We start from the raw sequence: 43,164 nt of genomic DNA on the forward strand, positions 1-43,164 counted from the left end.
GGCGGCGACCGAGGGCGCGGCGGCGGAGGCGGTGGCCGAGGTAGCGGTGGCCGAGGAGGCGACGGCCACCGCTACCTGCTGCCCGCTGTCGTAGAGCGGCACCACGAGCGCGAGCCCGGAGAGCAGCCCCTCCGGCGGAACCAGCCCCGTACTGCCGTCGGAGCAGGAGGCGCAGCCCCGTACATGGCGGGCGATCCGCTTGCGCCACAGCGGCGTCGGCGTACCGTCCCAGTCGCCCAGCAGGTCCTCCAGGGCCGGGCAGCGGGGGTCGGCGGCCAGGGCCCGGACGACCGCGCGGCCGACGTCGAGCTGGTTCTTCACCCGCTGGACGCGTACGGCGGCGTGCTGCGGGGAAAGGCCGAGCGCCTCGGCCAGTTCGGACCTGGTGAGGTCGCCGGTCGTCTCCAGCCACCACAGGGACAGCACGTCGCGCTCGGCGTCGTCCAGCCAGCGGGTGGCCTCGGCCGTCTCGCGCCGCTGCCCGGAGAGCTCCAGGCGCAGGATCGTCAGGTCGACGAAGTCGGCGGCGGGGTCGGCGGGGTCGTTGGTCTCCTCCAGCGGGGCGGGGCGGTGGCCGAGGTTGGACCAGCGGCTGCGGACCTGGTTCATGGCGATGGCGACGAGCCAGGAGCGGAAGCGGGCCGGATCGCGCAGGGCGGGCAGGCCGGAGAGCGCCCGGAGCATGGTCTCCTGCACCACGTCGTCCACGTCCGGATGGCCGTTGAGGGCGCGTCCGACGACGTTGTAGACGAGCGGGAGGTACTGGGCGGCCAGCCGTTCCCCGGCGGCCCGGTCGCCATTCCTCGCCGCGATGACCAGAGCGGTGCTGTCCACGCCGTTCACGCCCTTCGTTCGGTCCGCCGCCGGAATGTGGGCCAGGTCACGCCCGGGGGATTTGTTATCCGCCACCCGTCCGGTGGTCAACCAGTATGCGGGGGCCCGTAGGCCGTCCCGCCGAGAGGCTGCCGGAAACGGGAGGGACATGTCGAGCGATACGGACACCGACGAGGCGCGCGCCATCGGTCCGGGCTCCACCGGAGCGCGAGCCGCCGATCCGCGGGCTGCGGAGGCGCAAGCCACTCCGGCGCAGGGCACCACGCCCCAGGCCACCGAGGCGCACGCCACCGCGGCACGGACGGGCGAGGCCATCACCACCTCGGCCCTGCACGCGGCCGCGACCGGCGCCGACACCTTCCCCGAGGTGCTGCGGGAGGCGCTGAACCGCCGCGGGCTCTCCCTGGAGCGGGTGAGCGACCGGCTCAGGGTGCGCGGCATCACCATCAGCCAGGCCACCCTCAGCAGCTGGCAGCGCGGCCGCAGCCAGCCCGAACGGGCCCGGTCCCTGCGGGCCGTGGACGTACTGGAGGAGATCCTGGAGCTGCCGGCCGGATCCCTGCGCTCGCTGCTCGGGCCGCGCCGCCCGCGCGGCCGGATCACTCCGCCCGGCGCGGAGGGGGCGGCGCTCCAGATCCTCGGGGAGGACTCGGTGGTGGAGAAAGCGCTCGGCGCCCGCTTCCGCCACTTCAACCAGGAGACCAGCTCGCTGATGGTCCACGACATCGTGCGGGTCGGCGAGAGCGGCACGCTGAGCGGGATCTCCACCACGAACGTGCTGCGGGCCAGCCGGCCGGGGGCCGACCGGGCGATCTTCGTGATCAGCTTCGACGACGAGGCGGCCGAGCCCGTCGACATCAAGGTCACCTGCGGCCGCCTGGCCGAGGCCACGTACCTGAAGGGGCTCAAGTCCCTGGTGCTGGAGATCCACTTCGGCCGGGAACTGGCCAAGTTGGACACCACAGTGGTGAGTTACGCGGTCGAGGTGAGCCCCTCCGAGACCCCGGCCACGCACTACGAACGCTGGTCGCGGACCAACCTCCACGAATACCTCCAGCAGGTCTTCTTCCACCCCGGCGCCCTGCCGGCGGACTGCCACCGCTACGTCCGGGAGAAGGTCGGCGCCCCGCCCCGCGGCCGCCGTCGTATTCCGCTGAGCGACGCGCACAACGTCCATGTGCTGACCTCCCGGTGCAAACCCGGTGTCCACGGGGTGGCGTGGGACTACGGAACGGGAACAGGCGGAGCGGGAGCAACAGGCGGAGCGGGAACAGGCGGAGCGGGAACAACAGGCGGAGCGGGAACAAGTGGAACGGGAGACCGCCCAGGATGAGTGGACGGTCTCCCGCGTCTGGGGGGTGGCCTTTTCTGCCGGTCTGTTCCTGCGGTGGGGCTACTTAATGTTGAGCGTCAGCCCGTAGTACGCGAGGGCGTCGTCGAGCGGCTGGAAGTAGGACGAGCCGGGCGAGTTGACCTGGCCGTTGCAGCGCTGGTTGCTGGGACCGCCGGATGTCATGCCCTGGGCCTGGTCGCCGGAGATGTACGCGCCGCCGCTGTCTCCTCCCTGGGTGCAGACGCTGGAGCTGGCGAGCCCGGTCACGACGGTGTCGGGGCCGCCGTTCTGGTCGGTGTAGGTGACGCTGACGTTGTACGAACCGACCTTGCCGCAGGTCCAGTTGGTGGTCTGGCCGGACTTGCAGAGCGCCGCGCCGGAGGGAGCCCGCTTGCTGCCCTTGACCGGGACGGTGCCGGCCTTGCCGTACGTGGTGACGTCGAGGCCGATCGAGTTGCCGGCGTCGACGGATGCGATGCCCATGTCGACGCTGCGGGTGCCGAGCGCGAACCGGGTGTGGGTGCCCTTGGCGAACCGGGTGCCGTTGTAGGCCAGTTCGGGCAGATCCTCGATGCAGTGCCCGGCGGTCACGAGCACCTGCTTGCCGCTGCGGTCCTTGGCGCCGTAACCGACGGAACAGAGGTAGCCGTTGAAGGTCATGCGACTGCCGGGCGGAACGACGGCCTGGGTCTCCAGCTTCTCCTGGCCCTTGACGACACGCACGGCGTCACCGTTGCTCTGCGCGGCCTTGAGGAAGCTGCGGGTGGCGGCGTCGGAGTCGCCGTTGACCTCGACGGTCACGGTGTCCGAGGCGAGGTCGACGGACCAGGCGGAGACCCCGGCCGGGGCGCTCTTGAGCGCCTTGGCGTCGAGCTGGGCCTTGATGCGGTCGAGCTCGCTCTCGCCACGCTCGGGAACCCGGGCCTTGAGGCCCGCGGCCCGGACGTCCTTCGCCGCGTCGGCGTCGGCGGCGTTGACGACCAGCGAACCGTCCTTGGCGAAGAAGGCCCCGAGCGTGTCGACCCGGTCCTCCCGCAGCTCCGCGAACCGGTCCTGCTGCTCGGCCTCCCGGTCCAGCCGCTGCACTGCGGCCTTCTCGCTGACGCCCAGGGTGGTGGCGAGCGCCTTGACCATCTCCGGCTGGTACGCGGGCGCCGCCGCGGGTGCCGAGGGCTCCTGTGTCGTACCGGCGTAGGCCCCTGTGGCGACTCCGGCCGACAGAAGGGCGCCGATCGAGGCGGCCACGATGTATCTGCGCGCGTTCTTCTTTCCGTGCTTCACGCGATTCCTTCCGCTACGCAGGCGAGCGTCCAGACAATGGGGGGGGTGGCCACACCACGCCTGGGGAAGCGTGATGTGTTCCATGGACACTGCCCGGCGGCGATGACATGTTCCTGTCGCCGCGCCTCGAACTCTGGCGCAGCCGGAACTCCCGCGACAAGAAGCGACGGTGGGGCTCTTTTCTACAGAACTGGCCGAGAACTGTAGAGAGAACGGCGGAAAGCGCTGGTGCGGACCTTTGCGCCGGGTCGTACGCCGATCCGGAGTCCACCCCGAACACCATTTCCCAGCCGTGGAGTTGCCATCCGAATGAGGGGGGACACGGGCATGAACAGAGGCCGAAGAGCCGTACTGATGTGGACGGGCCTGGAGGTCGCCGTGCTCGCGGGAGTGCGCCCTGGGAGTCGGCGTGTACGGGGCGCTCGCCCCGCCCCGGGGCCCCGACGTGCAAGTCTCGGGCACGGGAAGGGCGGTGTCCCGCGGCGGCGGCGAGGCCAACACCGGCTTCGTCGCTCCGTCCTCCACCACCGCGCCCGGCTCGGTGTCCGTCAGCGACACCGGCGACGCGGAGGCCGACGGGGGCAGCGCGAACACCGGATTCCGGCAGGGGTAGCGGAGCTGTGGCCGGCGGCAGGATCGGGGCGAAGGAAACGGACGACGCGTCGGCGCAAGGGGACGTGGCTTTCTCGAACACCGGGGTGTCCAACGGCTCGGTAGCTCTTGTCCGACAACGGCCCGCGGTATCGGGTTATCTGCTCCAGGTCGACAGGCTGGCGGCGGCCGACTTCCGGGGACGTGAGGCCGAGCTTTCGGAACTGGCGTCCTTCAGCACGGAGGCGCGTACGGATGCACGTACGGAAGACGTCTCCGAAAGGAACTACTGGCGCTGGCTGGCCCCCGCCTGGGCCGGAAAGTCCGCCCTGCTGGCGGAGTTCGTCGTGAATCCGCCGTCCGGAATCGACGTCGTCGCGTTCTTCATCACCTCCCGTATGGCGGGCCAGGATGACGCCTCCGCCTTCTGCGAGGTCGTCCAGCGGCAGCTGTACGCCCTGTTGCGGGAGGAGGAGCCGCTGAGCACGCCGCACACGCGAGACGAACAGCTGTGGCTCGCCCTGGACCGTGCGGCCGAGCGCTGCGCGGCGGAGGGCCGGCGGCTCGTCCTCGTGGTGGATGGGCTGGACGAGGACCACGGCGTCACCGCCGGCCCGGGCTGCCACAGCATCGCCGCGCTGCTGCCCCGGACGCCTCCGCACGGCATGCGGATCATCGTGGCCGGACGGCCGCACCCGCCCGTTCCGGACGACGTGCCCGGCGACCATCCGCTGTGGACCACGGAGATCGACCACTGGCTGGAACAGCATCTGGTCCTGCTGGCGGCCCTGTCCCGGGGCGAGCGGTAGACCCGCCCCGGGCGGGGGCGCGGCGACGCGCGGCCGGAAACGACGAGATCCCGCCCCGCCTTTCGGCGGAACGGGATCTCGTGACGCTTCTTGAGAGCTACTCAAGAACTGTCGGTTGTGGACCTGTGGGGATTTGAACCCCAGACCCCCTCGATGCGAACGAGGTGCGCTACCAGACTGCGCCACAGGCCCTTGCGACGTGTGAAACTCTAGCACCCTCACGGGGGTGCTTGGAAATCCGTTCCTCCGCTGGTCAGCGGCGTCGCGTTTCCCGGTGCCCCCGGGCGTCCCCGGGGGCCTCACTCATTGGCCGCACGCGGCCGGTCCTCGTCGTCGTACTGGTCGAAGAGCGGGGTCCGGCCCCGGTCGCGGTTGCGGCGGGACTGGTTCGTGCGCTGGCGCGGGGCCGGCTCGACCGCAGGGGGCGTCGGGTGCGACGTGCCCGTCTGGGTGGGCTCGGCGGCGCTGGAGCGGGCCGCGCTCCAGGTCTCCGGGTCGCCCACCTCCACACCGCCCGTGGCCCGGGGAGCGACGGGCGCGGTGACGTAGGTGGGCAGCGGTACGGGAACGGGCTCCCAGCTGTCGCCCTGGACGCGGCCGCGTTCGCGCTGCTGGTCCACCCACTCCGCGTGGTCCGTCTGCTCGACCAGGGCGCGGCGGCCGGCCTCCTGGGGGGAGACCGTGGGGGTCGGCTCCGGCTCCGGGTGGTGGGCTTCGGAGTCGTCGTCGGGCTCGGCAGGGGCGGGGGCCGCGGGCTGGTTCCTGCGCGGGCGGTTCTCGCGCAGCCGCTGCGCCGCGTCCTCGGCCCGGCGGCGGTCCATCGTGAAGGCGAACCGTCGGCGTTCCTGGGCGCGCAGATGCACGATGTACGTGCTCAGCAGCACGGCCGGGACGGCCGGAGCCCACAGGAAGCCGAGGCCGCCGACCGCCGCGACGATCGCCCCGAGGGTGAAGGCCAGGAAGAGGACGACGGTGGTCCGCCTGCGTCGCGCCAGGACCTGGGAGCGCTGGGCGCGCCGGGCCTGCTCGGCGTCGGCCGCGCCGGAGCGCGGGCGTCGCTGGGCGGGGGGCGTGTGTTCCGCGGAGAGCTCGCCGGACCGGCGTTCCTGCGCCTGACGGTCCGGAGGCTGACGATCCTGCGCCTGACGGCCCGGGGACTGGCGATCCGGGGGCTGATGCCCCGCCCGCCGGTCGTGCGCCGGGCGGTCGGAGGCCTGGTGGCCCGGGGCGCGCTCGGGAGCGTGCGCCGGGTCGCTCAATCTGGCTTCCGTATGCGCCGGAGGCGCGGCAAAGGCCCGGACGTCCACGGATTCCATACGGTCCGTTTCCCGGTCCGGGTCGGCGTCGGGCCCCGCCTCCTCGGCGGTGCGCTCCCGCAGCTCCTTGGCGTAACGGCGCTCCATCGCCGCCCGGCCGGACAGCAGCCGGATGGCGGTGCTGAAGCGTTCCGTTGGACGGGCCTCGTTGAGCTCGTCCTGCCTGCGGAGCCACATCGGCACCAAGTAGGCGGCCCAGGCCCCGACGATGACTGCGTAGATGAGGCCGCTGCTGCTCACGCTCACACCGTAGAGGGGTTTGCGCGGAAGGATCCGCCAATTGGCCCGGTGTGTCGCACGATCCGGCTGATATCACGGACTTTTTTTGTGATTGTTCGGATCAACAGCCACCGATAGCCGGACCCAATGCGGTCATCCGGCGGTCATCCGGCGATCAAATTCGAACACTTATTTTATTTCGCCGGACGGTCCGGAGCCTCTCGGCGTCACCGGGCGCGACCGGCGCCAGCGCCGGAGCATCCCCTCGGGCACTTCCTCGGCGGTGAGCGCGAAGATCAGGTGGTCGCGCCAGGCGCCGTCGATGTGGAGATAGCGCGGGCGCACGCCCTCCGAACGGAATCCGAGTTTCTCCACCACCCGGCGGCTGGGCGCGTTCTCCGGGCGAATGCAGACCTCGATCCGGTGCAGGCCCACCGTGCGGAAGCAGTGGTCCACCGCGAGCGCCACGGCCGTCGGCATGACCCCGCGCCCGGCGACGCTCCGGTCGACCCAATAGCCGATATGACCGGAACACATCGAGCCCCAGGTGATCCCCGCGACCGTGAGCTGTCCGACGAGGCGGCCCTCGTACTCGATGGCGAACGGCAGCATCCGCCCAGCGTTCGCCTCGGCGCGCAGGTGGCGGACCATCTGCCGGTACGTGGGACGCTGCGCCATCGGACCGCCGGGGGCCGGCGGCGGGACGGTGGCCTCCCAGGGGCGCAGCCAGTCGCGGTTACGCCGGTTGACCTCGCGCCACATCCGCTGGTCACGCATCTTTATCGGGCGCAGGACGATCTCGCCGTCGGTCAGCGTCACCGGCCAGGTCGCGATGTTCAGCTCGGGCTCCCCGGTCGGGGGTGGTCGCCGCCGCGGAGCTGGTCGACGGCGTGCACCAGGAGCCGGCCGAGGACGGCGAGCCCGTCCTTCACCCCGCCGGTGGAGCCGGGGAGGTTGACGATGAGCGTGCGGGAGGCGACGCCCGCGAGGCCCCGGGAGAGGGCTGCGGTCGGGACCTTGGCGAGTCCCTCGGCCCGGATCGCCTCCGGAATGCCGGGGATCTCGTGGTCGAGGACACGGCGGGTGGCCTCGGGAGTGGCGTCGGTGGGCGAGATGCCCGTACCGCCGGTGGTGACGATCACGTCGTACCCGGCGGCCACTCCGGCGCGCAGGGCCGCCTCGACCGGATCGCCGTCGGGGACGACCTGCGGGCCGTCGACCGTGAAGCCGAGGGCGGTGAGCCCTTCGGCGATCAGGGGGCCGCCCTTGTCCGCGTACACACCGGCGGAGGCCCGGTTGGAGGCGGTGACGACGAGGGCGGCGTACGGGGCGCCTGTGACCGGCGCGGCTCCGGTGGGCTCCGGCCCCCGCGCCGGCTGCTCGTGGCCGGCGGTTCCCGTGGGCTCGGGCGGCGTCATGCGTCCGGTCCCGACGCTTCCGCCGGCATGGTGCGCCGGTAGTCGCCGGACTTGCCGCCCGACTTCGCCTCGACCCGTACGTCGGTGATGACGGCGCTCTTGTCGACCGCCTTGATCATGTCGACGACGGTCAGCGCCGCCACCGACACCGCGGTCATGGCCTCCATCTCGACGCCCGTGCGGTCCGTCGTCTTCACGGTGGCCGTGATCTCCACCGCGTCGTCGGCCACGCTCAGGTCGACCTTCACGCCGGAGACGGCCAGCGGGTGGCAGAGCGGGATCAGGTCCGGGGTGCGCTTGGCCCCCATGATCCCGGCGATCCGGGCGGTGGCGAGGGCGTCGCCCTTGGGGACTCCCTCGCCGCGCAGCAGCTCGATCACGCGCGGCGAGACGAGCACCCGGCCGGACGCGCGGGCGACGCGGGTGGTGACGTCCTTCTCCGACACGTCGACCATGCGGGCCGCGCCCGCCTCGTCGATGTGCGTCAGCCTGTTCTGCGTACTCAACTCACTCCGCCTAGCGGTAGGGGCACCGATGGGCCTCGGACCCGGAGGGGGTCCTCCGGAAGGCACGGCGGCAGATACCGTACCGCCACCGGGCGGCGGTCAGCGGAGCAGGATCACGTCCGTCTCCGTGCCGGGCTCCACCGAGGTGACGTCCTCGGGGACCACGATCAGCGCGTCCGCCTGCGCGAGCGCGGCGATCAGATGCGAACCGGAACCGCCCACCGGGGTGACCGTGCCCGCCTCCGCGTCGTAACGGCCGCGCAGGAACTGGCGGCGGCCCTCCGGCGAGGCGAGCGCCTTGTCGGCGCGCAGCTCGGCGCGGGCCGTGGGGCGGTGCACGTCGGGGAGGCCCATGAGGGCGCGGATGGCCGGGCGGACGAAGAGCTCGAAGGAGACGTACGAAGACACCGGGTTGCCCGGGAGGGCCAGCAGCGGGGTGTGGTCCGGGCCGATCGACCCGAAGCCCTGCGGCTTGCCCGGCTGCATCGCGAGCTTGCGGAACTCGACCCCGCTGCCCGGCTCGTCCTCGTCGCCGACGGAGGACAGCGCCTCCTTGACGACGTCGTACGCGCCGACGCTGACGCCGCCCGTGGTGACGACGATGTCCGCGCGGATCAGCTGGTCCTCGATCGTGGCGCGCAGCGTCTCGGCGTCGTCGGCCACCGCGCCGACCCGGTAGGCGATGGCTCCGGCGTCCCGGGCGGCGGCGGTCAGCGCGAAGCTGTTGGAGTCGTAGATCTGACCGCCGGTCAGTGCCTCACCGGGCTGGACCAGTTCGCTGCCGGTGGACAGGACGACCACGCGGGGGCGGGGCCGTACGACCACGGTGGAGCAGCCGATCGCCGCGAGCAGCCCGATCTGCGGCGGGCCGACGACCGACCCGGCCGCCAGCGCCAGCTCGCCCGGTTTGACGTCGCTGCCGCGCTCGCGCACATGGGCGCCCGCCTCGACGGGCCGGTGCACCTTGACCTCGCCGGTGGCGCCCTCCGGCGCGTCGGCGTGGGCGCGCATCCCCTCGGCCGGGCCCCCGCCCGTACCGCCGTCGGTCCACTCGACCGGGACCACGGCCTCCGCGCCGGCGGGCAGCGGGGCGCCCGTCATGATGCGGGCGGCCTGTCCCGGTCCCACGACCTGGTCGTCGGCGAGCCCCGCGCTGCCCGCGGCGACGTCGCCGATGACGGTGAGGACCGCGGGGAACTCCTCGCTGGCGCCCTCGACATCGGCGATGCGGACCGCGTAACCGTCCATGGAGCTGTTGTCGAAGGGCGGCAGGGCCACCTCCACGACGACGTCCTTGACGAGGACGCAGCCCTGGGCGTCGGGCAGCTGCAGCTCGATGGGCTCCAGCGGCCTCACCGAGTCCAGGATGTCGTCGAGGTGCTCGTCGACCGACCAGATCGTGCTGCTCACGGGGTTACATCTCCTCAGCGACGTACTTGCGCAGCCAGGTCCGGAAGTCCGGCCCCAGGTCTTCACGTTCGCACGCCAGTCTGACAATGGCGCGCAGATAGTCGCTGCGGTCGCCGGTGTCATAGCGGCGGCCCTTGAAGACGACGCCGTGCACGGGGCCACCGATCTTCTCGTCCGCGGCGAGCAGCTGGAGCGCGTCGGTGAGCTGGATCTCGCCGCCGCGGCCGGGCCCGGTGTGTCGCAGTATGGCGAAGACCGCGGGGTCCAGGACGTACCGGCCGATGATGGCGAGGTTGCTGGGGGCGTCGGCCGGGTCGGGCTTCTCGACCAGGTCGGTGATGCGGACCACGTCGCTGTCGACGGTGGCGTCCGCGGCGGCGCAGCCGTAGAGGTGGACCTGCGAGGGGTCGACCTCCATCAGCGCGATGACGCTGCCGCCCTCACGCTCCTGGACCTCGACCATGCGGGCCAGCAGCGCGTCGCGCGGGTCGATCAGGTCGTCGCCGAGGAGCACCGCGAAGGGCTGGTCGCCCACGTGCGGGGCCGCGCACAGCACGGCGTGCCCGAGGCCGCGCGGGTCGCCCTGGCGCACGTAGTGCATGGTGGCCAGGTCGCTGGACTCCTGGACCTTGGCGAGACGTTCGGCGTCGCCCTTGCGGGTGAGCGCGGACTCCAGCTCGTAGTTGCGGTCGAAGTGGTCCTCAAGGGGACGCTTGTTGCGGCCGGTGATCATCAGTACGTCGGAGAGCCCCGCTGCCACGGCCTCTTCGACGACATACTGGATGGCCGGCTTGTCGACGACAGGCAGCATCTCTTTCGGAGTGGCCTTCGTGGCGGGCAGGAACCGGGTGCCGAGACCTGCTGCCGGGATGACGGCCTTGCTGATCCTGGGGGGCGACTGAGTCATGTGCCGACCTTAACGGCTGCACACGGCCGGAAGCTGATATTCCGGTTAACTTCGTCCTTAAATATGCCCATACGAGAATCGTGCGAGTCACCCTTGAACACCGACAAGTCCGGAAAGGCGTCCGCGAAGAGCTCACTGCGGCGCGAACTGCTCGCCGCGCGGGCCCTCCTGACGAAGGAGGACGCCGTAGAGGCCGCCGCGGTTCTCGCCTCGGCCGCCCTGCGTCTACCCGAACTGGCCGACGCCCGTACGGTCGCCGCGTACGTCTCCGTGGGACGCGAACCGGGCACCCGCGCCCTCCTGGAGGCGCTGCGCGGGCACGGCGTACGGGTGCTGCTGCCGGTCCTCCTCGCCGACAACGACCTGGACTGGGCGGCCTACGAGGGGCCGGCGCACCTGCTCCCGGCCGGGCGGGGGCTCCTTGAACCGGACGGACCGCGCCTGGGCCCCGACGCCGTCCTCGCCGCCGACACCGTGCTGCTGCCCGGCCTGGCGGTGGACGGGGCCGGGATGCGGCTGGGGCGGGGCGGCGGCAGCTACGACCGGGTGCTGGCCCGGCTGACGGCCGCCGGGGCGCACCCGTCGCTCGTCGTGCTCCTGTACGAGAACGAGGTGGTCGCGCGGGTTCCCTCGGAACCGCACGACCACCCCGTGGACGCGGTGGTCACGCCGGCCGGAGCACGGCGCTTCGTGAGCCCTCCTTAGGGCTACAGCCCTTTCTAACCCTCCATGGGGCTACGGATTCAGCGTCAGCGTGTCGACGGTGGACTCGTCGACCGCTTCCCGCCCGAAGGACCAGTCGAGCAGTTCCCCGTCGACCCACTTGTCGGTCTGGTCGGTGTAGTGCGCGTTGAACGCATGTCCGGAAGCCCCGCTGAGGTTGATCCAGCGGGACTTGTCCCAGTCCCCCACGTTGACGACCATGCGCATCGACGGCACCCACACGACCTCGTAACCGCTCGCCGCGTTCCAGCCGGTGGCGTTGACCGCCGCCTCGCCGCCGCCGAGGTTCCAGGGGCCGCGGTTGAGCGCCCGCTGGAGCAGGCCGGGGCCTTCGGTGCCGAGGGTCTGGTTCTTCAGCGTCAGCCGGTGCAGCCGGCCCCAGCTCCAGGTGTCGATGTTCTTTCCGAGCTTGGAGGTCAGCTCCCAGCGGGCGTCGTCCATCGCGCGGGCGAACAGGTCGTCCCGGCTTTCCAAGGCGTCCTCGCGACCCCGGGCGGGCGCCTTCCACCACGCGTTGTCCTGGTCGTCCACGATGTCGCGGACCACCTGGAACCAGCGGTCGCCGCCGTCCGGCTGCGCGGTGTCGCCGTCGCGCTGGCCGCACTCGCGGACGAGCTTCTTCTGCTGGTCGGCCGGGCCGCTGTTCTTGGCCGGCGGCACGTTCAGGCAGTCGCCCTCGACCCGCATCTCTTTGGGAAGCTTGTTGCCGAAGGCGAGCTTCAGAATGTTGCGCCAGACGCCGTTGAAGTACGCGGCGGCGGCCGAGTCGGGTTCCTGGGTGTAGTCCCAGCCCTCCAGCAGCTTCTGGGCCTCACGGACGCTCGGGTCGGAGATGTTGATCTCCTTCAGCTTGGGCACCAGCAGCGCGGCGATCTCGCTGAAGTTGTCCATCTGCATCTTCTGCATGTCATCGGTCGAGACCTTCTCGCCGCCCTTGATCTTCTGGGTCAGGAGGTCGTTGATCCGCTGACTGCGAGCCCCGTAGCCCCAGTCCTTGGTCAGGAGGTGCGGGTACTTCTTCTCGTCGATGACGGCCTGGTTGGCGGTGACGATGAAGCCGCGGTCCGGGTTGTACTCGTAGGGCAGCTCGTCGAAGGGGATGTAGCCCTTCCACGCGTACTTCGGATCCCAGCCCGGCGCCGGCGCCGTACCGTCGAAGCCCGCGGAGCGGACCGGGATCCTGCCCGGCGCCTGGTAGCCGATGTTGCCCTCGGTGTCGGCGTAGATGAGGTTCTGCGAGGGGACCTCGAAGTTCTCGGCAGCCGCCCGGAAGGTGGTGAAGTCCTTGGCCCGGTTGAGCGCGAAGACGGCGTCCATGGACTTGCCGGGCTGCAGCGCGGTCCACTTCAGCGCCACCGCGTAACCGTCGGCACGGTCGGGCGCGGCGTTGCTGACGGGGGCCTTCTGGCCGACCTTGTCCAGTTCCTTGCTGCGGTCGGAGACCAGGGGCCCGTTGTTCGTCTCGCGGACGGTGATCGTCCGGTCCCGCCCGCCGGCGACCTTGATGGTCTCCTCGCGGGTCTTGAAGGGCTTGGTGCTGCCGTCGTACAGGTAGCCGTCGTCGGAGACCTTCTCCAGGAAGAGGTCCGTGACGTCGGCGCCGAGGTTGGTGAGGCCCCAGGCGATGTCCTGGTTGTGACCGATGATCACACCGGGCATGCCGGAGAACGTGTATCCGGCGGTGTCGTACTGGCAGCTCGCGGACACCTCCCGGCAGTGCAGGCCCATCTGGTACCAGAGGGAGGGCAGCATCGGCGCGAGGTGCGGATCGTTCGCGAGCAGCGCCTTGCCGGACGTCGTGTGTCGGCCGCCGACGACCCAGGAGTTCGACCCGATGCCGTTGCCGTTCGGGCCGAGCAGCGCCGGGATCTCGTCGAGGGTGTCGGAGAGGGCGGAGAGCTGGGTGTTCAGGCCCCCGGCGGCCCCCTCGGGGGTCGTGGCGCCGACGTTGTCCGAAGGGGTCGCCTCGGGGTCGAACTCGCCCGTGACCGGGGAGATGGCCCCCTGCTCGACGATCGGCCTGTTCTTCTTGTACGGGTACGCGGGGTACAGGTCCTTGATCTGGTCCTGGTCGAGGCGGCTGGTCAGCAGCGAACGGTCGATCTCGTCCTGCATGTTGCCGCGCAGGTCCCAGGCCATCGCCTTGAGCCAGGCCACCGAGTCGACCGGCGTCCACTCGGCGGGCTTGTAGTCGTTGGTCAGGCCCAGCGCCGCGTACTCGACCGAGATGTCCCGGCCTTCCTTGCCCTTCAGATACGCGTTGACGCCCGCCGCGTACGACTGCAGGTTCTTCTTGGTGCCCTCGTCCAGGACCTCGTCGTACTCCTTCTGCGCCACCTGCCGCCAGCCGAGCGTGCGCAGGAAGGAATCGGTCTCCACCTGGCCGGAACCGAACATCTCGGAGAGCCGGCCGGACGTCATGTGCCGCCGGACGTCCATCTCCCAGAAGCGGTCCTGGGCCTGGACGAAACCCTGGGCGCGGAAGAGGTCGGCGTCGGTGTCCGCGTAGATCTGCGGAATCCCGTAGGAGTCGCGTTTGACCTCGACGTCACCCGAAAGGCCGTCGAGAGTCATCGACCCGGTGGTCTGTGGGTACGAGGCCCGCACGGTGGATACGGACCAGTACGCCCCATATCCGACACCCGCGACGAGCGCCAGCACCAGGACGAGCACGATCAGGCGGGCGCGTCGCCCCTTCTTCCTGCCGGGCTTCTTCGCGTCGGAAGGGCCGGAAGAGGCGGTTGTGTTGGCGGGCATCGCTGTCCTTCGAGGGGCAGGGTGGTCCTGGGCGTGCAGGAGCAACCATAGGCGCAGCGGAGAAGCCACTCGGACGCGGTATAGGGATGCATCCATTTGCGTCTTCCTCGTACGAACACTCGAAGCCGTCAAGGAATCGTTAACGATTAGGTAAGGTAACGAAGTAACTGGCTGCCGGAGGACGATCCGGCAGGCGCACGCAGGGAAGGAACGGCCGCTGACTGTCCACGCGCTCAATGAACTCCTGCTCGTCTGCTCGCTCGTCCTGCTCGTCGCCGTGGCGGCGGTACGGATCTCCTCGCGCAGCGGGCTCCCCAGCCTGCTCCTGTATCTCGGCATCGGGATCGCCCTCGGGCAGGACGGCATCTTCGACGTCAAGTTCGACAACGCCGAGCTGACGCAGGTGTTCGGCTACGCCGCCCTGGTCGTCATCCTGGCCGAGGGCGGACTCGGGGCGAAGTGGAAAGAGGTCAGACCCGTCCTGCCCGCGGCCGCGGTGATCTCGACCGTCGGCGTCGGCATCAGCGTGGGCATCACCGCCTCGGCCGCGCACTACCTGGTCGGTCTGGACTGGCGTCAGGCGCTCATCATCGGCGCGGTCGTCTCATCGACCGACGCGGCGGCCGTCTTCTCCGTGCTGCGCAGGGTTCCGCTGCCGCCCCGGATCACCGGGGTCCTGGAGGCCGAGTCCGGCTTCAACGACGCTCCCGTCGTCATCATGGTCGTGGCGCTCTCCGCGGTCGGTCCGGTCGAGCACTGGTACGTCCTGGTCGCGGAGATCGCCATGGAGCTGGCCATCGGCGCCGCCATCGGCATCGCGGTGGGCTGGCTGGGATCCCTGGGGCTGCGCCATGTGGCACTGCCGGCCTCCGGCCTCTACCCGATCGCCGTGATGGCCATCGCCGTCTCGGCGTACGCGGCGGGTGCCATGGCCCACGGCAGCGGGTTCCTCGCCGTCTACCTGGCCGCGATGATCCTCGGCAACTCCAAGCTGCCGCACTGGCCCGCCACCCGGGGCTTCGCCGACGGGCTCGGCTGGCTGGCTCAGATCGGCATGTTCGTGCTGCTCGGCCTGCTGGTCACCCCGCACGACCTGGTCGACGACTTCTGGCCCGCAATCGTCGTGGGCCTGGTGCTGACCATGGTGGCGCGGCCGCTGTCGGTCTTCCTGAGTCTCGCGCCGTTCCGGCTGCCGGCCCGCGAGAAGGTCCTCATGTCCTGGGCCGGGCTGCGTGGGGCGGTGCCCATCGTCCTGGCGACCATTCCGATGGTGTCCGGGGTGGAGGGCAGTACGAGAATCTTCAACATCGTCTTCGTTCTGGTCATCGTCTACACCCTGATCCAGGGCCCGACGCTGCCCTGGGTCGCGAGCAAGCTGAACATCGCCGACGACCCGGCCGAGGCCGACGACCTGGGCATCGAGTCGGCCCCTCTGGAGCGGCTGCGCGGCCACCTGCTGTCGGTCGCCATTCCCACGAAGTCGAAGATGCACGGTGTCGAGGTCGGCGAGCTGAGGCTTCCGGCGGGCGCCGCGGTCACGCTGGTGGTCCGGGAGAACAAGAGCTTCGTCCCGTCCCCGGCGACGGTGCTACGGCGCGGCGACGAGCTGCTGGTGGTGGCCACCGACCCGGTGCGCGACCGGGCGGAGGAACGGCTCCGGGCGGTCGCCGAGGGCGGCAAGCTGGCCGGCTGGCTGGGCACGGGCGGATCCCCCGCTTCCGGGGCACCCGGCGCCTCGGGCCCGTACGGCGGGTCGGCCATCCCTCAGGCGATGAAGCTGGCCAAGAAGCTCGGCGGCGCCAGCGCCAACGGAAGCGGCAGTGGAAGCGGAAGCGGAAGCGGAAGCGGCACAAAAACACGTCCCTGAGCCCTTATAAGGCGACAACACAGGCGATCAGCGGCAAACGCGTCGCAGATCACAGGCCGATACGGAAGCCCCGTGCGCAATCACAGGCGCGCGGGGCTTCATGCCTGTAGCATGAAGGCAAACCTGATCGACCAACTCTGTCTGAAGCAGAGCTGGCGCGACCGTATGGCGGTCGTGGTGTCTCTTCGCCCGGCGTTTCTTCGCCGATTGCAGCGAGTCGCCCGGCATCTACCGCAGTTCCGCGCGAAGAGGACAGCTCTCGGCCGCTTCCGTCCGGCCCGCCCCACAAGGGCGCCGGGAAGCAGGGCCACCAGGCGGCAGAAAGGCAAGGACCGTGGCGACCACGGTCTCCGACCGCCCCGGATACGGGCAACTGCTGCGCACCCCCGGTGCGTGGACCTTCCTCCTCCCCGGCTTCGCCGCACGGCAGCCCTTCGCGATGCTCACCATCGGCATCGTCCTCCTCGTGCAGCACACGACCGGCTCGTACGGCAGCGCGGGCGCCGTCGCGGCGGTCTCCGGCGTCTCCATGGCGCTGTTCGCCCCGCAGAGCGGCAAGCTCGCCGACCGCTTCGGCCAGCGCGCCGTCCTGCTGCCCGGGGTCCTCCTCCACGCCGTCTCCGTGAGCGCCCTGACCATACTGGCGCTGACGGACGCGCCCCTGTGGGCGCTGTTCGTCGCCGCCGTGCCGACCGGTGCCTCGATCCCGCAGATCGGCCCCATGGTGCGGGCCCGCTGGGCGGCGATGCTGGGGGCGACCCCCGAGCGGCCCGCCTCCCCGCTGATGTCCACCGCGGCCGCGTTCGAGTCCGTGACGGACGAGTTCACGTTCGTCCTGGGTCCGGTGATCGCCACCGCGCTGTGCACCGGCGTGCACCCGGCAGCCGGACTGATCACGGAAGCCGCCCTGACCCTGGTCGGCGGCCTCCTCTTCGCGGCGCAGCGCGCGACGCAGCCCGCCCCGCGCAACGCGGCCACCGAGGCCGAACCGCACGCCTCGGCGCTCTCCATTCCTGGCGTGCGCGTCCTGGCCGTCACCTTCCTGGGCATCGGCGCGGTCTTCGGCGGGATGCAGGTCTCACTGACCGCGTTCTCCGAGGAGATCGGCCACCCCGGCGTCAACGGCGTCCTTTACGGGATCTTCGCGGCGGGCAACATGCTGGCAGGCATCGCCTGCGGCGCCATCGCCTGGAAGAGCAGCCCGCGCCGCCGGCTGATCGTCGGGTACGTGGCGCTGACCCTGACCGCGTCGGGCCTGTGGGCCGTGCACTCGGTGCCGCTGCTGGCCGGGCTCGGCCTGCTGGTCGGCCTCTGCATCGCCCCGGCGCTGATCAGCGGATACACCCTGGTCGAGGCGCTGGTGCCCGCCACCGCCCGTACCGAGGCCTTCACCTGGCTGACGGGCGCGGTGGCGCTCGGACAGGCGGCGGCCGTGACCGTGGCGGGGCAACTCGCCGACGCCCACGGCGCGAGCACCGGATTCCTGGTGCCCCTGGCCGGAACCGCGCTGGCCCTCATGACCTTGCTGGCCCTGCGCTCGCGGCTGACTCCGAGGTCCCCGGGACGCACCGTGGCACGTGGGATCGGTCACCGCGAGCCGGTCACGGTGGACTGATTCCGCGGAATACGTCAGTATGGAGCGTCGTTAGCACTCACTGAGTGAGAGTGCCAGGAGGAGCAAGTGCCGACCTATCAGTACCAGTGCACCGAGTGCGGCGAGGGCCTCGAGGCGGTGCAGAAGTTCACCGATGATGCCCTGACCGTGTGCCCGAGCTGCGACGGACGCCTCAAGAAGGTGTTCTCCGCGGTCGGCATCGTCTTCAAGGGTTCCGGGTTCTACCGGAACGACAGCCGCGGCTCCTCGTCGAGCAGCGCGCCGGCGTCGACGGCCTCGAAGTCGTCCGACTCCGCGTCGTCCTCGTCGTCGGGTTCGGACACGAAGACGAGCGCATCGTCGTCGTCCTCTTCGTCCGCCTCCTCCTCGTCGTCGGCCTCCGCGTCGGCCTCGTCGAGCGGTACCTCGGCCGCCTGAGCCCGCGTACGCCCCACCTGCTTTCTCACCGGACCCCGCCGAGACCACTCGGCGGGGTCCGGTCGTTTCCCCCGGGCAACACCCCTGCGGATACGGTGACCGCATGGTGAACGCACATACGGAAACGAACTCCGGTACGAGCACGGAGACGGGTACGGGTACGGCGGGGGCCGAGGGTTCCGCGGAGATCGGCGTCATCGGCGGCTCGGGCTTCTACTCCTTCCTGGAGGACGTCACCGAGGTCGCCGTGGACACCCCCTACGGGAAGCCGAGTGACTCGGTCTTCCTCGGCGAGCTCGGCGGCCGGCGGGTGGCCTTCCTGCCCCGCCACGGACGCGGCCACCACCTGCCGCCGCACCGCATCAACTACCGGGCCAACCTGTGGGCGCTGCGCTCCGTCGGGGTCCGGCAGGTGCTCGGGCCGTGCGCGGTGGGCGGGCTGCGGCCGGAGTTCGGGCCGGGCACGCTGCTCGTCCCCGACCAGCTGGTGGACCGCACCAAAGCCCGCGTGCAGACCTACTACGACGGTGAGACCCGGGCCGACGGGACCGTGCCGAACGTCGTCCACCTGGGCTTCGCCGACCCGTACTGCCCCGAGGGGCGCAGGGCGGCGCTCGCGGCGGCCCGGGGACGGGACTGGGAGCCGGTGGACGGCGGCACCCTGGTGGTGGTCGAGGGGCCCCGCTTCTCGACCCGCGCGGAGTCGCGCTGGCACGCGGCGATGGGCTGGTCCGTCGTGGGCATGACCGGGCACCCCGAGGCGGTCCTCGCCCGTGAGCTGGGGCTCTGCTACACGACGATGACCCTGGTGACCGACCTGGACGCGGGGGCCGAGGCGGGCGAGGGCGTCTCCCACGAGGAGGTACTCCAGGTGTTCGCGGCCAACGTGGACCGGCTGCGCTCGGTGCTGTTCGACGCGGTGGCCGGGCTGCCGAAGAGCGAGAGCCGCACCTGCACGTGCGCCCATGCGCTGGACGGGATCGACACGGGGATCGCGCTGCCGTAGCGGGGATGGCTGCCGCTCGGGCGGGGCGGAACTCACCGATCGGGTGACGGAGTTGTCCACAGTTCGAGGACTGTCCACAGGCCGCAGCGGGATCTGCTCGGACGCGGGAAAGTGAGGGGAGTTCGGCCGGTCACACCGGTCCGGACTCCCCTTTCCCTTGCGCATTTCCTTGCGCTCGTCCGCACTGATCCCAGGTGGTGCCATGTCCACTTCTTCCTCTCCCTCCCCCTGCCCCGCGCCGGTGCCCGCGCCGTGCGGGGTAGGGCCGTTCGGGCCCTTGCGGGTGCGGGGCGGTGGCGCGGCCCGGCTGCGGCGGATGGTGCGCCGACAGCGGCGTGCGGCGGCCGCGGGGCTCGCGCTGGCGGGCGCGGCGCTGGCGACCACGGGTCTGAGCAGCGCCGACGGAGTAGCCGGCCCGCCGGACGCTCCGCCGGGGTCGGGCCGGGCGCCGGTACGGCTGGTCTCCGCACCGGTCCGGATCGCGGATCCGGAGACGGTACGACTGCTGCGGCCGGGAGACCGGGTCGATGTGATCGCGGTGGGCGATACGGGCGGCGACGCACGCGTGGTCGCCCGCAGGGCGCGCGTGGCGAAGGTGCCGCAGACGACCGGACACCTCGGCGGCCACGCGGCAGACGGTGCGAGTGCGGGGGCGGGGGCCGGGGCTCTCGTGGTGTTGTCCGTGGAGCGGTCGACCGCCACGGCGCTGCTCGGCGCGGGCGCTTCGGGGCGGCTGGCCGTGGCGGTGTCCGATGCGAACTGACGCCCTGCCACCGGACCCGTGGGGCTCTGCGGATTGGACAGTAGCGTCTTCTCCCGCCTTAGGTGGCGGAGCACATGGCTCCACTCACCGCCCATGCGAAGGAAGGCTCACCTGTGAGCGAGAAGAAGGTCAGTCTGCTGGACGGCTTCAAGGCCTTCCTGATGCGCGGGAATGTGATCGACCTCGCGGTGGCTGTCGTCATCGGTGCCGCTTTCACCAACATCGTGAACGCGGTCGTCAAGGGCATCATCAACCCCCTGGTCGGTGCGTTCGGCACCCAGGACCTGGACAACTACAGCTCCTGCCTCCAGGGCCCGTGCACCACGGACCCGAAAACCGGGGAGATGGACGGGATCGAGATCCTGTGGGGCTCGGTGCTCAGCGCCACCCTCAGCTTCCTGATCACCGCTGCCGTCGTGTACTTCCTGATGGTGCTGCCGATGGCCAAGTACCTGGCCAGGCGGGCGGCGATGCAGGCCGCCAGGGAAGGCGTGCAGGAGACGATCGAGGTGAGCGAGCTGGAGGTGCTGAAGGAGATCCGCGACGCCCTTGTCGCCCAGCGCAACGGTGGCGGGCCCGGCTTCCCCGGGCCGGACTCGGGCGACGGCCCGGGCGGGACCGGCGGGGCTGCCGCGGGTCCGCGCGAGGGCCGGTAGCCCTCCGGGCGACCGCTCAGATGTGGTGGGGCGGCTTCTCGTCCAGGAAGCGCGCGAGGTCCGCGGCGCTGCCGCCCGTGAGAGGCCGCTCGCCCCACCCCTGGTCCGTATCGTCCGCGGACTGCCGGTCCAGCGGATCGTCGAAGATCAGAACCGGCTTGGGCTTCGGTTCCTGGTGCGGCTGCTCCTGTGGCTGCTGCTGCTTCGCATCACGCGGTCGGGGGGCGGGGGCGGCGCTCATGTCTCCAGGGTACGGCGGCTCGCCACGGGGGGTGAGCCGCCGTGGGGCCGGGCGGCGGGCGTCAGCGGTCCTTCGGGTCGACGAGCCACAGGCCGAGCACGACGAGGAACGACAGGCAGAGGAAGCCGGCCCCCCACCAGGCCGTGCCGGTATTGCCCTCCATCCACTCGTCGATCAGGACCGTCAGCCCCCAGAGCTGGCCGATGACGACGGTCATGGCCAGGGCGAGCCGGGCGGTCAGTTTCGAGGAGCGCTCGGGGTCCTGGTCGGTGCCCGCTCCGGGCCCGGGGCCGGTGTGCCGGACGCGGGGATCGCCGTATCCGCTGGTGGGGCGGATCTGCGGATACCGCTCGTGGACGGGCCGGTTCAGCGCGGGGTCGGTGCTGCCGGGGTGGTAGGTGGGGTAGTGGCTGCCCGGGGGCGGCAGCGGCTGCTCGGGGTGCGGGGTGTCGCTCATGCCCGCCTGCCCGGGTTCTCGGCGACGGCGGACGTCGCACCGGTGCTCCGGTTGCGGGCTCGTGCCCCGGCGGCCCGGGGCGGGGCCTCGGCTCCGTCGGCGCCCGGGCAGCCGATACGGGCGGCCAGCTCGGGGCGCTCGCCGCCGAGCTGGCGGCAGAGGCCCTCCTCGACGCTCTCGCCGGAACGGGTGGTCCCCACCGCCCAGACGCTTCCGTCGGCCTGCTCGATGACCACGACCTTGGGCAGCCCACGCGGTGGCGGCCCGGCGGTGACCTCGCCGGACCGGGCATCGAAGACTCCCTCGTGGCACGGGCAGTACAGCTCGCCCTCCGTGCCCCGGTCCTTGCGCCAGAGCACGGCGCAGGCGAGGTGGGTGCAGACGGCGGAGTAGCCGACGAGAGTGCCGTCGTCGAGACGGACGGCGACGGCCCGGTCCTCCTCGCCGGGGTAGCGGAAGGCGATCGATTCGCCGGGCAGGAGCCGGCCGGCGATGCGCTTCGGCTCGGGGGCCTTGCCCTCCTCGCCGTCGCCGTGGCGGTGGAGGATGCCCGCGGCCACCCCGATGCCGCCGACTGCGAGTCCGCCGGAGACGGTGGTGACGATCCGGAGGTAGTCCCGCCGGGTGGTGAGGGAGTCGGCGGCGATCCGGTCCTGGAGCGCCTCGCGCGGGTCTCCTCCGGCGGGGTGCTCGCCGGCCGGCTGCTGGTCGGTGACGCTCATCGGCGGACGTCCTTCCCGTTGATCTCGACGACGGGAAGACCGCCGGGGACCGGCCACTGGACCCGTTCGGCGGGGACGACCATGGCCACGCCGGTGCGGACCTCGGTCTCGCCGAAGACGAAGGTGTCGGCGACCTGGACGCCGGGGCGCTCCGCCTGGAGCTCCTCGACGGTTCCGTAGAAGAGCGCTCCGGTCGGGCAGACGGTGGCGCACATGGGGGCGAGGCCGTAGGCGGTGCGGTCGTAGCAGAGGTTGCACTTCATCTGCAGCTTCGCCTGGAGATCGATCTTCGGTACGCCGAAGGGGCAGGCGTTGACGCAGTTGGAGCAGCCGATGCAGCGGGTGGTGTCGGCCTGCTGCACCACACCGTCCGCGGTCACCAGGATCGCGTCGGCGGGACAGACCTCGGCGCACGGGGCGATTGGGTCCTCGCAGTGCATGCAGACGGTCGGAAGGGAGGCGACGGACTGGCCCTCGTCGGTGTAGTCGAGGTGGATCATCGATTTGCCGCGGTGCGAGTCGCATTCGCGGCATGCGGAGACACAGGCCTGGCAGCCGATGCAGCGCCCCGGGTCGATGAAGATCGTTCTGCCCATCATGGGGCCTCAGCTCCTCTCCGAGGTGCCACGGCCCTGGGGGGCCGTGGGAGGCAGCGGGTCGGTACGGGAGACCTGGGTCTCCGGGTAGGCGACATGGCCGGGGGCGACCGGCGGGGCGGGGACCTCGTCGATCCGCTCGGCGTGCTCGATGCGGCAGGCGCACACCTTGTACTCGGGGATCTTGGAGCGGGGGTCGAGGGCGTCGATGGTGAGGGCGTTGGCCGCGGTGGGGACGGGCCAGTGGTACGGGACGAACACGGTGTCGGGGCGGATCGCCTCGGTGACCAGGGCGGGGAAGACCTCGCTGCCGCGCCGGGTGACGACGCGGACGGGTTCGCCGTTACGGAAGCCGTGGGAGGGGTGGATCTCGGCCCAGGGGCGCGGGGTCTGTTCGACGAGGGCGCCGAGCCTGCGGGTCTGGTTGCCGGAGAGGAAGTGGGCCACGGTGCGGCCGGTGGTGAGCGACATGGGGTGCTCGTCGTCGTACGGGTCCATCGGCGGGTGCCACTCGACGACCTGGAGGTGGATCTTGCCGTCGGGGTGGTAGGTCTTCCCGTCCTCGAAGAGGCGCGGGGTGCCGGGGTGGTCGGTGGTGGGGCAGGGCCAGGCGATGCCGCCGGTCTCCTCCAGCCGTTCGTAGGTGATGCCGTAGTAGTCGTTGACGGTGCCGGCGGAAGCAACGCGCAGCTCGTCGAAGACCGACCGGGAGTCGGGGAAGTCGAACTTGTCACCCGCACCGAGTCGGCGGGCGAGTTCGCACATCACCCAGGTGTCGGTGCGGACGCCGGGGGGCGGGTCCTGGGCCTTGTTGTGCTTGACCACGCGGGCTTCCGCGTTGGCCATCACGCCTTCGTCCTCGGCCCAGGTGGTGACGGGGAAGACGACATGGGCGTTGGCGGCGGTCTCGGAGAGGAAGAAGTCGAATTGCGCGTGGAACTCGGTGGTGTCGTACCCCTCCTTGACCACCCGGTAGTTGGGCAGGGAGACGAAGGGGTTGTTGCAGATGCCGATCAGGCCGCGGATCTCGCGGCGCTGCATCTGCCAGACCATTTCCATCATGGAGGTCCCGGCGGGCGGGAGTTCGGACTCCTCGATGCCCCAGATCTCGCAGATCTGGCGGCGGTGCTCCTCGTTCATGATGGAGCGTCCGCCGGGGAGGAGGTCGGACTTCTGGCCGTGCTCGCGGCCGCCCTGTCCGTTGCCCTGGCCGGTGAGGGTGCCGTAGCCGGCGCCGGGTTTGCCGATGTGGCCGGTGGCGGCGCAGAGGTTGATCACGGAGAGGCAGTTCTCGACGCCCTGCGAGTGGTGCTCGATGCCTCGGGCGTGCCAGGCCATGGCCTTGGGGGCGCGGGCGAAGGCCCGGGCGACCTGGACGATCTGCCCCGCGGGGATGCCGCAGATCGCGGCGGCGCGGGAGGGCGGGTATTCGGCGGCCTTGGCCTTGAGCTCCTCCCAGCCGGTGGCGTGGTCGGCGAGGAAGTTCTCGTCGGTGAGCCCTTCCTCGATGACGACGTTCAGGACGGAGGTGAAGAAGGCGGAGTCGGTGCCGGGCTTGAGGGCCACGTGGATGTCGGCGGTCCGGGCGATGGCGGTCTCGCGCGGGTCGATGACGATGAGGCTGGCCCCGCGGTCCCGGGCTCCCCAGACGTACTGGGTCATCACGGGGAAGCACTCGCCGACGTTGGAGCCCGCGATGAGCAGGCAGTCGGTGAGGAGGATGTCGGAGAAGGGGTTGCCGGCCCGGTCGATGCCGAAGGCCAGTTTGTTGGCGCCCGCGGCACTGACCATGCAGAGGCGGCCGTTGTAGTCGACGTGCCGGGACTTGAGGGCGACCCGGGCGAACTTGCCCACCAGATAGGTCTTCTCGGAGAACAGGCTGGCCCCGCCGAGGAGCCCGAAGGCGTCGTTGCCGTACGTCTGCTGGATGCGCTTGACCTCGGAGACGGTGAAGTCGAGCGCCTCCTCCCAGGAAACCTCGCGGAACTCCTCGTCGCGGGAGCGGCGCATCAGCGGGGCGGTGAGCCGGTCGGGGTGGTTGACCTGCTGGTAGGCGTTGATGCCCTTGGGGCAGAGCCGCATCCGGTTGATGTCGTGGTTGCGGGGTTCGACGCCGAAGACCTTGCCGCCGCGGTCCACGCGCAGATACATCCCGCACTGGACGCCGCAGAAGCAGCAGTGGGTGGGCACCAGCGTCTCGCCGTTCTGGTCGGCGTGCCACTGGTCGGCCGGGATGCCGCCCGCGTCGCGGAAGGCGCGGGTGCCGGGAGGAGCGAGGGAGGGATCCAGGGGGATGAAGGTGCGGCGGTCGGCGGCAGCTCGCGGCTCCGCGGTCACCGGATCTCTCCGAGAGTGCCTCGGCCTGCAGGCCGGGGAGGAATCGGACTCCCGCAAAGCTGGGCAGGAGTAGCCGAATCGCACTCAGGCTGATTCGTCGCCTTCCACGACGGCGCGGTAGTCACCCTCGATGCGGTGAAGGATTTCGGAGTTGAGTGACCTCCGGTTCGCCTTGGCCTGTGCCGTGAGCCAGGCATGCAGGTCGGAGGGCAGGCGGAGCGTGATACGGGTTTCTTCATGATTCACACCTCAATCATAGTGGTAAAGTAGTGTCATGACGACACGATGGCAGGCAGGTGAGGAGTCAGGGCACGCCCGGTTCACCTATCGCCTTCGCGTGTCGTCGACCGCACTCACTGGCCTGGGCGCCGAATGGGCGCGCTGCCGGTGGGTGTGGAACGAATGCGTGGCCATGTCCCGCAAGATCCACGATCTGAACAAGGGCGCCGCCGGCAAGATGACGTGCGGTCCGGCGCAGCTCGACAAGATGCTGACCGAGGCCCGCACCTCCATGGGGTGGCTGCGCGAAGGCTCCTCGGTCCCGCAGCAACAGACCATCCGCGACTTCGGCAAGTCCCGCGCCAAAGCCTTGAAGGACATCAAGGCCAAGTTGCCGATGCGCCAACGCGCCGGGATGCCCCGGACCAAGCGCAAGCGCGACGCGTTGCCGTCGCTGAACTACACGCGGCGCGGCTTCCGCCTCAAGGACGGTCGCCTGCACCTCGCCGGCGGCATCGCCTTGACCGCGGTGTGGTCCCGCAGCCTGCCCGCCGATCCCACCTCTGTCCGGGTGTACCGCGACAGCCCCGGCCACTGGTACGCCTCGTTCGTCGTGGGGACGGCCACCCAGCCGCTGCCCGCGACGGGCCGGGCGATCGGTATCGACTGGGGCGTCAAGGAGACCGCCGCCACCACCAGCGACGCCCACGACCTTCCGCACGCCCAGCACGGCAGAAACGCCGCGGCTCGCCTTGCCCGGCACCAGAAGCAAATGGCGAGACGGAAGCCCGCGCGCGGAGAGGCCGCATCGAAGGGCTACCGGGCGGCGGCCCGCGCGGCGGCCAAGGTCCACAAGAAGGTCGCCCGACAGCGCCAGGACACCGGTCGCAAGTGGGCCAGGGCGGTCGTGCGTGACTTCGACCAACTCGCCGTCGAGGACTTCCGCCCCCGGTTCCTCGTGAAGCCGACGATGGCGCGCAAGGCCGCCGATGCCGCGGTCAGCGCGACCAAGACCCCGCTGACCGAGATGGCCCGCAAATACGGCCGTACCCTGCACCTCGTGCACCCGGCCCACACCACGATGGACTGCGCACAGTGCGGTGCGAGAACCAAGCACGCACTTCCCCTCTCCGAACGAACCTACGCTGCACTGCGTGCGGAGCCGTGTCCCCCAGGGACAAGAATTCCGCCCGCGTGATGCTCGTCCGGGCTGGTCTCAACCCGGCTGGTGCTGATGGTGGAAGTCCTCCCGGAGCGCCGCTCCCAGAGGCAGCCTGAGCCAGGAATCCGCCGGCTTCAGCTGGGGGAGGATGTCAATTGAAGCCCTTCTTGACATGGGAGAGGTAGGCGCTGCCGCGCAGCACCCGCTTGCAGCGCGGGCAGTATTCGGCCCAGGCGTCGAAGTCGAGGCGGAGGTCGCGCATGGTGCCGCGCAGGTTCTCGACGTAGGGCCCGGTGTCGATGGGTTCCTCGCAGCGGCGGCAGGCGAACACTTCGTCGTCCTTGCGGCCGGTGTACTTGAACAGCTGCATGCCGACCGCGGCCGGGCGCTGGACGATGTGGAAGAACTTGCCGAACGGGATGTAGATCAGGGTGAAGACCACCGAGACCATGTGCAGGATCGCCAGGAACTGGTAGCCGCCGCCGTGCAGGAAGACCGAGGAGAAGGTGAGCAGCAGGCCCGTCACGGAGATGACGATGAGGGCGATCAGCGGCACCAGGTCGTAGGCGAAGCGCTGGCCGGTGACGGCGCCGCGGTCCTTCATCCGGCGCCACAGGAAGTACGAGGCGCCGGGGATGACGAGGACGGCGGCGATGTCCAGGCCGTGGAACATCAGCCAGCCGAGCACGTTGAGCGAGTCGAAGCCGAGGATCTTGAAGCCCCAGATCCGCATCTCGTAGCCGGGGCCCGAGCCGGTGCCGGAGGTGAAGGTGAACCAGCCCCAGGTGAGCGGGAAGGTGATCAGGGCGGCGAGGATGCAGCCCCAGAAGATCAGCTGATGGGCGGCCCAGCGGGCGTGGGAGCGGGCCCCGAGGAACTTCTGGAAGCCCAGATAGGTGGCGATCATCTTCGGCAGGGCGGTGGGGGCCCGGCGGAAGTTCTCGTACGAGAAGAGGCTGCGCCAGCCCTGTTTGAAGAGGCGTCGGGCGCCAGGGGCGGAGATCCAGACGGTGTACCGGTAGGCGACGCCGAAGGCGAGGAAGACCGTGGCCACGGCGTAGGGGAGGAGGGCCGAGTCGAAGTTGCGGAGCATCCGGCTGCCGAGCACGATCGCGAGGATCAGGAGGACGGAGACAGCCACTCCGGCGAGCGTGGCCCGGGTGGTGACGGACCGGGGGCCGGTCGGTGCGGGGGGCGTGGCCGCAGGGCCTCCGGGGGCGGGGGGCTCGGCTGCTGCGGTGGCTTCTGAGGGCTCGGTCACCCGGCCACCGTAGGACCGTTTGGGCGGATTGAACCCCTTTTAGGGGGTGAGTGGGTGACCGGGTCGCCCGGACAGTCGCAAGGGTCGTCTTGCCCGGACCGGGTCGGTCCGCGCAGAGTCGCCTTGCCCGGGCCGGGTCCGCGCACCCCGCTCGCGTCTGGTCCGCGCGCCCTGCCGGGCGAGGCTCGCGTCCCGCCCCGGGGCGCCGGTACGTTCGAGGCGCATCGGCCCGTGCTCGCCCGCGGGCCGCGAGCCCGACCGGAGGAGCCGCACGATGACCCGCCAGGACAAGGCCCCCGACCTCCCGTCCCTGCTGGACGCGCTGACCGATGTGGCGGGGATCCGGGTCGGCCATGCCGAGGTCACCGGCGTCGGCGCGTTGAGCGGCACGACCGTCGTCCTGGCGCCTGAGGGCGGGGCGGTGGCCGCCGTGGACGTACGGGGCGGAGGGCCGGGCACGCGGGAGACGGACGCGCTGGACCCGCGCAACCTGGTGCAGCGGGTCGACGCCGTGGTCCTCACGGGTGGCAGCGCCTACGGGCTCGACGCCGCGTCCGGCGTGATGGCGTGGCTGGAGGAGCAGGGCCGGGGCGTCCGGGTAGGCGCCGGACCCACCCAGGTGGTGCCGGTCGTCCCGGCCGCCGCCCTCTTCGACCTCGGCCGGGGCGGCGACTGGCGGGCCCGCCCCGACGCGTCGACCGGCCGCGCCGCGGTGGAGGCCGCGGCCGCCACGGGGCCCGGGGAGCCCGTCGCCGAGGGCGGGGTGGGCGCGGGCGCCGGAGCCGTGGCCGGGCAGCTGAAGGGCGGCATCGGCACGGCGAGCGTCCGGCTCGGATCCGGAGTCACCGTGGCCGCGCTCGTCGCGGTGAACGCGGCGGGCTCGGTGGTCGATCCGCGGACCGGCGTGCTGTTCGGGGAGTACGGGGCCGGGGAGCCGCCCGCGTACCCCCCGGCCGAGGTCCACGCGGCGGCGGAGCGGCGTCTCGCGCGGGAGCGGGAAGCGGCGGAGGCGGCCGGGGGCGGGGTTCCGCCGTTCAACACGACGATCGCGGTCGTCGCCACGGACGCGGACCTGACCCGGGCGCAGGCCCAGAAGCTGGCGGGCACCGCCCACGACGGCCTGGCGCGCGCGGTGCGCCCGGTCCACCTGCTGACCGACGGGGACACCGTGTTCACGCTGGCCACCGGGCAGGCGCCGGTGCCGCCCGGGGATCCGGTCGCCGTCAACGAGATCCTGGCGGCGGGCGCCGACGTCCTGGCGCGGGCCATCGTGAAGGCGGTCCGCGCGGCCCGGAGCAGCGCGGGGCCGGGCGGCACGCTCCTGTCGTACACGGAGCTGTACGGAGACGGGGAGGAGTGATCGCGAGCATCGCCGGCGCGGACATGAGGGCGGGCCCGAACGGCAGGACCCAGGGGGGCGCGCGGCGCGGGCGAAGGGCGCGCGGGCGGTCGACTTACCGTCCGCGCAAGGGAGTTCACCCCAACCGCCCGAAATGCACCGGGAACAGGCGGGGAACTTTCTGCGTGCGCCCTACGTTTTTACCAACCCCGGTCACGATGTCGGACCCAGGGACTACGTTAAGCACGCATCAAGTGACACGCGGCGACGGCCTGGAGACACCACCTTGAGCGATCCGTACGAGACAACCGAGCACCACCTCGACCGACTCCTGCGACGCGCCCTGAACTCCTTCGACCTCCCCGACAGCACGGTCGACCGTCTCGGCACCGCGCTCGCCCACAGCAGTTCGCTGCACTCCTCGCACCACAGCTCCGTACTGCACCGCGAGACCTACCGTCACACGTATCTCCTCGCCGACGGCTCCGCCCTCACCCTGTGGGAGCTGGTGCAAAGCGGAGGCCGGGACGTGCGGGCCCCGCGCCGGCACGAGCTGTACGACGACGAGGGCGACGCCCGCATCGCCGCGTCCCGGCTCGCCGGGAGCCTCTGCGACTCCCCGGCCTTCGGCGACGAGGGGATGCGGGAGGCGCAGGGGGAACTGGAGATGCTGACGGTCCTGATGTCCGCCCCGCCGACCCCGCTCCCCCGGACGTACGCCCCCGACAACTCCGCGGACCACGCCCGCCGGGTACTGCGCCGCGCGGAGAACGACGACCGGCCGGGCGAGCGGAAGGCGCGGCTGCTCCGGTCCGCCTTCGCCCACCACATCACCCAGATCTTCGGGCGTCAGTGCCACGTCGACGGCCGGCCCGCCGGGTTCACGCTCTACGAGCACGCGTTCCTGCTGCTGGACGGCAGCGAGACGAGCCTGTGGGAGGTCGAGCACACGGCGACGCCGGACGGCCGCCACATGTGCGAGGTGTACGAGGACGAGCACACTGCCCGCGCGGCGATGGAGAGCCGCACCCGGATCTGCTGACCCGGCCCGATCCCCCTGCCGTGCCGGTCAGTTCGCGCTGCCGTGCCGGTCAGTTCGCGCTGCCGTGCCGGTCAGTTCGCGTCGCCCTCCACGTGGGCGCGCGGCCGGGCGGGCAGGGCGAACATCACCAGGAAGATCACCGAGAGCACCCCGACCACCCACCACAGCGACTGCTGGAACGCGTCGACGAACGCCGGGCCGACCGCCTCCGGAACCGTCCGGTCGCCGACCGCGCCGAAGAAGACGACGGACACCAGACCGAGGCCGAGCGCCGTCCCCATCTGCTGCACGGTGTTGATCAGGCCGGACGCCGAACCGGCATGCTCCTTGGGTACTTCGGAGAGCACCGCGTCCGTCAGCGGAGCCACGATCAGCCCCATCCCGACGCCCATGACCACCAGCGGGACGGCCATCTGCCAGGACGTGATGCCCATGCCGTATTGCTCGCTCTCCCAGAGGTAAATCAGCAGCCCGGCGATCATGAGAAGCGCTCCGGCCTGGAGGACCTTGCGGCCGAAGCGGGGCACCAGCTTCTGCACGGAGATTCCGGCGGCCACCGAGACGGCTACGGAGAACGGGATGCCCGTCGTGCCGGCGCGCAGCACGCTCCAGCCGAGGCCCGTCTGCATGTAGAGGGTCCAGACCAGGAAGAAGATGCCGAGGCCGATGCCGAAGGTCAGCTGCACGGCGATGCCTGCGGCGAAGCTCTTCACCCGGAACAGGGACAGCTCGATCAGCGGCGAGCCGTCGGTCAGCGCCTTCCGCCGCTGGTGGGCGACCAGCGCCGCGAAGACGAACAGGCTGCCCACCATGGACAGATGGCCCCAGAGCGGCCAGTCCAGCTCGTGCCCCCGGGTGAGCGGGTAGATGAGCATCAGCATGGCCAGGGTGATCAGGGCGACGCCGGGCAGGTCGAGACGGACCGCCTTGGGGGCCTTGGACTCGGTGATGAACTTCGCGCCGAGGATCAGCCCGGCGATGCCGACGGGCAGGTTGATCAAGAAGATCGGCCGCCAGCCGAGCCCGAAGAGGTCCCACTCGGTGAGCAGGGCGCCCAGCAGCGGACCGGAGACCGCGCCGAGCCCGACGACCGCGCCGAAGAGGCCGAAGACCTTGCCGCGCTCGTGGGCCGGGAAGGTGGCGTGCACGATCGAGAGGACCTGGGGCACCATCAGGGCCGCCGTCGCGCCCTGGAGGATGCGGGCGGCGACCAGGATGTCGGGGCCGGGCGCGAAGCCGCACAGAGCCGAGGCGAGCGTGAACCCGCCGATCCCGATGAGGAACAGCCGCTTGCGCCCGTAGATGTCGCCGAGCCGGCCGCCCGTGATCAGCCCGGCGGCGAACGCGAGCGCGTAACCGGCGGTGATCCACTGGATCGCGGAGACGGAGGCCCCGGTCTCGCGCGTGATGCTGGGGATCGCGATGTTGACGATCGTGACGTCGACCAGGTCCATGAACGCCGCGGTCATCACGATGGCGAGCGCGAACCAGCGACGCCGGTCGGCCGGGGCGGGCGCGGGCGCGGCCGGTGTCTTCACCGGGGCGGGCGGTACGGGCGGGGCGGACGGTGCGAGGTGCGCCGCCGTGGGAGGCGGGGGTGCGGAAGAAGGCATGGGAGGAACCTAGGCAGCCATTAGGTCAGATCATGACCTGATGGTTCGGCATCCTGGGGCCATGTCCGACACCCCCGCACGCCTGCTGAAACTGCTGTCGCTCCTCCAGGCCCCCCGCGAGTGGCCGGGCGGTGAGCTGGCCGAGCGGCTCCACGTCAGCCCGCGCACGATCCGCCGGGATATCGACCGGCTGCGCGACCTCGGCTACCCGGTCGAGGCCTCGCGCGGCTCGGTGGGCGGCTATCGGCTAGTGGCGGGCGCCGCCATGCCGCCGCTCCTGCTGGACGACGAGGAGGCGGTGGCCATCGCGGTCGGGCTGCGGGCCGGGGCGGGGCACGCGATCGAGGGCGTCGACGAGGCCTCCGTACGAGCGCTGGCGAAGCTGGAACAGGTGCTCCCTTCCCGGCTGCGGCACCGGGTCTCCGTGCTCCAGAACGCCACGGTGCCGCTGACCCGGGGCGACGGCGCCACCATCGACCCGCGGACCCTGACGACGCTGGCCTCGGCGGCCACCGGGCGGGAGCGGCTGAGGTTCACGTACCGCAGCGGCGACGGCGCCCGGACGAAGCGGCAGGTCGAGCCGTACCGGCTGGTGAGCACCGGGCAGCGCTGGTACCTGGTGGCGTACGACATCGGCCGGGAGGACTGGCGTACGTTCCGGGTCGACCGGGTCGGCGAGCCGTACGCGACGGGGGCGCGGTTCACGCCGAGACCGCTGCCGGTCGAGGGCGCGGGGCGCGGCGGCGAGGGCGCGGGGCGTGATGCGGAGAGCGGCGGCAGCGGCGGGGACGCGGCGAGGTTCCTGGCGCGGTCGATCCGGCGGATGCAGCCGGAGCTGCTCCTCGATGTGTGGTTCGGGGCGCCGGCGGAGTTCGTGGCGGCGCGGCTGCCCGGGATCCTCGGCGCGCCCGTGCCGGACGGGGAGGGCGGCTGCCGGCTGCGGGCCTCGTGCGCCGATTCGCTGGAGTGGGTGGCGCTGCGGCTGGCGCTGGTGGACTGCGAGTTCTCCGTACACGGGCCGCCGCAGCTGGTGGCGTACCTGGAGACCCTCGGCGCCCGGCTGACCCGTGCCGCCCGCCCCGGCCAGGGCGAGGGGCCGGAGAGCGAGGGGCCGGAGGGCGAGGGGCCGGAGGGCGAGGGGCCGGAGGGGGCCGGCTCGCGGGCTCCCCTGAACAGGGGTGAGCCCCGACGCCGGGGGGGGTGGGCGCCGGGGCTCAGCTCAGGGACCGGTGAAAAACCGGTCGGGTGACCGGAATGACCCGGTCGGTCGGCCGGTGCGAACCGGCTTGATGGGGAGATTACGGGTTATTGGCTCACGCCGCAGCGTCAAAGCCCGTGTCGTGAGCCATCCGCTTCAATTCGAGCAGTGCGTGCTTCTCTATCTGGCGGATCCGCTCCCGCGTGAGGCCGTGCTGCTTGCCCACTTCGGTCAGGGTCCGCTCGCGCCCGTCCTCGATGCCGTACCGCATCTTGATGATCGAGGCGGTCCTGTTGTCGAGCTTGCCGATCAGGTCCTCCAGCTCCTCACTGCGGAGCAGGGTCATCACCGACTGCTCGGGCGAGACGGCGGAGGTGTCCTCCAGCAGGTCGCCGAACTGGGTGTCGCCGTCGTCGTCCACGGACATGTTGAGGCTGACCGGGTCGCGGGCCCAGTCCAGGACGTTGCCGACGCGCTCGGCGTTGGAGTCGAGCTCGGCGGCGATCTCCGCGTGCTCCGGGTCGCGCCCGTGCTCGCGGTTGAACTCGCGCTGGACGCGGCGGATCCGGCCGAGCTCCTCCACCAGGTGGACGGGAAGCCGGATCGTGCGGGACTGGTCGGCGATGGACCGGGTGATGGCCTGCCGGATCCACCAGGTCGCGTACGTGGAGAACTTGAAGCCCTTGGCGTAGTCGAACTTCTCGACCGCGCGCACCAGGCCCGCGTTGCCCTCCTGGATCAGGTCGAGCAGGGGGAGTCCCGCGCGCGGGTAGCGGCGGGCCACGGCCACGACGAGCCGGAGGTTGGAACGGATGAATATGTCCTTGGCGCGCTCGCCCTCGGCGACCAGCGCCTCCAGCTCCTCACGCTTCGCGTCACCGGCGGCGCTTTCCACCTCGCCGTCGAGGATCTGCTGGGCGTAGACGCCCGCCTCGATGGTCTGCGAGAGGTCGACTTCCTTGGCGGCGTCGAGCAGCGGTGTGCGGGCGATCTCGTCCAGGTACATGCCGACCAGGTCGCGATCGGCGATCTCCCCGCCCACGGCGCGAACACTGCTTGCCCGGTCGGTCCCACCGGAGGCGGCGGACGTACGACGGGCGACGGCACGGGTTGCCATGCGAGCTCCCTTGCTGAGTAGGTCGCGACACCCTTTCGGGTGCCCTGCATCCGATGGAAACAACGACTGGAATCCGGACAGAATTCCCATGCGGCACATTCATTTTCGTGATCATGCAGTACCCTGTCCGGCTCGAACCGCTGGACGTCGCTCCCGGATTCCGCCGGACGCGCAGGTCAGAGCCGGTGCCGGGGGCGATCGGACCCCTTTCCGGCTCTCCGGCCGGGTACCCGGAATCGGCGCGCCTATGAGACCGCGGTCATCCACGCGCCCCTCTCCTCCCCCGACCGGCCGACCGACCGACCGGCCCCGGCCCACCGGCCCACCGGCCCACCGCCCGGAGGGCCGTGCTCCCGCTCCGGAAGACGGATTGGGTGGCGTTCGGGTTGCTCAGCGCCGCTCGGGGCGCCCGCGATGTGCCGGGCCGGAGACCGCAGGGCCCGGGAGCCGGCACTTGGGACCTAGGGCCACCGCCCGATCCGGCCGGTAACCGCGGGCCGGCGGTCCGGGGCCCCGGACCGAGGCCGGCCGGGGCCGCAGCCCGATCCGCTCCGGCCCGCGCGTGCCTAGCGTGATCGGCATGGACGACACCACGGGCACCCTCGACGAAGCACTGGAGCGCATCCACCTCTCGGGGCCGGAGCGCGACGGCTGGCTCAGCAATCACGCGCCGATGGCCGTGGAGGCCTTGGTCCGGCACGGCCGGGCGGCGGCCGTACACCGCTGGCTGGACCGTTACGGCCCGAAGCTGGAGGAGATGCCGGTCGGCACCGGCACCCCCGTGACCGTGCGGAACTGGCACGAGGCGCTGGGCGACCCGCGCCGCGTCGCCGACTGGACGGTGTACTTCGAGCGGGAGACGGCCGAGCGTCCCTGGCGTGACGTCCTCGTCGAGTGGTGGCCCCGGCTGCTGCCGGGCATCGCGGCGGGCGCCACGCATCCGGTGATCCGGGTGGGCCACTCCGTACGGACCCTGCTGGCGGGCGAGGAGAGTGCCCCGCGCGTCCGGGAGCTGGCCCACGCCCTCGGCTACTGGGCCGCCCGGCATCAGCCGCTCCCCGCCCTGACCTCGCTCGGCCCGGCCCCGAGCGCGGCGGCGGCGCTGGACCGGGTGCCACTGGTGCCCGAGCAGAGCGGCGGCATCCGGGACCGGTTCGCGCAGCTGACCGCCTTCCCGGACTGGCCGGGACCGCTTCCCGGGCAAGAGCCGGGGCGGCTTGCCGAGCAAGGACCGGGGCAGGGCTCCGCCTCCGCGCCGGCCCGGGAACCCGCCCCGGCCCGGGAACCCGCCCCGGCCCGGGAGACCGCGTCCGCCGAGGCGGCCCGGTCCGCGCTCCGGGAGCTGGTGCGGGCCTCCACGCACCGGTACGCGACCCACGCGCACGGCGCGCCGATCATGCTGGTCCACGCGGCGACCGCGCCCAACGCGGTCCTGCGCACCCTGCCCGCCCTGCCCGGCGAGCTGTGGGCGCCCAGCCTGCGGGCCGCCTGGGCGGCGAGCGCGGCGGTCACCGCCGCCTACGCGCCCCGGGACGCGGCCCCGGCCCCTGCGGGGGCCACGGATGCGACGAACGCCTCGGAGCTGTTCGCCCGGGCGGCGGCACACGGGGACGACCACACCATCAAGTTCACCGACACGGCTCTGGATGTGGGCGACGCGCTCGCGTTCTCCGCCGCCCGGCGCGCGATCGAGCTGAACCCGCCGGTGTAGGGGGTCTCGCCCCTCAGCCGAACTGCACCGAGCGCTTCGCCAGCCCCATCCAGAAGCCGTCGATGACGCTCCGCCCCCGGTCCAGCTCGCCCTCCGCCGCGCCCAGCGTCACGAACAGCGGTGCGAAGTGCTCGGTGCGGGGGTGGGCCAGCTTCCCGGCCGGGGACGTGTGCTCGAAGTCGATCAGCGCGTCGATGTCCTGGGCCCGCAGCGCGCGGTCGCCCCAGTCGTCGAACTCCGCCGACCAGCCGGGAACCCCGCCGCCGGTGTGCCGCAGCGCGGCCAGGTTGTGGGTGAAGAAGCCGCTGCCGACGATGAGCACGCCCTCGTCGCGCAGGGGGGCGAGCTTGCGTCCGACGTCCATCAGCTTCTGCGGGTCGAGGGTGGGCAGGGAGATCTGCAGTACGGGGATGTCGGCGTCGGGGAACATCTCCACCAGCGGTACGTACGCGCCGTGGTCGAGGCCCCGGTCCGGGATGTCCTGGACCGACGTACCGGCGCCGCGCAGCAGCTTGCGGACGCTGTCGGCGAGCCCCGGCGCGCCGGGGGCTCCGTACCGCACCGCGTAGTAGTGCTCAGGGAAGCCCCAGAAGTCGTACACGAGCGGCATCGTCTCGGTGGCTCCCAGCGCGAGCGGGGCCTCCTCCCAGTGGGCGGAGACCATGAGGATCGCGCGGGGGCGGGGCAGACCCGCGGACCAGGCGGCGAGTTCGCCGGGCCAGACGGGGTCGTCGGCCAGCGGCGGCGCGCCGTGCGAGAGGTAGAGGGCGGGCATGCGCTCCGCGGTGGCTGTCATGGCACTCCCCATCCACTGGACGCGGAACTCGGGGCGCCGGGCACCGCGTTGGATGCACAGGGCACTGGTTCCGGTCACGAGTTCGTCAGAGCAGGAATTCCCCGAGGTCATCCGGGGGATCGTTGTTCAGGGGTCCTGCGGGACTCTGCGGGAATTCCTTCGGATCCCCTGCGGGGCCTCCTGGGGCAGGCTTCTTGAATCTTCAAGTTCCTAGCTGTGGAGACCTTAGCTCTATCTAGTTAAACTTTCAAGAAAAGGTCGTACAGTGGAGTCCATGACCACGGCATCCACCAGCGCACCGCGTTGGCTCACCGACGAGGAGCAGCGCGTCTGGCGCGCCTATCTGCATGCCACCACGCTGCTGGAGGATCACTTCGACCGCCAGTTGCAGCGCGATGCCGGTATGCCGCACACCTATTACGGGCTGCTCGTCCAGCTCTCCCAGGCCCCCCGCCGCCGGATGCGGATGACGGAGCTGGCCCGGAACGCGAAGATCACCCGTTCCCGGCTCTCGCACGCCATCGCCCGGCTGGAGAAGAACGGCTGGGTGCGCCGCGAGGACTGCCCCTCCGACAAACGCGGCCAGAACGCGGTGCTCACCGAGGACGGCCTCGACATGCTGCGCCGGTCGGCTCCGGGCCATGTGGAGGCCGTACGGCAGGCGATGTTCGACCGGCTCACGCCCGAGCAGGTGAGCAGCCTCGGGGAGATCATGCGGACGCTCGCCACCGGTCTGGAACCGGAGGGCACGGACGCGGATCTGCCCTGGCTCCGCTGAGCGGAACCAGGGCAGAAGGGCAGATCAGGGGCCGGCCCTCGTCAAGGGCCGGCCGCCGTCGAGGGACGGCCGGTGACGGTCGTCAGTGGGCGACCACCGGGATCTTGAACTCCTCCTCGGCACCCGCCTCGGACGCGCTCTCCGTGCCGCCCGACCCCGTTCCGGGGCGGCCGGTGTTGATGAGGGCGATCGCGATGGCGGCCGCGGCGACGAGGATGCCGACCGCCCACCAGATCGCGGCGGCGAAACCGCTGACCATGGCCTGGAGCTGCAGGAGCTGCGGGTCCGTGGCGCCGGCCGCGTGATCGGCGACGTACGCGGTGGTGGCGCTCGCGGCGATGGTGTTCAGCAGAGCCGTGCCGATGGCGCCGCCGACCTGCTGCGAGGTGTTGACCATCGCGGAGGCCACTCCGGCGTCACGCGGCTCGATACCGTGCGTGGCCAGGGACATCGCCGGCATGAACGCCGTACCCATGCCGAGGCCGAGCAGCAGCATGCCGGGCAGGATGACGGCCGCGTAACTGGTGTTCAGGTCCAGCTGGGTCAGGAACAGCATGCCGACCGCGGCGACCAGGAAGCCGGGCCCCATCAGCAGGCGCGGCGGAACCCGGGTCATCAGCCGGGTGCCGATCTGGGTGGAGCCGGTGATCATGCCCACGATCATGGGCATGAACGCGAAGCCGGTCTTGACCGGGGAGTAGCCCTTCACGACCTGGAGGTAGTAGGTCAGGAAGAGGAACAGCCCGAACATCGCGATGATGGCGAGCCCCAGCGAGAGGTAGACCCCGCCGCGGTTGCGCTCGGTGAGGACGCGCAGCGGCAGCAGCGGCGACTTCACGCGCGCCTCGGTGAGGACGAAGGCGATCAGCAGCGCGGCGGCGGCGATGAACATGGAGACGGTGAGCCCGTCCGACCAGCCGGCCGACTCGGCGCGGGTGAAGCCGTAGACGAGGGCGACCAGGCCGAGCGTGGAGAGCACGACGCCGGGGATGTCCAGCGGTGCGCGGTTGCGGGCGCCGGAGGGCTCGCGGATGACGAAGTACGCGCCTGCGGCGGCGACGACGGCGAACGGGATGTTGACGAAGAACGTCCAGCGCCAGTTGAGGTACTCGGTGAGGAAGCCGCCGAGGATCAGCCCGACCGCGCCACCGCCACCGGCGATGGCCCCGTAGATGCCGAAGGCCTTGGCGCGCTCCTTGGCGTCGGTGAACATCACGGCGAGCAGGGAGAGCGCGGCCGGGGCGAGCAGGGCGCCGAAGACACCCTGGAGGGCCCGGGAGCCGAACATCATCGCCTCGTTCTGGGCGGCCCCGCCGAGCGCGGAGGCCAGCGCGAAGCCGATCAGGCCGACGACGAAGGTGCGCTTGCGCCCCCAGAGGTCGGCGATCCGGCCGCCGAAGAGGAGGAGACCGCCGAAGGCGAGGGCGTAGGCGGTGATGACCCACTGCTTGTTGCCGTCGGAGATGCCGAGGTCGGTCTGGGCGGAGGGCAGCGCGATGTTCACGATGGTCGCGTCGAGGACGACCATGAGCTGGGCGAGCGCGATGAAGGCGAGGGCTTTCCAGCGGCTCGGATCGGGAAGGGCGGTGTCGGCCAGGCGTGGCATGCCGGACGTTTTTGACATGGGTGTAGCCACCTAAGGACGTGAAAGGGCGCCGAGGCGTCGCGAAGTGGGCGTCGGCGGTACGTGCTCTGGCGTACGCGCGACGGTGACGTGGGCCGCCCGCGCGTGACAGGGACGTACGGGCCGGTGTTCGGGTGGGGCGGGACGATGAGGCCGATGGAGTCGGCGGGTCCGGGAAGGTTCAGGTCGGTGCGGGCGTCAGGGGCGCCGCAGATCCTCCAAGGTCGCCGCCGAGCCGGGCAGTTCGGAGCGGGCCGGGGTCTCCAGGCCGTCCAGGAACAACTGCAGATGGCGGTGGGTGAACCGGTCGATGCCCTGGCAGGCGATGCCGGGGAGCGGCCGGGTGAGCTGGGAGAGGGCGACGAGTACGTCACCGACGGCGATGTCGGTGCGCAGCCGCCCCGCGGACTGGGCGCGCGCCACGAGGCCTTCGACGGCCTCTTCGAGGCGCCGACGCTCGGCGAGCAGGTCGGGGTGGTCCTTGTCGAAGACGCCGGAGAGCATCGGACACAGGGCGCCGATGCGTTCGTCGGCGGCCGCGTGCACGAAGCGGCTGAGCGCGGCGAAGGGGTCGGACTCCGCGGCGACGGCCTCCTCGGCCCGCAGGGTGGTGCGGGAGGTGACCGCGAGGACGACCTCATGGGTGAGGGCGGCGCGGTCGGGGAAGTTGCGGTAGAGCGTGGCGTTGCCGACACCCGCGCGGCGGGCGACGTCGTCCAGCGGCACATCCGGGCCGAACTCGACGAACAGCTCGCGTGCGGCCGCGATGATCCGCTCGCGGTTGCGCAGCGCGTCGGCCCGGGGGCGGGGCGCACGGCACGGTGCCGCCGGTGCGGTGCCCTTCCCGGCGACGGCCTCCGCGGCCTTTCCGGTGACGGGCCGCACCGCGTTACCGGTGACGGCCTCTGCAACCTTCCCGGTGACGGGCTGCACCGCGTTACGGGTGACGGCCTCCGCGGCCGACCCCGTGACGGGCTGCACCGCGCTCTCGGCGACGGTCTCCACTGCGGCCCTCCCCCTTCCCTGCGTGTAGTCGGTCGACCCCCGTTCGTAACCGGGGATCGTTTCCCCGTTTAGCGGGGACAGGTATGCAAACGGGGAAAGGATCCCCGCTTATTTCCCACTCCCTTGTGGCCTGAGTCACATCATTTCGGAGGAAAACCCTCCGATCGGCGCACCCAGCGAGCGGCCCCGGACCACCCGGCAGAGGCTGATCGCCAGAGCGCAGTCAGGGGTCGGCCGGCTGCCGCGGACCCCGAAGGCGCCTCTATGCAGCAGCCCCGCCACCGGATACGCAGACACCGCCGCCCGGTCGCCCTGGCCGGAGCGACCGCGCTGGTCGTAGCGGCCATGGCCTCGGCCAGCACCACACTCCACTCCGGCGGCCGCGCCTCGGCCGGGCCGGCGGCCACCGCCCAGGACTCCGCACTCGCCCCGTGCCGGATCTCGGCGACCATGGGCGTACAGATGTCCGAGGGGCTGCCGACCCCGCCCGGCTACTCCCGGTCTACCGGCGAGATCAGGGCGCTCAACCTGATGATCGACTTCCCGGACGCGGAGGGGACGGAACCCGCGACGGACCGGTACGCGGAGTTCTTCCCGCAGACCTCCGAGTGGTTCAGGACCAGCTCCTACGGCCGGCTCGTCTACCGGGCCGAGGTCCCCGTCAAGGACTGGCTGCGGATGCCAATGCCCTTCACGGAGTACGGGATAGAGCGCGGCTCACCGTTCGAGCCGGGCTACCACCAGCTGGTGAAGGACATCGTCGCGGCCGCCGACCCCCGGGTCGACTTCTCCGCGTACGACCTGGTGAACGTGCTGGTCAGCCCGAACGCCGGCCCCTCCGCGCTGGACACCGTGCTCTCGGTGACCTTCTCCGGGAACGACGAGGCCCCGGAGGCGGACGGCGTACCGCTCTCCAACACGTCCTTCGTCTACAGCCGCCAGGACGACGGATCGGGGTCATACGCCGAGACCGGCTACCGCGTCCTGCCGCACGAGAACGGCCATGTCTTCGGGCTGCCCGACCTCTACACGATGGAGGGCGGCGGCTCGGTCGGGCACTGGGACATCATGTCCGAGGACTGGGGGGCCAACAACGACTTCCTGGCCTGGCACAAGTGGAAGCTGGGCTGGCTCGACAACGAGCAGGTCAGCTGCGCGTCGAAGGCGGGCGTCAGCGAGCACACGCTCGGCCCGCTGGCCACCGAGGGCGGCACCAAGCTGGCCTTCGTCCCGCTGAGCGCCCAGTCCGGCTACGCCGTGGAGGTCCGCACGGCGGCGGGCAACGACGAGGCGGTCTGCCGGCCCGGCGTGCTGATCTACAAGGTCAGCTCCGACGTGGACACCGGCCAGGGACCGGTGTCCGTCGCCGACGCAACGGAGGACAGCGGCGGCTGCACCCGGCGCCCCAACGTGCACGCGGAGCTGTCGGACGCCCCGTTCCGCCCCGGCCAGACCTTCACCGACCGGGCCAACGGCGTACGGATATCCGTGCTGGACGAGGACGACGACGGCAACTACCGGGTGCGGGTCACGCGCCCTTGAGGGGTGCGGCCGCGGCGGGTGCCGGTCACGCTCCCGTGAGGGGTGCGGCCTCTTCCAGCCGGATCCGGATCTGGTGCTTGAGGAGCTTCCCGGTGGCGTTGCGCGGGAGCGGCTCGTCGGTGAACAGGACCCGCGCGGGCACCTTGAAGGCGGCCAGCCTCCCGCCGACGTGTTCGCGCAGAGCCTCGGCGGTGACTTCGGCTCCGGCCTCGGCCCCGGCTTTGGCGTCGGCTCCGGCCCCGGCTTTGGCTCCGGCTTTGCCGCCGGCGCGTAGTCGGACGACGGCCGCCACCTCCTCCCCCAGCACCGGGTGCGGGATGCCGAGGACGGCGGCGTCGGCCACGTCGGGGTGGTCGTGCAGGACACCCTCGACCTCGACGCAGTACACGTTCTCGCCGCCCCGGATCACCACGTCCTTGATCCGGTCGACGACGGAGACCCGCCCCTCGCGGCGTACGGCGAGGTCCCCCGTACGGAACCAGCCGCCCTCGCCGAATGCCTCCTCGGTCGCCGCCGCGTCGCGCCAGTAGCCGCGGAACAGCGACTGGCCGCGCAGCCACAGCTCCCCCGGCTCCCCGTCGGGCAGCTCCTCGCCGGACGGCCCGGCGATCCGTACCTCGGTGACGGGGGTGGGCCGTCCCGCGCCGCCGGGCTCGGCGCGGTAGTCGTCGCCGAAGTGCGCGAGGACGCCGCCGCTGGTCTCGGTGAGGCCGTAGCCGTTGCGGGGCTCGACGCGCTTCCCGTACCGGGCGGTGAGGCGGGTGACCAGGGCGGGCGGGGCGGGCGCTCCCCCGGTGCTGAACAGCGTGAGGCTCTCCAGCCCGTCTCCCGCCCGCTCCGCGGCCTCCAGCAGTTGGAGGCCGGTGGCGGGAACCCCGGCGAAGTGCGTGACGCGGTGCGTACGGATCAGCCGCAGTGCCTCGTCCGCGTCCCACTTGTGCATCAGGACGAGGGTGCCGCCGGCGGCCATCGCACCGTAGAAGCCGGTGAACGCGGCGACGTGGAAGAACGGGAACGTCATCAGGGAGACGGGGGCGGACCCCTGCCCCGGGATGACTCCGCGCGCCAGTGCGGAGGCCGCCGCGTGGTAGCGGGGGTTGAGGGCGGCCGCGGCCTGGGCGAGCTGGGTGGCCACCGCACCCTTGGGGCGGCCGGTGGTGCCGGAGGTGTAGAGGATCGTGGCGTCGTCCTCGGGCCGGGGCTCCACGTCGGGCGGCGCGGCCAGCGGATCGGGCGCGGGGAACTCCTCGTACCGCTCGACGCGCAGGCCCTCCGCCGTGCACCCCGCACCGTGGAAGAGGACGACGCGCGTCCCGGTCCGCCGGGCCCAGTCGGCGACCCGCCCCAGCCGCTCCCCGTCCACGAGGAGCACGGCGGGCTCGCAGTCATCGAGCGCGTGGCCGAACTCCCCCTCGGTCCACCAGGCGTTGAGGGGTACGGCGACGAGACCGGCCAACTGGGCGGCCCAGAAGGCGATCTGCCACTCGGGATGGTTCCGCATCGCGATCACGGCCCGGTCGCCGGAGCGCAGCCCGCACCGCTCCCGCAGGCGTACGGCGAGGGCGGAGGCGGCGGAGAAGAACTCCCCGTAGGAGTACGTCCGTTCCCCCGCGATCAGGAACGGCGCGTCCCCGTAGGCCCAGGTGGTCTCCACGAACTCCCGCAGCGTACGGGGCCCGTCCGCGTACTCCGGCGTCCCCCGCTCGCCGACGACCACGGCGAAGGGCGCGCCGGGCGCGGTGAGGGAGGCCTCGACGCGCGCGGCACGCCGGGCGCGTTCCGCTCGGGCCGCGGCGTCTTCGGGGCCCGGATGCGGGAGCGGGGGCGGGGACGGGTGGGTGTGGTGCGGCACGGACGGCCTCTCTCGCGCTGACGCTGGCTGCTACGCGAGACGCTATGCGGGCGGGGCGGGAGCCGCCAGGGCCACCGGTGCACGCGCGGCCGCCTCCCCGTGCCGCCGTCTTCCCGTGCCGGAG

The 43,164-nt window shown here is 71.6% G+C and carries 38 protein-coding genes, 1 tRNA gene and 1 pseudogene; 17 read left to right on the forward strand and 23 right to left on the reverse strand.

The features are described 5' to 3' along the window. Positions 1 to 843: RNA polymerase sigma factor (locus ACFWM7_RS08160; RefSeq protein WP_383256504.1), on the reverse strand; the 843-nt coding region annotated here is incomplete at its 3' end. A gap of 139 nt (positions 844 to 982) precedes the next feature. Here ACFWM7_RS08160 and ACFWM7_RS08165 point away from each other — a divergent pair. After that, the gene (locus ACFWM7_RS08165; protein ID WP_383256507.1) at positions 983 to 2,167 is read left to right on the forward strand and encodes a multiprotein-bridging factor 1 family protein; all 1,185 of its coding nucleotides are present in this window, start codon (positions 983 to 985) and stop codon (positions 2,165 to 2,167) included. 60 nt (positions 2,168 to 2,227) lie between these two features. Here ACFWM7_RS08165 and ACFWM7_RS08170 read toward each other — a convergent pair whose 3' ends face one another. Continuing rightward, positions 2,228 to 3,448, reverse strand: a complete 1,221-nt coding sequence (locus tag ACFWM7_RS08170; protein ID WP_383256510.1) for a S1 family peptidase — start codon at positions 3,446 to 3,448, stop codon at positions 2,228 to 2,230. 472 nt (positions 3,449 to 3,920) lie between these two features. Here ACFWM7_RS08170 and ACFWM7_RS08175 point away from each other — a divergent pair, with 472 nt between their 5' ends. Continuing rightward, the gene (locus ACFWM7_RS08175) at positions 3,921 to 4,061 is read left to right on the forward strand and encodes a hypothetical protein (RefSeq protein WP_383256513.1); all 141 of its coding nucleotides are present in this window, start codon (positions 3,921 to 3,923) and stop codon (positions 4,059 to 4,061) included. Between the two features lie 64 nt (positions 4,062 to 4,125). Then, entirely contained in the window at positions 4,126 to 4,848 is a 723-nt protein-coding gene (locus tag ACFWM7_RS08180; protein ID WP_383256518.1) for a hypothetical protein, read from the forward strand. Positions 4,849 to 4,966: 118 nt separating this feature from the next. On the opposite strand, the gene ACFWM7_RS08185 is transcribed toward ACFWM7_RS08180, so the two are convergent. The 7 genes from ACFWM7_RS08185 to galU form a co-directional block, all read right to left on the reverse strand. Then, a tRNA-Ala gene (locus ACFWM7_RS08185) sits at positions 4,967 to 5,040 on the reverse strand. A gap of 107 nt (positions 5,041 to 5,147) precedes the next feature. Continuing rightward, positions 5,148 to 6,404 (reverse strand): gephyrin-like molybdotransferase receptor GlpR, encoded by a 1,257-nt coding sequence (gene glpR, locus ACFWM7_RS08190; protein WP_383256521.1) that lies wholly within the window; start codon positions 6,402 to 6,404, stop codon positions 5,148 to 5,150. A 168-nt stretch (positions 6,405 to 6,572) separates the two neighbouring features. Next, a complete protein-coding gene (locus tag ACFWM7_RS08195; RefSeq protein WP_383256526.1) occupies positions 6,573 to 7,202 on the reverse strand; it encodes a GNAT family N-acetyltransferase in 630 nt (209 codons plus the stop codon). 17 nt (positions 7,203 to 7,219) lie between these two features. Next, positions 7,220 to 7,801, reverse strand: a complete 582-nt coding sequence (locus ACFWM7_RS08200) for a molybdenum cofactor biosynthesis protein B (RefSeq protein WP_383256531.1) — start codon at positions 7,799 to 7,801, stop codon at positions 7,220 to 7,222. Beyond that, positions 7,798 to 8,307, reverse strand: coding sequence for a cyclic pyranopterin monophosphate synthase MoaC (gene moaC, locus ACFWM7_RS08205; RefSeq protein WP_383256534.1), 510 nt, complete (start codon positions 8,305 to 8,307; stop codon positions 7,798 to 7,800). The genes ACFWM7_RS08200 and moaC overlap by 4 nt, the downstream gene beginning before the upstream one ends. 99 nt (positions 8,308 to 8,406) lie before the next feature. Then, entirely contained in the window at positions 8,407 to 9,717 is a 1,311-nt protein-coding gene (gene glp, locus ACFWM7_RS08210; protein WP_383256537.1) for a gephyrin-like molybdotransferase Glp, read from the reverse strand. Positions 9,718 to 9,721: 4 nt separating this feature from the next. Next, positions 9,722 to 10,624 (reverse strand): UTP--glucose-1-phosphate uridylyltransferase GalU, encoded by a 903-nt coding sequence (gene galU, locus ACFWM7_RS08215; RefSeq protein ID WP_383256542.1) that lies wholly within the window; start codon positions 10,622 to 10,624, stop codon positions 9,722 to 9,724. A 93-nt stretch (positions 10,625 to 10,717) separates the two neighbouring features. Between galU and ACFWM7_RS08220 the strand changes: the two genes are divergently transcribed. Beyond that, entirely contained in the window at positions 10,718 to 11,329 is a 612-nt protein-coding gene (locus ACFWM7_RS08220) for a 5-formyltetrahydrofolate cyclo-ligase (RefSeq protein ID WP_383256546.1), read from the forward strand. Positions 11,330 to 11,359: 30 nt separating this feature from the next. Here ACFWM7_RS08220 and ACFWM7_RS08225 read toward each other — a convergent pair whose 3' ends face one another. Beyond that, positions 11,360 to 14,104, reverse strand: coding sequence for a penicillin acylase family protein (locus ACFWM7_RS08225; protein ID WP_383256549.1), 2,745 nt, complete (start codon positions 14,102 to 14,104; stop codon positions 11,360 to 11,362). A 217-nt stretch (positions 14,105 to 14,321) separates the two neighbouring features. Between ACFWM7_RS08225 and ACFWM7_RS08230 the strand changes: the two genes are divergently transcribed. The 6 genes from ACFWM7_RS08230 (at position 14,322) to mscL (ending at position 20,428) form a co-directional block, all read left to right on the forward strand. Next, positions 14,322 to 15,971: a potassium/proton antiporter gene (locus tag ACFWM7_RS08230; protein WP_383256618.1), complete on the forward strand. Its 1,650-nt coding sequence runs from the start codon at positions 14,322 to 14,324 to the stop codon at positions 15,969 to 15,971. A 334-nt stretch (positions 15,972 to 16,305) separates the two neighbouring features. Then, positions 16,306 to 17,586 (forward strand): MFS transporter, encoded by a 1,281-nt coding sequence (locus ACFWM7_RS08235; RefSeq protein ID WP_383256552.1) that lies wholly within the window; start codon positions 16,306 to 16,308, stop codon positions 17,584 to 17,586. A gap of 66 nt (positions 17,587 to 17,652) precedes the next feature. After that, the gene (locus ACFWM7_RS08240) at positions 17,653 to 18,003 is read left to right on the forward strand and encodes an FmdB family zinc ribbon protein (protein WP_383256555.1); all 351 of its coding nucleotides are present in this window, start codon (positions 17,653 to 17,655) and stop codon (positions 18,001 to 18,003) included. Positions 18,004 to 18,106: 103 nt separating this feature from the next. Further along, complete coding sequence (locus ACFWM7_RS08245) at positions 18,107 to 19,009, forward strand: S-methyl-5'-thioadenosine phosphorylase (RefSeq protein ID WP_383256561.1); 903 nt, start codon at positions 18,107 to 18,109, stop codon at positions 19,007 to 19,009. Positions 19,010 to 19,211: 202 nt separating this feature from the next. After that, positions 19,212 to 19,772, forward strand: a complete 561-nt coding sequence (locus tag ACFWM7_RS08250; protein WP_383256564.1) for a hypothetical protein — start codon at positions 19,212 to 19,214, stop codon at positions 19,770 to 19,772. 113 nt (positions 19,773 to 19,885) lie between these two features. Continuing rightward, entirely contained in the window at positions 19,886 to 20,428 is a 543-nt protein-coding gene (gene mscL, locus ACFWM7_RS08255) for a large conductance mechanosensitive channel protein MscL (protein WP_383256568.1), read from the forward strand. 16 nt (positions 20,429 to 20,444) lie between these two features. Here mscL and ACFWM7_RS08260 read toward each other — a convergent pair whose 3' ends face one another. The 6 genes from ACFWM7_RS08260 to ACFWM7_RS08285 form a co-directional block, all read right to left on the reverse strand. Next, on the reverse strand, positions 20,445 to 20,669 hold the full coding sequence (locus tag ACFWM7_RS08260; RefSeq protein WP_356565225.1) for a hypothetical protein: 225 nt from the start codon (positions 20,667 to 20,669) through the stop codon (positions 20,445 to 20,447). A 61-nt stretch (positions 20,670 to 20,730) separates the two neighbouring features. Next, complete coding sequence (locus ACFWM7_RS08265; protein ID WP_383256571.1) at positions 20,731 to 21,126, reverse strand: hypothetical protein; 396 nt, start codon at positions 21,124 to 21,126, stop codon at positions 20,731 to 20,733. Continuing rightward, positions 21,123 to 21,848 (reverse strand): Rieske (2Fe-2S) protein, encoded by a 726-nt coding sequence (locus ACFWM7_RS08270; RefSeq protein WP_383256573.1) that lies wholly within the window; start codon positions 21,846 to 21,848, stop codon positions 21,123 to 21,125. Before ACFWM7_RS08270 ends, ACFWM7_RS08265 begins: the two co-directional genes overlap by 4 nt. Continuing rightward, positions 21,845 to 22,447, reverse strand: a complete 603-nt coding sequence (locus ACFWM7_RS08275) for a 4Fe-4S dicluster domain-containing protein (protein ID WP_383256576.1) — start codon at positions 22,445 to 22,447, stop codon at positions 21,845 to 21,847. Before ACFWM7_RS08275 ends, ACFWM7_RS08270 begins: the two co-directional genes overlap by 4 nt. A gap of 6 nt (positions 22,448 to 22,453) precedes the next feature. Then, a complete protein-coding gene (locus ACFWM7_RS08280) occupies positions 22,454 to 24,781 on the reverse strand; it encodes a molybdopterin oxidoreductase family protein (RefSeq protein ID WP_383256582.1) in 2,328 nt (775 codons plus the stop codon). An 84-nt stretch (positions 24,782 to 24,865) separates the two neighbouring features. After that, positions 24,866 to 25,027, reverse strand: a complete 162-nt coding sequence (locus ACFWM7_RS08285) for an Arc family DNA-binding protein (RefSeq protein WP_383256585.1) — start codon at positions 25,025 to 25,027, stop codon at positions 24,866 to 24,868. A 28-nt stretch (positions 25,028 to 25,055) separates the two neighbouring features. Between ACFWM7_RS08285 and ACFWM7_RS08290 the strand changes: the two are divergent. Further along, positions 25,056 to 26,278 (forward strand): annotated as a pseudogene (locus ACFWM7_RS08290) (RNA-guided endonuclease InsQ/TnpB family protein). 35 nt (positions 26,279 to 26,313) lie between these two features. On the opposite strand, the gene ACFWM7_RS08295 reads toward ACFWM7_RS08290, so the two are convergent. Continuing rightward, positions 26,314 to 27,423: an MFS transporter gene (locus tag ACFWM7_RS08295; protein WP_383256588.1), complete on the reverse strand. Its 1,110-nt coding sequence runs from the start codon at positions 27,421 to 27,423 to the stop codon at positions 26,314 to 26,316. A gap of 274 nt (positions 27,424 to 27,697) precedes the next feature. Between ACFWM7_RS08295 and ACFWM7_RS08300 the strand changes: the two genes are divergently transcribed. Then, positions 27,698 to 28,783, forward strand: coding sequence for a P1 family peptidase (locus ACFWM7_RS08300; protein WP_383256590.1), 1,086 nt, complete (start codon positions 27,698 to 27,700; stop codon positions 28,781 to 28,783). Positions 28,784 to 29,048: 265 nt separating this feature from the next. Continuing rightward, on the forward strand, positions 29,049 to 29,804 hold the full coding sequence (locus ACFWM7_RS08305) for a DUF6227 family protein (protein WP_383256593.1): 756 nt from the start codon (positions 29,049 to 29,051) through the stop codon (positions 29,802 to 29,804). Between the two features lie 71 nt (positions 29,805 to 29,875). On the opposite strand, the gene ACFWM7_RS08310 is transcribed toward ACFWM7_RS08305, so the two are convergent. Continuing rightward, a complete protein-coding gene (locus tag ACFWM7_RS08310) occupies positions 29,876 to 31,417 on the reverse strand; it encodes an MFS transporter (protein ID WP_383256595.1) in 1,542 nt (513 codons plus the stop codon). Positions 31,418 to 31,478: 61 nt separating this feature from the next. Here ACFWM7_RS08310 and ACFWM7_RS08315 point away from each other — a divergent pair, with 61 nt between their 5' ends. Further along, positions 31,479 to 32,666, forward strand: coding sequence for a helix-turn-helix transcriptional regulator (locus ACFWM7_RS08315; protein ID WP_383256597.1), 1,188 nt, complete (start codon positions 31,479 to 31,481; stop codon positions 32,664 to 32,666). 64 nt (positions 32,667 to 32,730) lie between these two features. Here ACFWM7_RS08315 and ACFWM7_RS08320 read toward each other — a convergent pair whose 3' ends face one another. Further along, positions 32,731 to 33,732: an RNA polymerase sigma factor RpoD/SigA gene (locus ACFWM7_RS08320; RefSeq protein WP_383256599.1), complete on the reverse strand. Its 1,002-nt coding sequence runs from the start codon at positions 33,730 to 33,732 to the stop codon at positions 32,731 to 32,733. A 580-nt stretch (positions 33,733 to 34,312) separates the two neighbouring features. Between ACFWM7_RS08320 and ACFWM7_RS08325 the strand changes: the two genes are divergently transcribed. Continuing rightward, positions 34,313 to 35,443: a questin oxidase family protein gene (locus ACFWM7_RS08325; RefSeq protein WP_383256603.1), complete on the forward strand. Its 1,131-nt coding sequence runs from the start codon at positions 34,313 to 34,315 to the stop codon at positions 35,441 to 35,443. A 13-nt stretch (positions 35,444 to 35,456) separates the two neighbouring features. Here the strand turns inward: ACFWM7_RS08325 and ACFWM7_RS08330 are convergent, their stop codons facing one another. Then, positions 35,457 to 36,239: a dioxygenase gene (locus ACFWM7_RS08330; RefSeq protein ID WP_383256606.1), complete on the reverse strand. Its 783-nt coding sequence runs from the start codon at positions 36,237 to 36,239 to the stop codon at positions 35,457 to 35,459. 265 nt (positions 36,240 to 36,504) lie between these two features. Between ACFWM7_RS08330 and ACFWM7_RS08335 the strand changes: the two genes are divergently transcribed. Continuing rightward, entirely contained in the window at positions 36,505 to 37,017 is a 513-nt protein-coding gene (locus ACFWM7_RS08335) for a MarR family winged helix-turn-helix transcriptional regulator (protein WP_383256609.1), read from the forward strand. 82 nt (positions 37,018 to 37,099) lie between these two features. On the opposite strand, the gene ACFWM7_RS08340 is transcribed toward ACFWM7_RS08335, so the two are convergent. Beyond that, positions 37,100 to 38,623 carry an MFS transporter gene (locus ACFWM7_RS08340; protein WP_383256621.1) on the reverse strand — a complete coding sequence of 508 codons (1,524 nt, stop codon included), beginning with the start codon at positions 38,621 to 38,623 and terminating at the stop codon, positions 37,100 to 37,102. Positions 38,624 to 38,839: 216 nt separating this feature from the next. Then, on the reverse strand, positions 38,840 to 39,526 hold the full coding sequence (locus tag ACFWM7_RS08345; RefSeq protein ID WP_383256623.1) for a TetR/AcrR family transcriptional regulator: 687 nt from the start codon (positions 39,524 to 39,526) through the stop codon (positions 38,840 to 38,842). Positions 39,527 to 39,910: 384 nt separating this feature from the next. Here ACFWM7_RS08345 and ACFWM7_RS08350 point away from each other — a divergent pair, with 384 nt between their 5' ends. Next, positions 39,911 to 41,188: a M6 family metalloprotease domain-containing protein gene (locus ACFWM7_RS08350; RefSeq protein WP_383256612.1), complete on the forward strand. Its 1,278-nt coding sequence runs from the start codon at positions 39,911 to 39,913 to the stop codon at positions 41,186 to 41,188. A 25-nt stretch (positions 41,189 to 41,213) separates the two neighbouring features. Here the strand turns inward: ACFWM7_RS08350 and ACFWM7_RS08355 are convergent, their stop codons facing one another. Continuing rightward, positions 41,214 to 43,040 carry a class I adenylate-forming enzyme family protein gene (locus ACFWM7_RS08355; RefSeq protein ID WP_383256615.1) on the reverse strand — a complete coding sequence of 609 codons (1,827 nt, stop codon included), beginning with the start codon at positions 43,038 to 43,040 and terminating at the stop codon, positions 41,214 to 41,216. Positions 43,041 to 43,164: the final 124 nt, after the last annotated feature.

This window comes from Streptomyces sp. NPDC058375 (assembly GCF_042723425.1).
Lineage (GTDB): Bacteria > Actinomycetota > Actinomycetes > Streptomycetales > Streptomycetaceae > Streptomyces > Streptomyces durocortorensis.

Excerpts from the sequence above, each read along its gene's own strand:
- ACFWM7_RS08165 (WP_383256507.1), top strand. The coding sequence starts at position 983 with ATGTCGAGCGATACGGACACCGACGAGGCGCGCGCCATCGGTCCGGGC.
- ACFWM7_RS08200 (WP_383256531.1), bottom strand. The coding sequence starts at position 7,801 with ATGACGCCGCCCGAGCCCACGGGAACCGCCGGCCACGAGCAGCCGGCG.
- galU (WP_383256542.1), bottom strand. The coding sequence starts at position 10,624 with ATGACTCAGTCGCCCCCCAGGATCAGCAAGGCCGTCATCCCGGCAGCA.
- ACFWM7_RS08225 (WP_383256549.1), bottom strand. The coding sequence starts at position 14,104 with ATGCCCGCCAACACAACCGCCTCTTCCGGCCCTTCCGACGCGAAGAAG.
- ACFWM7_RS08245 (WP_383256561.1), top strand. The coding sequence starts at position 18,107 with ATGGTGAACGCACATACGGAAACGAACTCCGGTACGAGCACGGAGACG.
- ACFWM7_RS08250 (WP_383256564.1), top strand. The coding sequence starts at position 19,212 with ATGTCCACTTCTTCCTCTCCCTCCCCCTGCCCCGCGCCGGTGCCCGCG.
- ACFWM7_RS08260 (WP_356565225.1), bottom strand. The coding sequence starts at position 20,669 with ATGAGCGCCGCCCCCGCCCCCCGACCGCGTGATGCGAAGCAGCAGCAG.
- ACFWM7_RS08265 (WP_383256571.1), bottom strand. The coding sequence starts at position 21,126 with ATGAGCGACACCCCGCACCCCGAGCAGCCGCTGCCGCCCCCGGGCAGC.
- ACFWM7_RS08270 (WP_383256573.1), bottom strand. The coding sequence starts at position 21,848 with ATGAGCGTCACCGACCAGCAGCCGGCCGGCGAGCACCCCGCCGGAGGA.
- ACFWM7_RS08275 (WP_383256576.1), bottom strand. The coding sequence starts at position 22,447 with ATGATGGGCAGAACGATCTTCATCGACCCGGGGCGCTGCATCGGCTGC.
- ACFWM7_RS08300 (WP_383256590.1), top strand. The coding sequence starts at position 27,698 with ATGACCCGCCAGGACAAGGCCCCCGACCTCCCGTCCCTGCTGGACGCG.
- ACFWM7_RS08310 (WP_383256595.1), bottom strand. The coding sequence starts at position 31,417 with ATGCCTTCTTCCGCACCCCCGCCTCCCACGGCGGCGCACCTCGCACCG.
- ACFWM7_RS08315 (WP_383256597.1), top strand. The coding sequence starts at position 31,479 with ATGTCCGACACCCCCGCACGCCTGCTGAAACTGCTGTCGCTCCTCCAG.
- ACFWM7_RS08320 (WP_383256599.1), bottom strand. The coding sequence starts at position 33,732 with ATGGCAACCCGTGCCGTCGCCCGTCGTACGTCCGCCGCCTCCGGTGGG.
- ACFWM7_RS08325 (WP_383256603.1), top strand. The coding sequence starts at position 34,313 with ATGGACGACACCACGGGCACCCTCGACGAAGCACTGGAGCGCATCCAC.
- ACFWM7_RS08330 (WP_383256606.1), bottom strand. The coding sequence starts at position 36,239 with ATGACAGCCACCGCGGAGCGCATGCCCGCCCTCTACCTCTCGCACGGC.
- ACFWM7_RS08340 (WP_383256621.1), bottom strand. The coding sequence starts at position 38,623 with ATGCCACGCCTGGCCGACACCGCCCTTCCCGATCCGAGCCGCTGGAAA.
- ACFWM7_RS08350 (WP_383256612.1), top strand. The coding sequence starts at position 39,911 with ATGCAGCAGCCCCGCCACCGGATACGCAGACACCGCCGCCCGGTCGCC.